Source organism: Acinetobacter bereziniae LMG 1003 = CIP 70.12 (assembly GCF_000368925.1).
Classification (GTDB): domain Bacteria; phylum Pseudomonadota; class Gammaproteobacteria; order Pseudomonadales; family Moraxellaceae; genus Acinetobacter; species Acinetobacter bereziniae.
Window position 1 is genome coordinate 1525948 of record NZ_KB849756.1, and the last position, 57671, is coordinate 1583618.

Here is a 57671-nt window from a genome sequence, read left to right on the forward strand (position 1 = left end):
ATTCAACGTTAAAGCTTGGTGGGCGCTGACGGGATCGAACCGCCGACATTCTGCTTGTAAGGCAGACGCTCTACCAACTGAGCTAAGCGCCCTAACGACTTCATCGTTTGTGAGGTGCATTATAGAGAATCTTTACTGTGTGTCAAACGCTTTTCTCTATGTTTTAAGTATTTTAGGCGTGAGTGATTAAAAAATAGATCATTTTAATTTAATTTATTCTTTTTTGTTTATTATTTATCTATTTATCAAATATCCATTCAACAGCTATTATTGTCTTTCATTCGTAGGTTAAGTGATATTTCCAGTATTACAGCTTTATTGTATGACGACTTTAAAACTCTTTTAGAGGATTGGGCATATTTAAAATCTACCCAATCACTGCTGGTCCTGCTGCTTCCCCGTTAAAACAGAACGAGGTTCAGGACGTAACCACAACCAGACTGCGACAATAAACATCGTGAGATCAGTGAAAATTTTGACGGCCAAAGGTGCATTGGTAAAGAGCATGATAATGCCACTGATCAACATCATGATACTGGCAATCCATTTCGCTTTACGTGGCACAGTACCATTCTCTCGCCATGCTCGAAGTGTTGCACCATATTTAGGATGATTCATTAACCATGCATCAACTTGAGGCCAACCTTTTGAGGCTGCCCATGCAGCTAAAATAAGAAAAACTGTGGTTGGCATTCCAGGTAATAATGCGCCAATAAATCCAAGCACAATAAATAACACCACCAATGTTCGCCAAAACAAAATTTTCATAGCTTCACTCAATCTACGCACAACCCAGTATAACGTTCAAATGATATACGCTGTATATTTTCAAACGACACTGCTCATTTTATTTTAGAATCATGTTGTTCATTATTTCCGATACTCAACAAATTAAACTTGCATCTCGATAAGCTTCTTTGCTTGAATCACCACATTATGCTCTCTTTATTTAATCCTAAGTTTCAACCTGAAATGTGATGCAATGACAGATTATTTTGAACCCTGGTTGAAATATCAACATCCGATTGTCCGTCAATTGGCTTTTTGCATTGCCAGTCCAAATATTATTCAAGCACTCCCTGATGAATTGCAGATTCACCATCATTTTGAATTACATAATACTGAGTTTTGGCAACAACAATTTCTCGCCTATCAAACACGTTTAGATGAATTGGACCAAAATCCAACAACATTAATTGAGTTTGTTCAACAACTCAAAAGTACGCGTTTAGGTTTACGTTTTGAATATTTGTTCTGGTTTTGGTTACAAGATGAAGCCAATCCACATTACCAACTGATTCAACATAGTATTCAAATCATTGAGGGAAAACATACAAAAGGAGAAATTGATTTTTTGGTGTTAAATCGTCTAACCCAACAAATTGAGCATTGGGAAGTTGCTTTAAAATACTATTTAGGTGAAGCAGATTTACATTTAGCACGTTGGTATGGCTTAAATCGTAGTGATACTTTATTTCGTAAATTAAATCATTTCTCTGAAAAACAATTTCAATTTAGCCAAGTTTTAGATCGAAACATCGAAAAAAAATGGGCTGTACTCAAAGGACAATTGTATATCCCCTATTTTAGACACACCGCCCCACTCCCTTCATGGATTAATCAACAACGTAGATTGGGACAATGGGGACAGCACATTGAACAAGGTTTATATCGCTTACAGCGACATGAATGGATTTGTCCAGATTTGAAACAAAGTTCAACAACTGCTAAATGGTGGTGCAATGGCTTGTACCATGACCATCATACCCAGCAATTTTATATGTATCGCCAAGCACCTTTATTGTCTTCTCTTGACACAAAGACTTAATTATTCACGTTTTTCATACAGTGCTTTACGAATCCACTCATAAAAGCATAACGATATATTTCAAATAATTTCGTATAGTATAAATGTAATTAACGCGTGAAACACGGAGATAGTAATGAAAAAAATTTTAGCAGTTTCAATGTTATTCGCTTTTGTTTTGTCTGGCTGTAACACTTTTAAAGGTGTTGGTAAGGATGTGTCTAAAGCGGGGGATGCGGTTACGAATTCTGCAGAAAAAGTTGAAAATAAGATGTAATTCACAACCACCAAAATTTGATTTTTGGAAAGCCTTATCTGCCACAGATAAGGCTTTTTCATGCTTATTTAAAAGCTTTTAGACTTTCTCTGCTTTTGGGTTTTCATTCAGTTTTATCTTCCTCTATTATATTGTTCAATTTTCTTACTTGATCAATGTCCATGAATCGTTCGGATACCTTAGAACTCAGTTTACAGCTTCTTCGTCAACCCTCTGTGACACCTGTAGATCACAATTGCCAAAACATCATGGCAGATCGTTTGTCTGCAATTGGTTTTAATATTGAAAATATGCGTTTTGAAGATGTAGACAATCTTTGGGCAAGACGTGGAACTAGCTCGCCAGTTTTCTGCTTTGCAGGTCATACCGATGTTGTTCCAACAGGTCATTTAGATGCTTGGCAATCAGATCCATTTTTACCAGAAATCCGCGATGGTAAGCTCTATGGTCGCGGTAGTGCCGACATGAAAACAGCCTTGGCAGCAATGGTGGTTGCCTCTGAACGTTTTGTTAAAAACCACCCTGACCATAAGGGTTCTATTGCTTTTTTGATTACCTCTGATGAAGAAGGTCCTTCAATCAATGGTACTGTCAAAGTGGTCGAAACATTAGAAGCCCGTAATGAAAAAATGACATGGTGTCTGGTTGGTGAACCTTCAAGCACTTCTACCCTTGGTGACATCGTTAAAAATGGACGTCGTGGTTCATTGAATGCCGTCTTGACAGTGAAAGGTAAACAAGGTCATGTTGCCTATCCCCATTTGGCAATTAATCCGATTCATACCGCATCCAAAGCCTTAGCAGAACTTTGTGATACTGTTTGGGACAACGGCAATGAATACTTCCCTGCAACCTCGTTCCAAGTATCTAATATTCAAGCAGGTACAGGCGCAACCAATGTTGTTCCAGGTACAATGACAGTAACCTTTAATTTCCGCTACTCCACTGAAGTCACAGCAGATCAACTCAAAGCTCGTGTGCTAGAGATACTTGATCGCCATCAAGTGAGCTATGATATTGAATGGACACTTTCAGGTTTACCATTTTTGACACCTGTAGGTGAATTGGTGAATGCCGCACGAACTGCCATTAAAAACGTAACAGGTACCGACACCGAGCTTTCCACTAGTGGCGGTACTTCTGATGGACGTTTTATCGCTCCAACTGGCGCACAAGTACTTGAATTGGGCGTACTTAATGCAACCATCCACCAAGTTAATGAACACGTGAATATTGATGAACTAGAGCCATTGGCTGAAATTTATGAACAAATTTTGGTTGAGTTGCTTGCGTAACGCATTCAACCTGTTTGATCAAGATTTTAAACCATTTCAGCTTGTAACAAGAGGGTATGTGTAGACCATAGAATCATTCATTGAACATGATGCGCAAAGTTTGATTATTTGATTGACCCATAGACCATCATGACTGGTAACATCAAAAACCCCCATCCTAAAACAAGCGATCCTAAAGCAGAGAGTCATGATGTTGATCAAAACAGAATGACTCCGGATGGATGGTATAACTGCCCCTCAACCGACAAAGTAACAAACAATTTAAACCGAGAACTGGCTAATAGGCACATCTTCAAAAAAACCATGATCTCATATGTTGAATAAGTTGCTAGAGAAACTGTTCATCAAGTTTAATTAACCTGAGTTCGATAAAAAGTCTTGATGAAATATGATACTCGGAAACGTCATCCGCAGTTGTTTGAGGCAGGACTACTTTTATAAAGTATTGTTTCTGCGACTGATTGAATGTGTTGCTGGTGGTTGACGAGTTTTGCGGTGAGCAGCGATGATGCTGCGCAAGATGGTTGCCCTTGCGGAGCTTCGCTCCTCATCCCGAAAGAAAAGATACCGTCTCGAACGTCAAGTGAAATTATTCAAATTAAGTTGAAGATTTGGTTGCATCGAACTCACGTTAATTAAAGTGCTTCTCCAAATATCAAAATTCTGCCCTTTCATTGATCATGTTGATCAAAATCTAGAATCCTGTTTAAGCAATATCTGGTGCTATACCAGAAATATCACAATTGATGTTATTTAGCAGATAGACTATTGCAAAATGATATAGAAAAAATGCTTGGACAGTAAAACGAATGCTTTAGTCAATCTATTGAAAAATGCATACAACAAAATATCATTTCTCTTGATCAATAAAATGAACGTTAAGAATACGTTGCTAGATGATATAAGCTTTCAATGTCATATTTTTCACCTAAAGGTTAAATAGATTTGCAAGGATAGAAATCAAAATCTTTGTATGAATAATCAGGTGATTTTGCTATATTTTGAAAAATGAAATTTAGCCCATCAATCAAAATACCAGATATTTAAAAATATTATAAAAACATCAATTTAGACTATATAAAAAATTAGATTCTTCTAAAAATATAAACGCCCTATGAAGCTCATCGGGCGTTTATATAAAATCACTGTCAACCTATTTTAAGGTCATTCATTATTTACTTTTCAAATGTGACATATCGAGCAACACATTAGCAGCCTCATTCACAAAAGTCTCTTCTTCAGGCAACGCTGGACGTTGATTTGCTTTCATTTTAGCTCTGGACTCTGCCAATGCATCTAAACTGGCTTGATAGCTTTCCCAATTAGAATAAGGTTTCAAGCCTGTCGCAGCACGACGTTTGTTTTCAGCAGCTAAAGTTTTCATTTCAAGCGCAACCAACTCTGCTTTACGTTTATCAATATCCAAAGAAATACGTTTTTGATCTTTGGTTTCTTGAGCAATTGCTTTACGTGTTTCTAGATATTGAAATTGAGGGTCCTGACTTACACGCACCTTAGATTTTTGATCGAGTTGCGCCACATAAGGTTGAATTGAACCTTCACGCTTAAATGGTGCTGTTGGAATGGTATCCCATTTCAAAGCATTCTTCGCTTTACGCTCGCCGAACTCTTCATCATAGATGTCAACCAGTTTGATGTCAGGAATCACACCTTTATTTTGTGTACTTCCACCCGTAACACGGTAGAACTTACGTTGTGTCAATGTTGCTTGACCATAAGCCAAACTATCCAACTGAACTTGTGCAGTTCCCTTGCCTGTGGTGGTACTTCCCAGAATCACGGCGCGGTCATAATCCTGAAGTGCGGCAGAATAAATTTCACTTGCGGATGCAGAAGCTAAATTCACCAGTACAGCCAAAGGACCCGCATAGGTTTGTGCACCACCATCTGTGTCTTCAAACACGCTGACATTGCCATTACCATCACGAATTTGGACGACAGGTCCTTCTTTAATCACTTGCCCAATCATTTTGGCAACTTCTTCTAAAGAACCACCTGGGTTATTACGCAAGTCGATGATAATCCCTTCTACATTTTGAGCAGCCAGTGCTTTTAATGCTTTGTTGGTATCTTCAGATACAGAACGATATTCTGTACCTGCACGACGAGCACGATAGTTCAAGTAGAATGATGGAATTTCTAACACACCAAATTTATGTTTTTGCCCATCACGGTTGATTTCAACTGTACGTGAACGTACACCAGCATCTTCTTCTTGGATAACATCACGAGTAATGGTCACAACGCGAGCTTGGCTCATCGAAGCACCAGCGCCGAGTAATTTCACAGAAACTTTGGTTCCACGTTTACCACGAATCAAACCAACAATTTCAGAACTTGGCCAGCCAATCACATCAACCATTTTGTCGCCATCTTGGGCAACACCAATAATCCGATCACCCGACTTCACTTGTCCTGTTTTGCTTGCAGGTCCGCCATCTACGATGGTTTCAATCTTCGTATAGTCCTCATTGCCACGTTCAGGGCGAATGGACACACCAATCCCCTCAAGTTGTAAGGTCGTTTGGCGATTCAACTCCATCGCATCAACAGGCGGGAAATAATTACTATGTGGATCATAGGTTAATGTCATTGCATTGAGGATACGTTCAAGCACATCATCGCTCTTAGTCCGACCGATTCGTTCCAATTGACGTGTATAACGTTTAGTTAAGGTCTGAACAGGCGTTAGATCTTCAGATGCAGCTAAATCTTGCCCGTTGGCAAGCGTTGGATCGTCTTTCAATGCTTTTTGTTTAGCTTGATCTTCTTGTTTTGCAATAGTGAGATTAATCAACTGCGAAACCAGCATTTTGCGCCAATAATTCTGTAATTCAGCTTTACTACCAAAAAATGCAGCTTTTTCACGGTCTGTATCGATAAATTCATTCGGCTGATTTAAGTTTTGTGTTTTTTTCAGTTCAGCCAATTCAAATTCATAAAACTCTTTTAAACGTGCACGATAATGTGCATGAATGGCAAAAGGTCCAGACAAATCACCCGCTTTTAGTTTTGCACCTAACGTTGCGCCATATTGCTTTTTATATTGTTCAATTTCTGAAGCTAAAAATAACGTATGTTCAGGATCAAGACTATCAATATACATATCTAAAATACGATTGGATGTATTGGCATCTAAACGCATGTTTAAATAATGCTGACGATCAATTAATGTTGCCAATTGACGAGTCACAAGTGCTTGTTCTTGTGAAGGATGAAGCGATTGAGCAACGTTTGTAGCATTGGTTTCCGCCATTGCTTGATTGATGGTATGTGTGAAGAACAAACCACCTGTTGCAAGTGCTATAGCGCAAGCGAGAGTTTGAATTTTCATAAATTCTTAATATTTCCTTGGGTTTTCCAATTTCTCTATCGTTTTTCAATCTGAACTCAACAGTTTCAACATCTTAAACGATTTTATCTGTGTGTGTTGTGTAGTTTTAGCATAATCTGTACTGAGTAAATGTAGCAAATCATTGCAGAAATCGGGTATTGTTTCCAAGTTTATATAAATACAACCGTGGATTCCTATGATCGGCGCATTGATGCTTGATATTGCAGGCACAGAACTTACTCAAGAAGATATTGAACTATTACGCGCTCCGCAAGTCGGTGGCATGATTTTATTTTCAAGAAATATAGAATCTCCTGCTCAGGTCCGTGCCTTGACTGACCATATGCGTAAAATTCGCCCAGACATTTTAATTGCAGTTGACCAAGAAGGTGGTCGTGTACAACGCTTAAAAAATGGTTTTACTTTGCTTCCAGCCATGGGGCATTTTGGTCAACTTTACTTAAGCCAACCTGAAAAAGCCATAGCATTGGCTGAGCAATGTGGCTGGTTGATGGCAATTGAAGTGCTTGCTGTTGGGATTGACTTTAGTTTCGCTCCAGTCTTGGATATCAATGACATCAGTGATGTGATTGGTGATCGTGCTTTTGCTGAAAATGTGCAAGATATTGTTCCATTGGCAAGTGCTTTTATGAAAGGGATGCAACGTGCTGGTATGGCAACCACGGGTAAACACTTCCCTGGTCATGGTTCGGTCAAAGCAGATTCACATGTGGCTGCGGCAATTGATCAACGAGATTACCAAGACATTTATGACAATGACATGCAGAGTTTTATCCAACTTCAGGGGCAATTGGATGCCCTCATGCCTGCTCATGTGATTTATGAAAAAGTTGACCCAAACCCTGCTGGATTCTCCGCTTACTGGATTCAAAAAGTATTACGTCAAACTTTAAAATTTGATGGTGTTCTCTTTTCAGATGACTTGAGTATGCAGGCTGCTTGTGTTGCTGGAGGTGCAGATGCTCGTATTCGTGCAGCACTCGAAGCGGGCTGTGATATGGGACTCGTTTGTAATAATCGTGAATCCGCATGTATTGCTTTGGCAGGTATTGAGAACTTACCATTACCAAACCAAACACGTTTAGCACGTATGCGCGGCAAAATTCCCAATATCATCATCGGTGAATCATTTGATTTAGGTGATGAATGGAAAACTGTCAAAAAAGTCATTGAAGAATTTAGAAATTCTCTTTAAAAAGATAGATAAAGTTCCTCCCACAACGCATAGCAGATTGTAGGGAGGGCATTTTAAGTTTATTAGTCTTGCGTTATGCTCGCTAAGATAACACGATGAATAGTGTGCAAATATTTTTCATTTTTCAGCGTGGCTTAAAAGGCACTGTAAAGTCCTATATGGAAATCAGGAAGAACACATCAGGCAACCGTTGAATTTATAATTTGTGTTGCCATATTTGATGTCCCAATTAAAAAAATAATAGTTAAGGAAAACTATGTCAGACCAACAACTTTCAAAACATCGTCATATTTCATTTACCGCACATTATACAGGCTATATTTGGTATCAAATGGGGATTTCCCATCCTTTGCTTGCAACAGCGAAAGGCAAAAGACTGGCTATGATTGCGCATCCCATCGAAAGTTGGGGCGAAAAATTTGTTGGTGGCAGTATGCGCACCACGTTAAAACAACGTCACACCATCTTGGATAATCGTTTACATCAATTGATTGAACAATTCCCTGATTTACAAGTACTTGAAATTGCTGCTGGATTATCTCCACGTGGATGGTGGTTTAGACAACAATACGCTCAAATCGATTATCGTGAATTAGATTTGCCTGAGATGGCAACAACCAAACAAGCAGCATTAAAACAAATAGATCCCGCCAGCCCAGTGGTTTTATCAGTCGACTTATTTACCCAAGACTTTCAAAATGCCTTCAAAGTTTTTGATCCTCAGAAACCCCTCGTTGTGATCAGTGAAGGCTTAATCAATTACTTTAACAAAGACCTTTTAAAACAATTGATCCAATCCATAGCAAATTATGGGCAAGGCTTTAAAGCTTTACACTATCTCACCGACCTATATCCTGAACCTGTCAAAAACAAATTGGCTGCCGTTATCTGGAACAGCAGCAAACTACTGAAATTGATGTCTAGAAGTGCCTTTACTTTTCATTTTATCTCTCCAGAACAAGTCAGACATTTTATCTCTGAAGCAGGTTTTAAAAAGGTTGAAGTGATTCAACCTCGCCTTTACTTCAATCCAGATCATCAACAAAATCCTGAAGAACATCATGGCGACTTAGTGTGGGTAGTTGATGCACAATTATAAAAAGTGAGAAATAAAATATAAAAAAACCAGTTAACATTGAACTGGTTTTTTATTGCCTCATTAAGCTAAAGCGGTATCTTCAACCCTATAGGTCTGGGCTTGAGTTTGGCGAGTGATAAAGCGTAACAAACGATCTGCATTTTCAAAACTACCATGTTTAAATAATGCACGAACACCATCTTCACAAGTTTCAAAAATTAGACACTCAATTGCAAATTCGCCCTCATCATCACTCAGATTCAATGCCAAATCTCGAGTATGTTCATTCACAAAACTCAAATCAGGCAGATGATCAAGATCCATTAAAAGTCCAAAATAATTTAAATCAACAATGTGAACGGGAATCACTTTATTAGAATGACGATGCGTTAATTGACGTTGTGGATCAAGCACATGAATCCGAGCCTCACCACGACGTTCAATATTATGCATTTGCTCGCGTGTTAAATTGATAATTCCATCCAATCCCTGAATAGATTTCCCTTGCAAATAGGTCGTAAATAAATTCATGGTTTCTTTACGGCGTTGCAATTGTGGCACATGATCCGCATTGGCAATCATGGCAAATTGCATATCTGGGCATTGCAAAGCAAAATGAGCATTTTCATGGGGCAGCGTAAAACTGTCATACTGACCGCATGCCACCAGTGTATTTACACGTGGAACAGGAACGTGGCTCAAACGTAATAAACGATTGCAGTTGATTTCATAACGTTCTTGTTCTGTATTTGAAAACTCAGCCATTTGCTTAAAGAACAATCTTTTCGCGGTAGGCGACATTCGAGTTTTATCGAGTTTGGCATGATTGACCAAATAAAGAATAACGGCTTGACCAAATTCGTCCATCCGTTGCTCTTTCATCAACATTAAAGACTCTTCCAATAACATGCGCCAGCTCTTACGAGTTTCCTGCATGACGCCCATTAAGATCATCTTTTCAACAAGTTCTGGACGTTGGTCAACAAAAAAGGAGGCGATCACCGATCCTAGGGAAATACCAACAACAGCAACTTTTTGAATATTCACGATATCTAGCCACTGACCCAACATACGTGAAAGATCAGGCAGTTCCAAAGTACCCGCAGATAGACCAGAATCGATATTGGTAATTTGCTGATTCGCTCCCATAGAGGGTAGATCAATGAGAATAACTGGACCACTTTCAAAGAATTGCTCAACACAATATTTATAGGAGTTAAAATTTTGAAATGCTCCTCCCACAATCACAATCGGGGTATTGTGAATAGTTCGTGCATCAGCAATCGCCATATACTCAACTTTCCAACCATCGATCCAAGTTGTCCTGGGTTCCTGTTTGAAACTATTTTTATGGTATATGTCGAAAAAACCAAAGCTTGATAAAGATTGGTGTGATTCTGTGTCCATTTGGATAATGGAATTCATATCCTTCCTCCATCCTTGCTTTATTCTTTTAATATGCAAGATTTCGACCCTCATTATTCTTTCAAATTTGTGATACGTATATGTTCTGTATCACATCAATGTCCTTATTGTTTCATTCTTACAGATGTGTGATTTATACGCAATCGCTAAATTGACCGTCTGTCCAGTTTAAATGGCAAAAACATTGCAAGATATTTAGTAGCTATGCGCGGGGTAAATAAGTTTATTTCAATGAAATACTTCCTTGCCTTTGCTTAGACTGCTACTATCAAAGGGAAATTTTTAAACGATCAAATAAACTGCTATGCAAGATTCAATTGAACAGTATATGCAAACTGTAGGAATTCAAGCCCGTCAAGCCGCTGGTGCTTTGGCAGGTGCGACTACACTTGTAAAAAATAATGCCTTATCTGCTATTTATACTGCTTTGGAAAATAGTGAACCGCAAATCTTAGCTGCTAACCAAATTGACATGACCAAAGGTCGTGACAACAATTTAGATAGCGCATTACTTGATCGTTTAGAACTTAACCCCACACGCTTCAAAGGCATGTTACAAGGCTTAAAAGATGTAATAGGTCTTGTAGATCCAATTGGTGAAATTACTGATTTGGCTTTTCGTCCAACAGGAATTCAAATCGGTAAAATGCGCGTGCCTTTAGGTGTCGTTGGTATGATCTATGAATCACGTCCAAATGTAACCCTTGAAGCAGCGTCATTAGCACTTAAATCAGGCAATGCCATCATTCTACGCGGCGGTTCTGAAGCACTGAATTCAAATCAGGCAATTGCTCAAGCCATTCAACACGGCTTAAAAGCAGCAGGATTACCTGAAACGTGTGTACAGGTCATCAATACATCTGATCGTGCAGCAGTTGGTCAGTTGATCACGATGTCTGAATATGTCGATGTCATCGTACCACGTGGTGGGAAAGGTCTGATTGAACGTATTAGCAATGAAGCAACAATCCCTGTGATTAAACACTTGGATGGTAATTGTCACGTGTTTGTTGAAGCTCAGGCAGACCTTCACAAAGCACTGCCAATCGCATTAAATGCGAAAACACATCGTTATGGTGTATGCAATGCCATGGAAACTTTATTGGTCGATGAAAACATCGCGGAAGAATTTTTACCTCGTATTGCCGAGCTCTATGCGGAAAAACAGGTTGAATTACGTGGTTGTATCAAAGTTCAAAAGATCTTAGGCAATATCGTAAAACCGGCAAGTGAAGAAGATTGGTATGAAGAATATCTTGGTCCAATTTTGGCAGTAAAAATTGTGACAGGGATTGAAGAAGCCATTCAACATATCAATAAATATGGTTCCCATCATACCGATGCGATCATCACTGAAAACTTCAGTTTGGCACGCCAATTCTTAACACGAGTAGACTCTAGTTCAGTGATGGTCAATGCTTCTACCCGTTTTGCAGATGGTTTTGAATATGGTTTAGGCGCTGAAATCGGCATTTCAACTGATAAAATCCATGCTCGCGGTCCAGTTGGACTCGAAGGCTTAACTTCGCAAAAATGGATTGTATTGGGTGACGGTCAAATTCGTCATTAATCGCATTTTTGAAACTTTAAACACTCAGCGTTGTGTCCTACAGCGCTGAGTTTTTTTATAAGTTTTGTCTAAAGATAAGGGGCGACTTTTTGCGCAGTAACATCTCTATAGCCAAATCGTCTGAGTATTCGTACAAGTGATATGATTTCAATCATTTATTCCCCAAATAAACCTTTTATCTTTATATATGAATTTTTAAAAGCAAAGCTTTGTTTCGCAAGAAAGCCTACCATCAATAATAATGACAAAACCAACAGATCCGCTTTATGCTCAGACAGATTAATTGCTAGACAAGGATATAAGTTTGTTTACAAGAAACTTCACAATCCAGATAGATTAAAATAAAGATGAATGATAGTTTTTAATAATCAACTGATAAATATTAAATATTAATCAATATCAGGTCGATAGTCCGAAAGTCTAATCACCTAAAGTCTATCTAGGACAAAAAAACTACACATGGTACAACATCACTACTGATCTAATTGGCCCTATAAATAAAGCGTAATCAGATCAATCAGGATGACTTTTTCAAATTACAATTTCGGGTATTAAAACGTGTCTACATCAGTATTAGTAATTAACTGCGGATCTTCATCAATCAAATATGCGCTTGTTTCTGAACGTCGTGAAGATCGGATCTTTGGTTTAGCAGAAAACCTTGGCTCTGCTGATGCACGTATTAAAGGGATCACTGCGGGCAATCAGCCACTTGAACTCTCCATTCCACATGCAGACCATGAAAAAGCTCTTGAAACCATCTTGAGTCGTTTATCACAATATCAACCGAAGGCAATTGGTCATCGTGTTGTTCATGGTGGTACATTGACCAAAGCAGAATTGCTTACACCTGAAATTGTAGAAAAAATTCGTGAAGCAACACCTTTAGCTCCACTGCATAACCCTGCTCACCTAGTCGGTATTGATGCAACAATGCGTCTATTCCCAGAACTACCGCAGGTGGCTGTATTTGATACTGCATTCCATCAAACCATGCCTGCACATGCTTATCGTTATGCATTGCCAAAATTTCTTTATACCCAACACAATGTTCGTCGTTATGGTTTCCACGGTACTAGCCATGCCTATGTTTCTGAACGTGGTTCTGAACTTGCTGGTAGCTATAAACATGGTGGTTGGTTAACTGCACATTTGGGTAATGGTAGCTCGACATGCGCAATTTGGAATGGTCAAAGTGTAGATACTTCAATGGGACTTACGCCACTTGAAGGCGTGGTGATGGGGACACGTAGTGGTGATGTAGATCCAAGTATTCATAGCTTCCTCGCGTCTAATCTAGGCTGGGATATTTATAAAATTGATAAAATGCTGAATAGCCAATCAGGTTTGCTCGGCTTATCTGATCTTTCTAACGATATGCGTACTTTGATTGAAGCTTCAGAACAAGGCAACGAAGATGCCACTTTAGCCATAGAAGTATTCTGTTATCGTTTAGCAAAATCACTCGCGGCGTTAAGCTGTGGCTTACCGCGTATCGATGGTTTATTCTTCACAGGTGGTATTGGCGAAAATTCAGCATATATTCGTGAAAAAACCGTGTCATACCTACCACACTTCGGTTTTAACCTAAGCAAAGAACAAAATGATGGTTTAAAACGCGGCACTGAAGGTCGTATCGATGCAGGAACAGGTCCGCAAATTTGGGTTGTTCCTACGGATGAAGAAGGTCGTATTGCCAAAGAAACAGTGCATGTGGTTGAGCATGAGGTACAACAGGCTGCAAAAAAGCCTGAATCAGATGTTGCGACAGCTTAAACTGTCGTTAACAATAATCTGTGCCAAGATGATCCGTTGTGAGATCATGAAATTCTTAAAAGCATGATCTACAACAAAGCAAAAAATTATACATTTTAGAGTTCCTGTAATCTTTGAATAAAAGTCATACAATCATGTCGCTAATTACAGAAACTCTAAGTATTTGACTCAAATGTATCGATGAATAAAGATTTTGCGTCAAATAGTGTATTCTGCTTTGTGATCTTCTTGTATATACAAATTTCAATCTTTTAATTTATTAAAGAATAGTCTATGAAAACAATTCTGTTGGTTCCAACTGGGGAAGGTGTCGGATTAACTTCTGCATGCCTAGGCTTAGTTTATGCTTTGGAATGCCAAGGTGTTAAAGCAGGCTTCGTCAAACCATTTTCACAAGAATTACAAGCAGAACCAGATCGCACAACAGCTCTGTATCGCCATATTTCAAAATTAGACACTGTTGAACCGATTACTTATGCAAAAATTACTCAACAGTTAAATGATGGCGAAACTGATGAGCTTTTAGAAGAAGCAGTGAGTTTACAGCGTCAAGTGGCTAAATCACATGACATTATTATTGTCGAAGGTTTAGTCCCGACAGCGCGTGATGCTTTTGCCAGTGATCTGAATGCTTCTTTGGCACAAGCACTAGATGCAAAAGTTATCTTTGTCAGCAATGCCGACATCAATCGACCTGAATATACTGCTGAAAAAGTCGAAGCACAATTACGTAACTTTGGAGGTGCTTCATCTACGCGTAATGCAGGTGTATTGTTTATGCGTACACGTGGCTTACCAGAGGAATCTGCTCAAATTCCAGTGACCATTGACCCAAGTCTACGTTTAATCTCTGATACCGAAAAATTCAAAACTGAAATTCAGAAAACACATGCTCACATTGGCTCAGCAGTTTTCCCAATCATTGGATTGGTGCCTTTCAGTGATACATTGAGTGTACCCCGCATCTCTGATCTCGCAAAACAGATTCAGGCAACATGGATTAATCAAGGTAAAGCCAACACACGCCGTGTTTTGCACAGCAGTTTGATTGCTTCAAATATTGAGCATGAATTACAAAAGTTTGTTGCTGGCGAATTAATTATCAGTGCATCCGATCGTATTGATGTCCTGTTGGCAAGTAGCTTAGCCACCAGCAATGGTATTCCACTTGCAGGTTTAGTTCTTACTGAACATCATGAACCTAATCCATTGGTTTTAGAGTTCTGCCAATCTGCAATTAAAAATGGCTTACCGATTTTACACACACCACTCAGTACATTTGAAACTGCGCAACAATTGGCAAATCTAGGGAATGAAATTCCTGTAGATGATACAGAGCGAGCGGATCAAGTCACTCGTTTTGTTTCTAGTCATATTGATCAAGATTGGTTACTTCAAATCCTCAATGGTGATTATAAACCTCGCCTCTCTCCTTCTGCATTCCGTCATGAATTGGTGCAAAAATCAATTGCAGCAAAAAAACGTATTGTACTTCCAGAGGGTGATGAACCACGTACCATTCAGGCAGCAGCCATTTGCCAATCTCGTGGAATTGCACAATGTGTATTGTTAGCAAAACCTGAAGCTGTTTTTGATGTGGCTAAAGCCCGCAACATCGAATTACCCGCTGATTTAGAAATTATTGACCCTGACCTTATTCGTGAAAACTATGTCGCGCAAATGGTTGAACTGCGTAAAGGTAAACTCAATGAATTGCAGGCACGTGAACAACTTCAAGACACTGTAGTGTTAGGGACGATGATGTTGGCATTAGATCAAGTGGATGGCTTGGTATCAGGTGCAGTACATACTACAGCCAATACTGTTCGCCCCGCTTTCCAACTGATTAAAACAGCCCCTGAATACTCTTTAGTATCCTCAATCTTCTTTATGCTCTTGCCTGATGAAGTGTATGTGTACGGAGATTGTGCGATTAATCCAGATCCAGATGCTGAACAACTGGCAGAGATTGCGATTCAGTCAGCAGATTCAGCAAAAGCTTTTGGTATTGACCCACGTATTGCGATGATTTCCTATTCGACTGGGACTTCAGGCGCTGGTGCAGAAGTGGAGAAAGTGGCTAAAGCAACCGAAATTGCCAAACAACGTCGCCCAGATTTGTTGATTGATGGACCATTACAATATGATGCTGCGTCTGTGGAAAGTGTGGGGCGTTCTAAAGCACCAGACTCTCAGGTTGCAGGTCGTGCCAATGTCTTTATTTTCCCTGATCTCAATACAGGAAATACCACCTATAAAGCAGTTCAGCGCTCAGCCAATGTGGTGAGTGTTGGTCCTATGTTACAAGGTTTGAACAAACCTGTGAATGACTTGTCCCGTGGTGCATTGGTTGATGATATTGTATTTACCATAGCATTGACGGCGATTCAATCAGAACAACAAGCAACGCAATAAGCTTTTTATACAGATAAAAAACCCACTCAAATTATTTGCGTGGGTTTTTATTTTGTTGTTTCTATAACTCAACCAGCTCTGTGCCCAATACCATAATTCAAATCAATAAAAGGCACATAGCAAGTTATTTCACAGGACTTAGAAATAATAATTCACACGGAACAGATAGTTTCTTGGTGTCCCTGGCATAGAGTTTGAACGCCAATATTCTTTATCAGTGAGATTATTCACAGCAAATGTTGCACCCCATTTATCATCTTTATACCCTACTGCTGCATCGACACGAGTCCAGTCTGGCATTTTTATTAAATTTTTATCAGTAGTATAATACGAGCCAACATAAGTCGCACCCACTTCACCATACCATTTCTCTGTTGGTAAATAACGTACAAATAGGTTGCCCGTATTTTCAGAAATTTTTGCGAGCTTTTTACCTTTAAGTCGGTCTTCTTCCCTCACTGTAGTTCGGCTATCATTTTTCCATTTAGCATCGGTATAACCATAGCCGCCTCGTACATAAAGATTATCCAAGACTTGACCAATAAAACTAAACTCTACACCTTGCGATTGTTGCTTCTGCCCTACTTCCCAATCATTTGGTCTGTTCACAGAGTCAGGCTGGTAACGTATGTTATTTTTAGTAATATCGAATACAGAAAGCTGGGTATTTAAACGACCATCCAACCAATCACTTTTTACCCCAATCTCATATTGCTCATTATATTGCGGTTCAGCATCGTATGTACTTGGACTTACCGTTGTACTCACCAATAACAATCCTCGACCACCATAAGGAGAGAAACTTTTACTATAAGAGGTATAAAAACTTTGACTCTCAACTGGTTGCCAAACAAAACCAATATTTGGGCTTAAACTATCATCCCGATATGAACGTTTACGCTGATTACGAACATCATTGGTCGCAAAATCATAACTATCGTAACGAACACCTAACATCATTTTATATTTTTCATTAAATGAAATTAGGTCTTGTAAGAAGAAGCTTAAAGAGCTTGCATCGGTTTTAGTGTGAGAGGTTTCTGCTGGACGAGAACCATTGAGCTTAGACCAACCATCAGATAAATAACTATCAGACGTATCAAATGGATTGACATAACGATAATAGAGTCCAGCACTGCTACCACTTGAATAATTCCCTAAAATTGGTTCTCGTTTTTCATTTGACCAATCACTACCAAACATAACCTTATGGTCTAAAACACCTGTTTTAAATTGACCTGTAATGTCAAAGGTATTTAAGAGTGTTTTATTGGTGGTTTGCTGCCAAGCATAGTTTTGACGAATTTTTCCTTGCCAGTCGCATTTTTTACCATCATTTAGCAAACCTGCAGCTGAACACCATGTACCGCTAAAGAAGTTATCAAAATCTTGAAAAGATTCACGATGACTCAATGCCCAATGAAATTTCCAATTTGGTGCAAATTCATATTTCAGATCAGTTCTAAATGACTTGGTTTCATCAACAATATTATCATTTGTACCTGCAAAGCCCGTTTTAATTGAAACCCCTGATGGCAACTCATTATAGACTGGACCACGATCGGGCGTTCTGTTTAAACTGTCATAAGTATATTCAGTCGTCCAAAGTAATTTTTCGTCATCACTACGATAGGTCAAACTTGGAGATAACATTTCCTGATTAAAACCTATTCCCGAGCGGAAACTATTGGTATCTGACTTTTCACCGACTAAACGCACAGCCCAGTTGTCATTAAGTACCTTATTGAAATCAATGACGCCACCAACGTTATCATAAGACCCAACATAAGCACCAATTGAACTTTTTGAGTCAAAATTGGCAACCTTGGTCACCATATTAATCACGCCACCGCCTGAACTTCGTCCATAGAGCACAGAAGCTGGTCCTTTGAGTATTTCAATACGTTCAACATTGGCGGTACTGCGTCGGTATTGTCCGCTTTCACGAATCCCATCACGATAGATATCATTCTCATCGGCATTGAATCCACGAATAGTGATTCCATCATTTCTCGTGTCATAACTGGTCGAAACACCAGGAGTTCCCTGTAACATCACGCTTAAATCATTTGCGCCATACAACTTATATTTAGACACATCAATCGTATCTACAGTTTGAGGAATATCTTTCTTATCCAAACCATTTCGCGTCACACTGGCCTGTTTATAGTCCACATAGGTTTTAATGGGGTCACCATCTGCCATTGCTTCAATCACAATGGTGGGAAGTGTTGCTGTATTGGTTTTTTGTTCTTGTTTAACCGTATCAGAATCAGAAAATGCCTGAGTGGAAACAAACAGGCATCCCGTTGATAGCATCATGAGTGTTAAGCTTTTTTTGACAAAACGCATTGCATCCTCAAAAAATTGTAATGATAATAATTATCATTATAATACAAATTTTCATAATTTTTTACATAAACATATCAATCTCTGCACATAAACAACCATTTTCTCCTTATTTGAGCATATTTTTATTGAAATAAACTAATAACAATCTTAAGTAAGAACTAAATAATTATAAAAAATATCTATAAAATTCAAAAAAATAATTAAAATATTCTTGTGCTATTTATGTGATATTTATCACACTTATAATTATTTAACTATTTTATTCAATTGATTAAATGAACACCAATTATTTCCTTTGCACCAACCAAACTGTATGTCCCGTACAATTAGGGTCTTCTACGACCCTATTGATCACTTTAAAGCCGTAATTATGGAATAATTGGATATATTCTTCTGGCGATAAACTGGCATGATATAGAGGTTCTCCAAACAGATCTCCAATTTGCTCTCCAAATGTAGGTCCACTGGTAAACATTAAAACCGTCCCCTGTGTTGCAAAACGATCAAATCGTTGAAACATTGCCCTTTGCCACTCAGTTGATAAATGGAAAAAACTATCCCAAGCTAAAATCCCCTGAAACTTTTCAATCAGTTCAACTGTGCGCATATCCGCTTGAATCCAAGTACAGTTTGGAAACAGATCTTCAGGAAAATTTTCTCGCGCCATATCCAGCATTTCTTCTGAACTGTCTACACCCGTCACATTATGGCTTTGCTCAATCAAATAAGCCGCTATGGGTTGTCCTGAACCGCAACCTAAGTCCAATATATTTGAGTGTTGTGGGAGTAATTTTAAAAACCGATCTAACCATACTTTCTCATATAAACAAGACCCTCTTAATGCAGTCCATGCGTAGGCTTTATTGTTATAAATTTCAATAATATTATCTGCAAGATGAGTATGCTTTCCCATAACGCTTCTGTGCCCATTGCAAGCTTTTATTCTATCATCAGTATAAAGTTTTTAGCCCAAATAAAATAATAAAACTTTAGCCTAAAAATCCATCAAAGCCACCACAAAACAAGCAATATCACGTATAATTCAGCCCGCTAGCTAACAGCCCGCTCAAGAGATTTTTGATATGACAACTATTATCAAACAAGATGACTTGATCACATCGGTCAAGGACGCGCTTCAGTTTATTTCGTACTATCATCCACAAGACTTTATCCAAGCGATGAGCCGTGCTTATGATCGTGAAGAGAACCAAGCTGCAAAGGATGCAATTGCACAAATCTTAATTAACTCACGTATGTGTGCAGAAGGTCATCGTCCAATCTGTCAAGATACTGGTATTGTTAACGTATTTGTTGACGTGGGCTTAGATGTTAAATTTGATTTAACCATGAGCTTAGATGATGCGATCAATGAAGGTGTACGCCAAGGTTATTTAGAAAACACCAACGTACTCCGTGCTTCAGTTTTAGCAGATCCAGCTTTTGGTCGCAAAAATACCAAAGACAATACACCTGCTGTAATTCACTACAAACTCGTTCCAGGCAATAAAGTCGATATTACTGTTGCAGCGAAAGGTGGTGGTTCAGAGAATAAATCTAAACTGGCAATGTTGAACCCTTCTGACTCGATCGTAGACTGGGTGCTTAAAACTGTACCAACGATGGGTGCAGGTTGGTGCCCTCCTGGTATGCTCGGTATCGGTATTGGTGGTACTGCTGAAAAAGCCATGATGCTTGCAAAAGAATCGCTCATGGAAGAAATCAATATGGACGAATTACTTCGCCGCGGTCCACAGAACCAAATCGAAGAACTACGTATTGAAATCTTTGAAAAAGTGAATGCTTTAGGTATTGGTGCTCAAGGTCTTGGTGGTTTGACGACTGTTCTTGATATTAAGATTAAAGACTACCCTTGTCATGCTGCTGGTAAGCCAGTCGGTATGATTCCAAACTGCGCTGCAACTCGTCATGCTCATTTCCAATTAGACGGTTCAGGTATTGCACATATTCAAGCACCTTTACTTTCAGATTATCCTGAAGTGACTTGGGATACTTCAACATCTAAACGTGTTGATTTAGACAATATCACACAAGAAGAAATGAACTCGTGGCAACCGGGCGATACATTATTATTAAATGGTACCATCTATACAGGTCGTGATGCTGCGCATAAACGTATGGTGGATATGCTCAATAAAGGCGAACAGTTACCTGTAGATCTAAAAGGTAAATTCATTTACTACGTAGGACCTGTAGATCCTGTAGGTGATGAAGTTGTAGGTCCTGCTGGTCCAACAACAGCAACACGTATGGATAAGTTTACACGTCAAGTCCTTGAAGCAACTGGCTTGTTCGGTATGATCGGTAAAGCGGATCGTGGTCCTGCTGCTGTTGAAGCGATCAAAGACAATAAAGCAACTTATTTAATGGCTGTTGGTGGTGCTGCTTATTTAGTATCTAAAGCCATTCGTGAAGCTGAAGTTGTCGCATTTGCTGACCTAGGTATGGAAGCAATTTACAAATTCAAAGTACAAGATATGCCTGTATCCGTCGCTGTTGATGTAAATGGTACTTCTGTTCATGCAACTGCACCAAAAATTTGGCAAGCAAAAATTGGCAAAATTCCAGTTGTTGATGCTGCAAATTAATCTGCATAAAAGCTGAAATTAAGCTTGAGCATCACTTGAAAAGCACTCTATGATTAGGGTGCTTTTTATTTTGAGTCAGGTCATGAACTTTATAAAATATATTATTTTTTCTGTATTATTGTTATTCTCGATCTCTATACAAAGCTTTGCCTCAAATACAGAAAGTGAATCCCTTGATCGACTCACACAGGGTATCATTGGCAATCAAATATGGCGTCTTCAAACGAATGAAGACGTAAAACGTATTTATCAAAATCAAGCTGAAAATTTAATTAAAAATGGGATAAGTACGATACAACTCACGGATAATGAAAAACAAATCATCCCAGAAATTGTCGCGGTTTATCAATCAATGACGAAAGATATTCTTCGAGATCCACAATTTATCAGTCAAACCAAGCAAATTATTTTAGAATCGTTAAGCCCTCAAGAAATTGAAGCACTTTATCAGCATGACACAACGCCAAGCCAAGCACTGTACACAAAACTTGCAAATGTTGACACGAAAATATTCATAGAAAGCAATGCTGCGATTCATAAAGCAATTAATGATCCTCAATTTATTCAGCAATATCGCAATAAAATTGGAGAAATTATTCAACAACTACATCGGTTAGAGGATAATAAAGAAAGGAAAACTCATGAAAATTAAACAGTTCGCTTTAACTTTAAGTTTATGCTGTATGACAGTGTCGAGCTTTGCATCTCCAGCAACAGATAAAAGCGTAGACAAATTAATGCAACTTTCCAATATCACCGAGATATTCAAACAAAGTACTCGAGATATGCAGCCCTATTTTGATGAGCAAGCTGAAGATCTTGTTCGGCAAGTGACTGGCGCTCAGACACTCAACATTGATCAACAAAATGCAGCACTGCAAATTAGTGCTCTCTATAGCGATGTTCAACAAAAAATGATTACAGATCCTGAATATCTTGCTCTATTCAAATCACTTTTTAAAAAAACCTTTACTGAAGAAGAAATCCAAGCCAATATTGCGTTCCTCAGCACACCTTTAGGGCAATCGATCAATCAGAAAATGAATCTATTGATGACTGAAGTCATGCAAGAAACCACTAAATTCTCACAGAAGCAAATGCTTAAAGCAGAAAATCAAAAAGTGATTAAAGATAAAATGGAAGCCATTTTAAAACCTATACTGCAAACCCAATAAAGCTTTATATTGTTTTCGAATGTGGGTAACACCTTTGTCGTATAAATAACAACGTGATCCTATAGGTATATTATGAAATTATTACAACATTTAGTGCTGCTTGGCTCATGTCTAACTGCCAATTTTGCTTTTGCAGCACAAGCATCTGATCAACAAGTACAACAATTGTTAAAAGTGATGAACATTGATCAACTTTTACAAGAAACGATGCAACAGATCCGTCCTCAATTAGATCAGCAGGCTTATCAAATCATTAAAATGTCCGTAAACAAGGAACAATTAAGTCCACAAGAACAAATTGTTGCCAATGAATTGGCAGATAAAATGTATGCTCAAAGTCAAAAAACAGTATCGTGGGAACAGATCAAACCACTTTATCTAAAAATTTATAAAGATGTTTTCAATGCGGAAGAAGTACAAGCACAAATCGACTTTTATTCGAGTGCTGTGGGGCAATCTATACTTAAAAAGTCTCCACAAATTGCTCAAGAAACGATGAAGATGATGAATACTCAACTTAGCAATACCCTTCAAAATACTGAACAAGATTTTAAAGAGATAAATAAGAAACTTGCTGAATTAAAAAAAGCAGCGAATACCCCATAAACATTAAAAAAGAGAGCTTCGCTCTCTTTTTTAATCTGAATACTAAAAAGCTTACCAAGTTGTTGGATTCCAAAGCTTAAAGGGTTGCCCCAAGTGCACATCATCACTCACCTTATATGGTGCACCTTTAATTTTCTCTTGCGGTTTAATCACACGCCCATCCGCCGTCACCTCTGCCACAAAGTTCAATCCAGGTGTTTTAAGTTGCGTCATAGCAATTTCTTTTAAGCCCTGTCGAGTTGGCATTTGCATCAATGGTCCAACACGTAATAGCCCTGCCTCACCGTTTGGTCCACCACGGAATTTTTCTTCCTCATATTTGACAAAATATTGCCCACCCGCCTCTACTGAGAAATAGGCAACTTTAGGCTTTTGAAAATGAAAAACTGTTAAAGGGCGACTTAAACTTAATTTATAATCACCTTCAGCAAGTTCAATCCAATAGTAGTGATTACTGATTAAACTCGGAATCCGCTTACCATTTAAAAAGAAATTGGTGGGAATGATTTCTTGTCTGTTCCAGCGACTATCTGGACGATAAAAATAAATCACAGCAGCTTGAGGATTCTGTGGCTTCACCAAATGAAAGTACTGACCGGGTTTTTGATTGACCCAAGAACCTACAGAAAAAGATTTCACTTTATATTGATCAAGCTTTTCATGAACCAATGATTGTTCTTTTTTAAAATCAATAGGATCTAAAGTCGAAACAACTTTGGTTGATTGCTGTTCTACAGATTGATGACTCTGACAAGCTGCTAATCCACAACTCATCAAAACAACGAGACTGATGTAACGCATGATTTTCCCTCACCGCGTATTTTTTATTTTCATTCTTAAGAAACAATATTCTGCACAGTGAGCTTAACATTACAATGACAATTTAAAAATAAAAAAACGTGTAAATAGTCAAGCTACTTACACGTTTCAGATAAGATGCAAAAGTAATATTGAGTAAAATCGAACATTTAAGCCGATTTACTGTCTAAAACCTTTAGATCTACTTTTTCAACTTCATTGCTTTCTTGCTTGGGTTGCCGTTCAGGTTTGAACTCAGGCACAGCTTTATCATTGATCACTGCTTCATTGATAATGACTGTACCAATATCAGAGCGACTTGGTAAATCATACATCGTTTCAAGTAGAACGTTTTCCAAAATAGAACGCAAACCACGCGCACCTGTATTACGCTCTAAAGCCTTTTTCGCAATCGCACGTAATGCCGAGTCTTCAAAGAGAAGATCAACATTTTCCATTTCAAATAAATATTGATATTGGCGTGTTAAAGCATTTTTAGGCTCAGTCAGAATCTGCATTAATGCTTCTTCATCAAGCTCTTCTAAAGTTGCGATCACAGGTAAACGACCAATAAACTCTGGAATTAAACCAAATTTCACTAAGTCAGCTGCTTCAACTTGACGGAATAATTCAGAGACTTTTTTAGTATCATCCTTATTCTTCACATCCGCAGTAAAGCCAATTCCACCTTTCTCTTGACGTTGTTGTACCACTTTTTCAAGACCAGAGAATGCACCACCACAAATGAACAAGATATTTGCAGTATCAACCTGAATAAACTCTTGCTGTGGATGTTTACGTCCACCTTGAGGCGGAATGGATGCAACTGTACCCTCAATCATTTTTAACAATGCTTGTTGTACACCTTCACCAGAGACATCACGCGTAATTGATGGGTTTTCAGATTTACGGGTAATCTTGTCAATTTCGTCAATGTAGATAATGCCTTTTTGCGCTTTCTCTACATCGTAATCTGCTTTTTGCAACAGCTTTTGAATAATGTTTTCAACATCTTCACCAACATAACCAGCTTCAGTCAATGTTGTCGCGTCCGCCATTGCAAAAGGTACATCAAGTAGACGAGCTAAAGTTTGCGCAAGCAAGGTTTTACCTGAACCTGTTGGTCCGATCAGCAAGATATTACTTTTTGCGATTTCAACCGCATCTTTAGGCTTATGACCAGTTTGAGAAACTTTCAAACGTTTGTAATGGTTATATACAGCAACTGAAAGCGTTTTCTTAGCAGTATCTTGACCAATCACATATTGATCCAAAGCCGCACGAATCTCATGTGGTTTTGGCAATGGGCGTGTTGCCCAATCGCCTGTTTCCACTTGTTGACTCGTTTGCACTAAGTCTAAGCACACATCCACACATTCATTACAAATATATGCGTCCTCGCCTGCAATCAGCTTACCGACTTCAGACTGCGTTTTACCGCAAAATGAACAATGCTTTTGTCCTTGAGGAAGATCGGACATTTTCACTCCAAATTCTTAAATCATATCTATAAATGCTTAGTTTTGAGGTCGTTTACTTAATACCTGATCCACTAAACCATATTCTTTTGCTTGCTGCGCGGTCATGAAATTATCCCGATCTGTATCTTTGGCAACAGTTTCGTAATCCTGACCACTATGTTCAGCCATTAAACGGTTTAAACGTTCTTTGATAAATAGAATCTCACGTGCGTGGATTTCAATATCCGATGCCTGACCACGGAAACCACCTAGTGGCTGGTGAATCATCACACGAGCATTTTCCAAGCAATAACGTTTACCCTGCGCACCTGCATTCAATAAGAACGCACCCATTGATGCAGCCTGCCCCATACAATATGTCACCACATCAGGTTTAATAAATTGCATGGTATCGTAAATTGCCATACCTGCAGTAACAGAACCGCCTGGTGAATTGATATATAAATGGATATCTTTATCTGGGTTTTCAGCTTCTAAAAACAACATTTGTGCAACAATAAGATTTGCCATGTTGTCTTCAACTTCACCCGTTAAAAAAATCACACGTTCACGTAAAAGACGCGAAAAAATATCGAAAGAACGCTCACCACGTGAAGATTGTTCTACGACTACTGGCACTAAAGCGCTTTCAATTGATGGAACATACATACGTTATTTATTCCTGAATTTTTGTTACGTCACTCATGTTCACAATATGAGGGATAATTGCTGAAAATGCAAAATATTCCCAACTAAATATCCGATATTTTTTGCATAAGTATTGTGAACAGATTAACTAAGCCAATGTTTAAACTCATAAAAAAAGGCGCCAAAGCGCCTTTTTCAACATCAAACAACTTAGCCTTGTTGGCGTGCTTGTTGCTCTTTTAACAAATCTTGATAGCTTACAGCTTCATCAGTCACTTTAGCGCTAGCCAAGATGTGGTCAACCACTTGATCTTCTAACACAACGCCTTCAATTTGAGCACGTTGTTGCTTGTCAGTTTTGAAATATTCAATCACTTCAGCTGGATCTTCATAAGAAGAAGCCATATCTTCAATATAAGCATCAACACGTGCTTGATCTACTTCAAGTTTAGCATCAGCCAATACTTTACTCACAAGTACGCCAAGCTTCACTGATTTCTCAGCTTGCTCTTTGAACAACTCATCTGGAAGCATGCTGCTGTCAAATGCTTTTGCACCTTGAGCACCAAACTGTTGAGTAAATTGTTGAATCATTTGTTGACGTTGACGGTCAATTTCTTGAGCCAACATAGACTCAGGAACTTCAACTTCGTTTGCAGCAACAAGTGCATCAAAAGTTGCACCTTTCACTTGGTTACGCAAACCATTTTTCACTTCACGTTCCATGTTCTTGCGAACGTCAGCTTTTAATTTTTCAACGCCTTCTTCTTCGGTTAAACCAAAGATTTTTAGGAATTCAGCATCAATTTCAGGAAGTTTTTGCTTTTCAACAAGTTTAACTGTGATTTTGAATTGCGCAGCTTTACCAGCCAAGTTTTCAGCTTGATAGTCTTCAGGGAAAGTAACATCAATTACTTTCTCTTCGCCTTTCTTCATACCAACGATACCGTCTTCGAAGCCAGGGATCATACGACCAGAACCTAAAACAAGTTTAAAGTCTTCAGCAGCACCACCTTCAAACTTTTCACCGTCTACAGTACCTTCAAAGTCGAAAGTCACTTGCATGTCTTTCTTCGCCATGCCTTTAGTTTCAGTCCACTCAGCACGTTGCTTTTGAAGGTTTTCAAGCATCACGTCAACATCTTTGTCTGTAACTTCAGACGATTTACGAGATACTTCTAGACCATCAAATTTAACTTCAACTTCAGGATAAACCTCAACAGTTGCTTGATAAACTAAAGCATCATCTTTGTTTTCAACTTTGTCGATGTTTGGCATACCAACAGCATTGATTTTTTCTTGTTGAATTGCTTCAAATACGGTGTCACGAATAATATCGTTGACAACTTCTTGATAAATACCCGCGCCATATTCACGACGTACAACATTTACAGGCACTTTACCTTGACGGAAGCCGTTAATCTTCACAGTTTTAGCAGTGCGTTTCAAGCGAGCTTCAAACTGCTCGTTAATACGGCTCGTCGGTACAGATACATTTAAACGACGGGCAACGCCCGAAACCGCTTCAGAAGTTACTTGCATGGCTTCCTCGATAGAATTTAATAATTACAGTTTTTCAAAAAGTGCCACATTATATGACAACATTTGAATATATACAAAACACCTGTGTAAATCATTTTATTTCAATGATTGTTTTTATCTTTATGCTGAGTTTTTAAACAAAAAATTAAATCAATTCATTTCTCAGGATTAAATACATTTTGATGAATTTACCTAAATCTAAAATTTTATTTACACACGCTTCACTTTTTTTTACATTTTGAAATATTTAACAAGTATAAAAAAATTATTTCTTTCAATCCATTAACTCAAAACTAACAGCTAAATTTATTTATTTTTACTTCAAGTTTCTCTAATTCAATCGGCAAATACAATCACAAACTAATGCATAAAAAAATAAGAATTATTATTATTCGCATACAAATTTACACTACTCTTTGTGAGTTAAAGTATGTCATTTATCAAATCACGCAAAAAGATTGTTAGCAGAGCAATCGCTTCATCACTTTCAGTTATTGCAACGTCAGCTATCGCTCAGGACGAAATCGCAAAACTACCAACAATTAAAGCACAAGCAACTGCAGAACAAAGTTTAAAAGTAGATCAGTCGGCTAATACAAAATTTGTTGCCCCACTTCTTGATACACCTAAGTCGGTATCAGTTATTTCAAAAAAACTTATTGAAGATACGCAAGTCACAACACTTGCCGATGCACTTCGTACAGTACCAGGAATTACTTTGGGGGCGGGTGAAGGTGGTAACCCAAATGGTGACCGTCCATTTATCCGTGGTTATAACTCTGAAAGTTCAATGTATATAGATGGGGTTCGTAATTCAACTTCACAAAACCGTGAAATGTTTGCAGTTGAGCAAGTAGAAGTAACCAAAGGTTCAGCCTCTGCTATGGGCGGTGCTGGAACTTCAGGTGGTAGCATTAATATGATTTCTAAAGTCGCTAAAAAAGGTGACTTTCTAGAAGGTTCTGTCGCTGGTGGTACAGACAATTACCAACGTATTACCCTAGATGGAAATAAAGATTTTGGTAATGGTATTGCTGCACGTGTTGCGGTGATGGGACATCACAACGAAAAAGCTGGGCAAGATGATGGCGCAGAATACAAACGTGCAGGGATCGCGCCTAGTATTACTTTTGGTTTAGACACGCCAACTCGTGCAACTCTAAGTTATTATTACTTAAAATCAGACGATACACCCGATTCAGGTGTTCCATATAATTATGATGTTTCTAAAAAAGCAACTGTTGGCAAGCCTGTCGATGTTAAGCAAGGCATTTATTATGGTTGGTTAGATCGCGATTTCCAAAAACAGGAAAATCAAAGTGGTACATTAAAATTAGAACATGATCTCACAGAAAACCTTACGCTAAGTAATACTGCTGTTTATAATAAATCAAAAAATAATTACCTATGGACTCAACCAGATGACAGCCAAGGCAACATTGTCAATGGTAAAGTTTGGCGTCGTGTGAACACCAATCTTACAAGCACCGACAGTTTTACTGATCAATTGGCTTTAACAGGTAAACTAAATACAGGTGCTTTCAAACATAAGTTTAATATCGGTGCAGAATACTCAAAACAAGATTCTGATCGTGGAACGAATATAGTTACAGACCCGAATACATCAAAAATTGGCGGTAGTTCAAGTAATAACAATGCAAATAACGCATGTTCGCTGACAAACTCTAATGGTTGGTGTACTGATTTAAACAATCCTAACTCTCATGATGCATGGCTAGGGAAAGTAACTGCTAATCCAAATGTAACCAATATTACCTCTAAAACACAATCAGTCTATGCTTTAGATAATATTGAAATTACGCCTCAATGGTTACTCGATTTGGGTGTTCGCTGGGATAAATTCGAAACTGACATGAAATATAATCAAGATTCAGGTTCAGGCGCGACAGCAATTAAAGCTGGCACACATTATACCTCTGATAACGACTTCTTTAACTACCAATTAGGCGTAACTTTTAAGCCTGCTGAAAATGGTTCCATTTATTTAAGCTATGCAACTTCAGCAAACCCTGTCGGTGTGGATGCTGGTGATGGTTCTGAAGGAATTAGTGTTCCAGGACGTAACACCACTGATGAACAATCTCGTGCAATTAATAACTTAAAGCCAGAAGAAGTTAAAACCTATGAAATTGGAACAAAATGGGATCTGTTTGGTGATAAGTTAAATTTAACAGCAGCTATTTTCCGTACTGAGAAAGAAAATACACGTGCATTAGACACTGATGGTTTCACACGTAATATTGGTGAAACTCGTGTAGATGGTATTGAATTAGGTGCGAATGGTAATATTACCAATAAATGGGCAATCAGTGCAGGTTATACCTATCTAGATAGTGAAATCGTAGATGCTGGTTTTACAAAAAATACTGATGGAACTTATTCTCCAAGTTCAACCAATGGAAATCAAGTTCAAAACGTAGCGAAGAACTCAGCCACTCTATGGACAACCTATCAAGTGCTTCCACAATTGAATTTAGGTGTTGGGGCAATAGCGATGGATAAAGTTTACGGCGATGCTGCCAATACTAAATTTGTTCCAGGCTATGTTCGCTACGATGCAATGGCACGTTATAACGTTAACAAAAATGTTGATCTACAATTAAATCTAAACAACCTTTCAGATAAACGTTATTTCACCAAAGCCTATGCATCACACTATGCAACAGAGGCTGAAGGTCGTAATGCAGTATTGTCGATCAACTTTAAATATTAATAGTTAATACTTTAAAAATTAAATTGAAATGGCTCCTTTTCATAGGGGGCCATTTTTTTCGTATAATTTAGCTTGTTATTCCTTCAATTAAAGATAAACCTCACTGTTATTAATTCTCACTAAAAAATTATCCTATAATTTCCAATAGTTATTTTTTACCAATCATTAAAAATACACTATATTTCAGCAATATGATCAAATTCAATCAATCATATCTTCTATAGCTTTCTTTAATTATATTGAATGAATTAAACAGTTTTTCCGTATGAATAATTATTTACACACATTGTTAATGAAAATAATTATCATTAGAATTCGCAATATTGATTACATACCTTAACAATTTCTCCATTATTGCGACATAAAAGTCTTTGCGCAGTAGTGGATAAGTTCAATATGATCTGCGATGGATGCAAAAATGGCTCGAAAGTATTCTGTAAAAAACAAAAAAGTGAAAACAGTTGCATTGGCAATTGCTTTACCCAATTTAGCGTTTGCTGCTGCTGAGGAAACTCCTACCCAACTTCCAACAATTCAGGCACGTGCAGAACAAAATGCATCCTATTTAGCACCTAAAACTTCCTCGACCAAACGGACAGAAAGGGTTTTAGATACAGCTAAGACAGTACAAGTGATCACTGAAAAAGCACTTAAAGATCAAGGTTTACTTTCATTGCAGCAGGCATTAGCAACGACCCCAGGTATAAGTTTCGGTGCGGGTGAAGGTGGTGGTGGTTATGGAGATAAAATCAATCTGCGCGGATACGACGCAACCTACAACACCACGGTTGATGGTTTACGAGACGCAGCCTTAACCAACCGTTCAGATTTATTCAACTATGAAGCTGTTGAAGTCATCAAAGGCGCAAACTCTGTTGAAAACGGCGTAGGTCAAATTAGTGGTGGTGTCAATTTAGTTTCAAAAACGCCTAAAAACCGTGATAGCAATGAAATCACATTGGGATTCGGTTCAGACAATTATAAACGCTTTACTGGTGATTTTAATAAAGTTGTAGATCAAGATTTAGCATTCCGCCTAAACGTTATGGGGCATCAAAACACTTATGCTGGTCGTGATGAAGAAATGAAGCGCTGGGGAATTGCCCCTTCGGTTACATTTGGCATAAGTGATACGACCAAAGCAACGTTATCTTACCTTTATCAAAAAGATGAAAATGCCCCACAATACGGCGTGCCTTACTATAATGGCAAATCAGTCAAGGGGATTTCAGATAAAAACAGCTATGGTTATCGCAATCTAGATCAACAAAATATTGAAAATCAAGTTGTCACATTCAAAGTAGAAAGCGAAATCAGCCCTAACGCAAAACTCAACTCAATCACCCGTTATAGTGATATTGAACAAAAAGCGACTGTATCTGCACCACAGGGAACCTTCTGCTTAGCAGATGGTACATCACCAACAGCGATCACAAATACAAATCAAACAGGTTATAAGAATTGTAGTGTGACTTCTGGTTCAACGACCATTACAGTACCAAATGGTTCTTATTATATTTCTGGTCCCCGTGGCTATTATCGAGATACCCACAATAAACAATTTGCCAATGACACCAATATCAATATGCAATTTAAAACAGGAATCATTGATCATGCTGTTGTCGCTGGTGTAGGTTTTAGTCGTGAAGACTATTCAATTACAACAGCTGGGTATTTATATAATTCAAATGGTTCATCTGCTGGTAGTTCCATTACAACACCGCTTTACATGAATGTATATAATCCAGATAACTTTTGGCATGGTCCAACAAACTTCCGTAAAACAGGTGTAGCTGAAGGCTATTTAAATGTTTATTCCGCGTATGTGTTTGACACTTTAAAGTTCGGTGAACAATGGTTACTCAACCTTGGTGTACGTAATGACTATACTGATGGTCAATATCGTTCAGACACTGTTTCTACAACTACAGCAGCCGTGACTCGTGGTCAAAACTACAAACAATCTGATAATTTAATTTCCTATAATGCTGGCTTAACGTTTAAGTCAACGCCTGCAACCAGTCTGTATTTGTCTTATGCCAATGCTCAAAAGCCTGTACAAAACACTGCAAGTGGTGGATGTTCTCAAACCATTACCAATAATGCAATCACAGCAAACTCTTGTAGTACTGATCCTGAAAATGCTGTTGCCTATGAAGTTGGTGCGAAGTGGCAAGCAAATCCTAACTTCTTAATTTCTGCCGCAATATTCCGCAATGAACAGGATAAAGTCCGTGTAACCAATGATATACCGGGACAGCCTGATGCAAAATTAGATGGTAAAAACTATGTTCAGGGTGTTGAGTTTGGTTTAGCCGGTGAAATAACACCTAAATGGAACATCACAGCAAGTGCAGCCTATATGGAGGGTAAATATGATCAAACCAAAGTCAATGGTTCACCCAATATTGATTTTCAAAAAGGCGATAAGTTAGTCAATGTTCCGAAAGTTTCAGGTAGCTTATGGACCACTTATCAACTTAATGATCAATGGCAAGCTGGATACGGTTTAACCTATCAAGGTGAAATGTATTTAAGCACACGTTCAGCGACAAATAATCTTGTACAACAGATCAAATCTGATGATTATTTGATTCACAATGCCTCTGTGACATATAGCTACAACAAAGATTTAAGTTTCCAATTATTAGGACAAAACTTAAGTGATGAAAAGTACTATACCCATATTCGTAACAATGGTTGGGCGATGCCAGGTGAAGGTCGTAAAGGTGTATTTAACATTAACTATAAATTCTAAGATGTAGACAAACTATGTTAAAATTCAGCGTCTGATTGATCAGGCGCTGTTTCTTTTTTGGGGAAGAAAATCATGATTTTACACATTCCAAATTTACTCAATATGGATGAATTAAATCATTGTCGTCAAAAACTTTCTCAAGCGGAATGGATTGATGGAAAAGTCACTACAGGCTATCAATCCGCACATTTAAAAAATAATTTACAACTTTCCCAAGATTCCCAAGAAGCCTTAGAGTTAGGTCAAATCATTCAACATGCAGCGAATTCAAATCCACTTTTTTTTAGTGCTGCCCTTCCAAAAACTTTTTTGCCCCCCCTGTTCAATTGCTATCAACACGGTGGAAACTTTGGCATGCATGTCGATAATGCGATTCGTCACCATCCTCAGTTAAATCAGTATCTAAGAACCGATGTATCTTGTACTGTTTTTCTGACCAATCTTGATGAATATGAAGGTGGAGAACTGGTTATTGAAGATACGTTCGGAACACAAGAAGTAAAACTCCCCGCAGGCGATGCGATTGTTTACCCTGCCACCAGCTTGCATCGTGTTAATCCTGTCACTGAAGGTGCTCGCATTGCCTCTTTCTTCTGGGTGCAAAGCTTTGTTTCTTCGGATGCTCAACGGCGAATGTTGTTTGATCTTGATCAAAATATTCAAAAATTGGCCATAGAACTTTCTGCAACACATGAGCAAGTAATTAGTCTAACTGGGATTTATCACAATCTATTGCGCGAATGGAGTGATTTATAAATTTAATTCACAGGTTATTTGTACGGTAATTGATCAACCCATTTGTGTAAATTTGGATAAATGAGAAATCAGCAATGAATAAAAAAATCCTCCCCCCTCTCACACAAATTCCCCCCCATTTACAGACTATTGCTGATTATGAAAAGCAGGCTGAACAGCATTTAGCTGAAAATACTTGGCACTACCTTCAAGGTGGGGCGATGGATGAACAAAGTGTCAGAGACAACTTAGAACAATTTAAAAAAATTCAACTCATCCCCAGATTACTGAATGACCTCACCCAAGGTTCAACGCAATGTGAAATTTTAGGCGAAGTATTCCCTCATCCAATCTTTCTTGCACCCATCGGACATCAGCAATTGTTTCATCCAGACGGTGAGTCAGCAACAGCCCTAGCTGCTGAGGTTCTCGGAAGTAATATGCTACTCAGCACATTTACCAACACCGATATGCGCTTGATCAAGAAAGAAAATCCATTTAAATGGTTTCAACTGTATTGGCAAGGTGATCGTGAAAAATCGTTGGCTTTGGTGCGTTTAGCAGAACAACAAAACTTTAAAGCGATTGTGATCACTGTGGACTCACCACATACAGGTATTCGTGATCGTGAACGTCGTGTGAATTTTCAATTGCCCGAAGGAATGCAACATCCACACACACCTACACATATTCCTCTGCCCGAAATCTCAACAGATCAACATCCAGTTTTTCAGGGCTTAATGCAAATTGCACCGACATGGGCGGATATTGAGTTTATGATTGCTCAAACTTCTTTACCTGTGATTTTAAAAGGGGTTCTACATCCGCTTGATGCCCAAAAAGCTGTCGAAACTGGAGTAAAAGGACTGATCGTCTCCAATCATGGTGGACGTGTACTTAATAGTGCCATTTCACCACTCAAAGCACTTGAACAAATTCGTAAGGTCGTACCGAATGACTTCCCCCTACTTTTGGATGGGGGTATTCGTCGTGGTACCGATGTTTTTAAAGCGTTGGCTTTAGGTGCAAATGCGGTGCTGATCGGACGACCTGCAATCTATGGATTGTCTGTTGCAGGTGCTTTAGGGGTTGCACATGTGCTTAAAATTTTAAAGGAAGAATTTGAAATTACCATGGCATTAATGGGAACAGCTCGCATAAATGAAATCAATCAAGAATATATTTTTCAAGATTAAGCCATTCAAAGGAAATTTTTCTCTCAACTGATATTTTTTATGCAAATTAAGGAAATTATTTCCAAGACAACTGTTTTAGAATTAATCTCAAGTTAAACCATTTGCAAGTCTTCAGTGTTTAAATTTATATCGTGATATCCACGTATAATTTTTTGAAATTTACATTATTTTCACCATAAAAATACTTGTAAATTGAACAGATAGACACAATCTATATCGGTAGTAAGTTGCCTTTACCCAAGAAGCGAGCAACGACAACTACACAAGGAGTTCCCTCATGATGTTGGCTGATCCAAGTAAAAAATACCGTCGCATGTACCAGCGTGTAGACTTGCCTGACCGTCAGTGGCCAAACAACGAAATCAATAAAGCGCCTATTTGGATGAGTACCGACCTCCGTGATGGTAACCAAGCAATTTTTGAACCGATGAACATTGAACAGAAATTCAAAATGTTCCAAATGTTGGTCAAAATTGGCTTTAAACATATTGAAATTGGTTTTCCTTCAGCATCTCAGATTGATTTTGATTTCACACGCAAATTGATTGAGGAAGGTCATATTCCAGATGACGTCTATATCGAAGTTTTAGTACAAGCTCGTGATCACTTGATTGCACGTACCTTTGAATCATTGCAAGGGGCTAAACGTGCTATTGTTCACATCTATAACTCAAACTCTCCAACCTTCCGTAAGAAAGTGTTGAATGTCGATGTGAATGGTGCCAAACAATTGGCAATCAATGCTGCAACCAAAGTTAAAGAATATGCTGCAAAACAGCCTGAAACCGAATTCATTTTTCAATACAGCCCAGAATGCTTTACTGCGACTGAATTAGAAGTCGCTAAAGATGTCTGCGATGCTGTAACCGAAATTTGGGAAGCAACTCCGGATAATAAAGTTATTTTAAACTTGCCTGCGACTGTGGAAGTATCTGGTCCTCATGTCTACGCAGATCAAATTGAATGGATGCATCGTAATTTAGCCCGTCGTGATGGAGTGATCATTTCTGTACACTGCCACAATGACCGTGGATGTGGTATTGCTGCATCTGAGTTGGCGATCATGGCAGGTGCAGATCGTGTTGAAGGTTGTGTATTTGGAAACGGCGAACGTACAGGTAATGTTGACGTGGCTGCAATTGCCTTGAATATGTATACCCAAGGTGTGGCTTGCGAATTAGATTTTTCTAATATTAATGAAATTATCGCCACTATTGAAGAATGTACAGGTTTACCAGTCCATCCACGACATCCATATGCAGGCGATTTAGTCTTTACTGCATTCTCTGGCTCACACCAAGATGCAATTAAAAAAGGCTTTGAGTTCCAAAAAGACGAAGAAATTTGGGATATGCCTTATTTACCGATCGACCCTAAAGACTTAGGTCGTGATTATGATGCGGTTATCCGTGTCAACTCACAGTCGGGTAAAGGGGGTATTGCATACTTATTAGAATCAAACTACAACGTTGTATTACCACGTCGCTTGCAAATTGAATTCTCGCAAATTGTTCAGCAAGTTGCCGATGAAGAAGGTGTCGAAGTTTCAGCGCAGCAAATCTGGACTTTGTTTAAAGACACTTATGTTTCTGCAAAAGATGCTCATTATTCAGCGAAAAACTACAGACTTTCAGACGAAAATGGCAATCAGGTCATTGAGCTTGAGGTAGTCGTGAATGGAGAAAGTCAGCGTTTACGTGGTGAAGGCAATGGTCCAATTTCAGCGATTTTAAATGCACTTCAATTACCAATTGATGTCTTGAACTATGAAGAACGTAGTATCAGCTCTGGTGCACATGCCAAAGCCTTGGCATTAATTGAACTTCAAGTTCAAGGCACAGGTAAGTCAGCATTTGGTGCTGGTGTACATGACAACATTGTGACCTCATCTATTGAGGCAATAATTGCAGCGACCAATCGTTTAATTGATCAAGGGGTACTCAGCACAGATCAAGTGATCGCAGCTGCTGTATAAGCTATATCAATTAAATGACTTTAGAAAGGATACCCCTGAGTGGTATCCTTTCTTTTATCTATTGATATTGATTGATATTACACATCATGACGCAGGGATAAGTTAAAAGTGCTTTGACCATTCATTTCATCTAAATGCGATTTGGATCAACTCAATATCGATCAGCAACTATTCACAAAATATGTTTTTTGATATTGTCATTAATTGTGCAATAAAATTTGAGCAAAATTAAAGTATTGGCTGAATGATCATCATTTAAGGCATTAAAACCTAGTGGTTAAACCTAGACTAAAGTCATGTGCAGTTGAAAAATGACTTTCGTATCATTCGTTTATTCGCAATAATGATGATGTCGTTGTGAGTAACATCAATTTATTCTGCTACCTAAAATTTTAAGGTGAATATTTCCAGTGTCTTTTCCAGCTGATTCAGTGGGGCTTGTGACTCCACAAAAGTTTGAATTCGAAGAACCGTTAGAACTTGAATGTGGTCGAGTGTTGCCACGCTATGAAATCATGGTGGAAACGTATGGTGAGTTGAATGCTGACAAATCAAATGCCATTCTCATTTGTCATGCACTTTCAGGACATCATCATGCTGCGGGTTACCATCATGACGACGATAAAAAAGCTGGCTGGTGGGATGCGTGTATTGGACCTGGAAAAGCCATTGATACCTCAAAATTCTTTGTGGTCGCCTTAAATAATATTGGTGGTTGTAGTGGTTCAACAGGACCGACATCGCCTAACCCTGAAAATGAAAATCGCCCATATGGTCCTGACTTTCCTTTAGTGACTGTGCGTGACTGGGTAAGAACTCAAGCACTTCTCTCTGATCGTTTAGGAATCCAAGTTTGGTATTCAATTATTGGTGGCTCATTGGGTGGCATGCAAGCTTTACAATGGTCTGTTGATTATCCTGACCGTTTACAGAAATGCGTCATTATTGCCAGTGCGCCTAAACTTTCAGCACAAAATATTGCCTTTAACGAAGTCGCTCGTCAGTCCATTTTGTCTGATCCTGATTTTCACAATGGTCGTTATCTGGAATTAGATAGTTACCCAAAGCGTGGCTTAATTTTGGCGCGTATGGTTGGACACATTACCTATCTTTCAGAAGAAGCCATGAAACAGAAATTTGGTCGTGATTTAAAATCTGGCAAATTTATGTATGGTTTTGATGTTGAGTTCCAAGTCGAAAGCTATTTACGTTATCAAGGTGAACAATTCAGTCGTAACTTTGATGCAAATACTTATTTGATCATGACCAAAGCCTTGGATTATTTTGATCCTTCACGTGAGTACCAACAATCTTTAACCAAAGCTTTGTCCAATACCAAATGTCGCTTTTTAGTGGTGTCATTTACCACGGATTGGCGTTTTAGCCCAGAACGCTCTCAAGAAATCGTCAATGCCTTGATCACCAATCAAAAACCTGTGAGCTACTTAGATATTGATGCTGAACAGGGGCATGATTCTTTTCTGTTCCCAATCCCATTGTACGTCAAATCCTTACGTGCATTTTTAGGTGGTACTGAACACCTCAATTCAACACCTAAGGAGGCTTTGTAATGCGTATTGACCAACAATTGGCTGAAAAATGGATCAATCCTGGTGCAAGTGTGCTCGATTTAGGTTGTGGTGATGGTGAATTATTGTCACAAATGAGCAAAAAACAGCAAATTCATGCTTATGGATTAGAAATTGATCAAGAAAAGATTGCAATTGCGGTCAGCAAAGGGTTAAATATTATACAACAAGACTTAAACCTCGGTTTGGGACGCTTTGCTGACCAGTCTTTTGACTACGTCGTAATGGCACAAGCTTTGCAAGCTGTAGATGCACCTGATGTGCTTCTGCGCGATATGGTGCGTGTGGGGAAACAAGCAATTATTACGTTTCCTAATTTTGCGTATTGGAAGACACGTTCATTCCTTGCGCTGAAAGGAAAGATGCCTGTTTCTGATGCCTTACCGTATATGTGGTACAATACACCTAATATCCACTTATGCACTTTTCGCGATTTTGAAGCCTTATGTGCTGAAAATCAGATTCAAATTATTGATCGACTCGCTGTAAATGGGAACCAACAAGGGAGCTTTTTAAGTAAAGCTGTCCCAAATTTGTTCGGCGAAGTCGCTATTTATCGAGTGAGCGCTCTATGAAGAAATTATTATTAGGCAGTACATTATTTTTTGGGCTGCTCAGTATTCAAGCCCATGCGGACTATGTACCGCAGCAACAACAATCTGTTTCAGCGATGGCAGCTCAGTATGCACATATGAATGTTTCAGATTTACAAAAAGCAGCGAAAGCTGGACAACCAGCAGCACAATTTTATTTAGCAACACATTTCCAAGCCGGTACTGGTGGTGTATCTAAAGATCTTAAACAAGCATTTACATGGTTTAAAGCGGCAGCTGACCAAGGTATTTCTGCGGCTCAGTTAAATGTAGGTCGTATGTATGCTGACGGTTTAGGTGTTGCTAAAAATGAAACATCTGCACGCCAATACTTTGAAAAGGCAGCAAGCCACGGTGACAACCGTGCGAGCTTTAACCTTGCAGTCATGGAAGAACAAAAGAAAAACTACATGGGTGCGTACCAATGGTATGAACTTTCTACACGCGATGGCATGTTAGACAATAAAGTGATCAATATGTCTCAAAGTAAAAAAACGGCTTTGGCTGCGAACTTAACTCAAGATCAAATTCGTACAGCAACACAACGTGCAGATCAATGGATTCAAGCTCAATAAGCTTGAAAAAATTATAAAGCACCTTCGGGTGCTTTTTTTATGCAACAACGAGTAGTTACAAATGGCACATATGCTTCAACTTTTTCATAACACACGAATTTTAATTATTCCTCAAAATGAGGCTACAACGTATTCATTGCACAATATCAATGACCTGTTGAGTTTGGCATTTGCTGAAAATATAGCGCTGATTGCATTGCCTGTAACATCTTTAGAAAAGTGCTTTTTTCAATTGGAAAATAGAATTGCAGGCGAATTCATCCAAAAATTTGTCAATTATAAAATTCGTTTAGCCTTTGTAGGAAATATTGAAAAATATATCCATAACAGTAAGGCACTCACAGATTTTGTTTATGAATCAAATCATGGAAAGGCATGCTGGTTTATAGAAAACTATGCTGAATTGGAACATAAGCTCAAACAAGAATTAAAAAACTAGTTTAAGTGGATAACACTTCGTGCATAACAAGGCTCATTTCAATCAGCACTGATTGTCAGACTTTTAAATATTTCAATAGGAGTTCAACATAATGCAAGAAACGCTCGCTCAATTAATCCAATTTGAATCCCAATTACATCATTCTGAGCGACGAAACCATAAAATATTGGATCAGCGCTTGCACCCAGAGTTCAAAGAAATCACAAAATCAGGTCGGATCATAAAAAAAAGCCAAATGCTTGAAGCACTTTTAAATGATCTAAACACTGATATGATTCATGCACAAGACTTCGAACTACAGCAACTCTCTGCTCATAGTGCTTTGTTGACTTACCTCAGCTATCAAGTCGATACCAATACTCAAGTAAAATATAATTCAGCTTTACGTGCTTCGATCTGGGTAATGAATGATCAGCAAGTATGGCAAATGATTTTTCATCAAGGTACGCTTTTGCATTTGTCCGCTGAGTCAGATTCTTCTATACATGGAAAAATATGAATAAGAAAAAATATTATGCTTCACATCGTCAAATGCTTCCACTGGCAATTTTTACTGGTATTTTTGCCTGCCCATTTTGGTACGCTACCCTACTCCTCATTATTGAACTGTTTGAATTTAAGAATGGTGTTAAAAGTCTTTATTTAATTTTTGTCATTGCATTATTGGCAAGTTTTTCATATTTTTTGAGTCGAAAAGCAGTTTTACTATTTAAAAATCAATCCCCTATTCTAGTTTTGACTCAGGATAAAATCCGAACCATCGAATTCAAAGGCAGAAGTGTCATTAAGAAAGAAGTTTTGTTGCATGATATTGCTCAAATAGAACTCAAAAAAACATTCTTGGATCGTCATTATTATTTACGCTTGATCATGAAAGACCAAAGTATCCAAAAACTCAATCTGAGTTCAGGGCTGATGCGTAATGATGACATCGTTGAGCTTAAGCAAGCGCTAGACTATTACATCCCTCCTCGCGCAAAACAGCTCTAATCATCAAATTTAGCCACATTTTAATTCACAGATTCAGTTAAAATAGCATTATTTTAACTTTCTGAGTTTGGATCATGTCATCTAAAGATTGGTTATCCCAAGGAACACTGGTACTTGCCAGTAATAATAAAGGCAAAATTGCTGAGTTTGAAAAACTGTTTGCTGAATTGGCTTTACCTGTTGACGTGATTCCTCAAGGTCAGTTGAATATCGAAGATGCGATTGAAGATGGCTTAAGCTTTATTGAAAATGCAATTATCAAAGCGCGTCATGCAAGCCGTATTTCAGGTAAACCCGCAATTGCAGATGATTCTGGGATTTGTGTTCCTGTATTAGGTGCTGCGCCAGGAATTTACTCAGCACGTTATGCAGGTGAACACGGCGATGATGCAGCAAATAATGCAAAACTACTCGAAAATCTCAAGCCGTTGCGAAAAGAGAATCAGGTGATCGAAGCCATGTTTGTCTGCGTATTAGCATTAGTTGAGCATGCGGATGATCCTTTACCACAGATTTTCCAAGGTATCTGGCAAGGTGAGGTGCTAGAACAAGCCCGTGGTGAAAATGGTTTTGGTTATGATCCACTGTTCTGGTTACCAGAGTTGGGGATTTCTAGTGCAGAAATGAGCAAACAAGACAAAAATAAAATAAGTCATCGTGGTCAAGCGATGCAATTATTTAAAGCCAGTTTGAAATAAAAATTACCTTTGAAAATTCCTCCCCTACTTTAAAATGAGGGAGGAATAAAATTTATAGACGCACAAATAAATCATGAGGCTTTTCAAAGCCTTACAAATTAACAAAAATAAAGAATTAGAATGATAAAAAATGAATCAACACACCATATAAGACACATATCACACAACTGACTATTGTTCCTGAAGCAATATACTTTGCTGAAATACCCGTTCCTTGATAGTGCGTTTCTAAAGCCACAATATTGGCGGCTGGAGGTAAACAAAATAGTAAGAACATCACACCGATATAGTCATGAATCTGCGGAACTGGTAAAAAGAAATACGCTAAGCTACATAAGATCATCCCACAAAACAGTTTCAGTATTGCCAGTCGAGTACTGATCAATAAGTCGTCCACATGCACTTTGGTTTTTCTTAACCACATCCCCAATACACACATCCCCGTAAAGCTCATACTCCACTTAGAGGCGTTATATATCCAATCCACCCATTGCTGGGTTTGAAAGTGTTGCACATCGAAACAACGTAAAAGTCCTGCAATAATTAAAGCAATCACGGGCGGTGATTGAAGCACTTTTTTAAACAGTAATACTTTAGATTGAGGCGCTGAGCTTACAGAGGTCACAGCCCATGAGTTGCCAAAAATCGAAACACCGATATAAAGCGGAATCATGACCATACTATGCTCAGCACCAAAAATTGCTAAAGCGATTGGAAAGCCTAACCATGCCATATTGGTATAACTAAAACATAGCGATGCCAAACGATCTTTCGAGCGTTTTAAGTAAACAAAGAAAAGGATAAAGCACGAGAAAAAGGCAAATAGAATTAAAGCAATACTGCCCGATTTATAAAAAACCATATTGTAGATGATGACAATCGGGATAAAGACACGTGCCAGCAATAAAGACATCATCGTCTTTAAATTCATTGAAAATTTGCTATTCGCCAGTATTAACCCACAAATAAATGACAGAACTGGAAATAACAAAGACACACTATACCCCTTATTCTCAAATCATGATCATACTAGCACTTTCCAAAATCGATAGTGTTTAACATCGCAAAATATTTCAAAAATATTTTCTGTCTTTAAATTGAAATATTAATGTCACTTTTCTGTCACGGATAACTGTTGTTATAGCTCTAAATAAAATAGGAGTTAAAACTATGGCTGGATTATCGATTTGGCATGTACTTATTTTTGCAATCGTGGTGATTTTACTATTTGGTACATCGAAACTGAAAAATTTAGGTAAAGATGTTGGCGGTGCAGTAAAAGATTTTAAGAAATCAATCAAAGATGAAGAAGCGACCCAAGCTTCAATCACTGAAACTCGTACATTAGAGCATCAAACGACCAATACTGATGTGAACTCTACTGTAAAACACTAATCGGTGAGGCGTAGATCATGTTAGATGTTGGATTTTCAGAACTGTTAGTTTTCGGGATCATTGCGCTTTTGGTATTGGGACCCGATAAGCTTCCTGAAGCTGCTCGTTTTGCTGCCAAATGGTACAGTAAATTTAAACGGGCGATCACAAGTGTCCAAAATGATATCGATCGTGAGTTACGTCTTTCTGAGTTTAGAGAGCAAATGCAACAAGAGATGCAGAAGATTCAAGAACTTGAACAAAAAATGCAAGCTCAGATACAAGAGCTACAACAACAAAAAATCGCGATAGAACAAGAAACCCATGCTGAACAGCTAGGTCAAAAAAATCTTTTAGCAACATACCATTACCATAAACTAGAAACTCAGGTTCCTTCTATTTATATGTTAAATCATGGTTTAAATCAGCAAAGTTGCATGATGCCAGCTCCACAAATTGTTCCCATCGAGATGGTCTCAGCACCACAACTTAAGGTAGCCGTATGACGGATTCACTCGCGCCTCAGGTACAAGACAGCGCATCGACAGAACGTCCCCCTTTAGATGCAATGCCGATTACACAACATCTCATGGTGTTGCGTAAGCATCTATTTAAAATTGTGGGTGCATTAATTCTGATCTTTTTTTGTTTATTGCCTTTTGCCAATAAAACCTATATTGCTCTATCGGAACCATTAAGAAAGCAATTGCCTGCAACATCAACCATGATTGCAACGGATGTCACTGCAACATTTATGGCACCATTTAAGTTGAATTTTTTTATTGCACTGATGCTCGCTATGCCCTTTATTATTTATCAACTTTGGGCATTTATTAAACCGGCACTGTACGAAAAAGAAAAGAATCTAGCATTTCCACTCTTATTTGGCAGCATTATTCTGTTTTATTCGGGTATCGCATTTGCTTATTTCGTTGCTTTACCCTCAATTTTACACTTTTTCATCAGCGTCTCTCCTGAAACAGTTGCACCGATGACTGATATTAATAGCTATCTAAGTTTCTGCTTAAAGCTGTTCTTGGTCTTTGGTCTAACCTTTGAAATTCCAATTATTACTTTAGTTTTGATTCTTATTGGCTTCGTAACCACGAAGACATTGGCTGAAAAACGTCGTTTTATAGTGGTCGGCTGCTTCTTTGTCTCGATGTTTATTACTCCACCAGACGCAATATCAATGATTATGTTAGCCATTCCAATGTGGATGTTATTTGAACTCGGCTTATTACTCGGTAAAATGATCGAAAAGCGCAAAACTGCAGATGTCTAAATCATAAAAATAAGAAAATATTCAACACTCAAATGGCTTTTAAAAGCCATTTTTTTTATTCTTAAAATTTATCTGACCATCTCCCCCTCAACAATCAAAAGATATATCACCTAATTTTTATTCTTAATATTTAAAATAATTTGGTTAAAACTTAGTGAGTATTAATATTTTACACCGAATAAATTCTCACTATTAAATATAGATCATAAATTTAATGTATAAATTAACAACAAATTACTCAACATTTATCTCTTTGTGACAGCCCTATTACTTTCTTAAATTAATATTAAATTTAACCAATATTAAATATAAAAGTAAGAGAGTTTACATATTAGTTCGCTATGTTTTTAAGCTGAATCAAAATCACATTTCATCTAAAGTTAAAGCCATAGGGAATCTTATGACAGACCTCACGCCATATCATGAAGATCAAGAGTTAGATAACAATACTTCGAATAACATTCATTTCCGTGACATCTTAGAACAACGGATTTCTCGTCGTAGTTTAATTACCAAAACAGCCAGTGGTGCAGCTGCATTAGCTTTAGCATCTAGCTTGACAGGTTGTAATGATGACGATGACAACCATTCAAATACAGATAGTTCGGTAAAAAAACCAGAAAAACTCAGCTTTACACCTGTTGCAAAAAATCTGAATGATATCGTTACTGTTCCAGCAGGCTACGAAGCTACAGTTCTTTATGCGCTCGGAGATCCACTGACACAAAACCTTGCTGAATGGGATGACAACAACGTTCCTTCAGGCGTGAGTTTCACTGCACGATCAGGGGATTGTCATGATGGGATGAGCTATTTTGGTTTAAATTCCAGTACAGCTAAATATGATGCAAAAGCATCAAATAGGGGTTTACTGGTAATGAACCATGAATACATCAACCAAACTTTTTTACATCCTAAAGGTGCAACAAGAGTCAATGGTCGTCGTCCAGAAGATGAAGTTATTCGTGAAATGAACGCACACGGCGTATCCATTATTGAATTAAAAAAAGATGCAGCTACTCAAAAAGTGGATATTGTTAAAAGTTCTCCATTTAATCGCCGTATTACCGCATCTACAGTGATGGATTTTGCGGGCATTGTTGCAGGTTCAGATTTAATTAAAACCAAATATTCACCGTCGGCAAAGCAAACACGCGGTACGCATAACAACTGTGGTAATGGTTATACACCATGGGGAACCTATCTCACCACAGAAGAAAACTTCATTGGTTATTTTGTGCGTAACAAAGGGGATGATACAAAGCGGACTGCTTCTGAAATCATTGCACTCAATCGCTATGGCTTAAAAGATGGTGCAAGTTCTCGTTATGGCTGGGAAACGGCAATTGGTGCAATCGAAAGTCAAGATTTATATGATCGTTGGAATTCGTCTATTACCGCAGAGACTGCTGACAAAGATTATCGTAACAGCGCCAATACTTTTGGTTGGATCGTAGAAATTGACCCATTTGATAGTCGTTCAAACCCAGTAAAACGGACATCATTAGGTCGTTTTGCGCATGAGGATTGTCGTGCCAGTCGTTTAATCGAAGGCGAAAATTTGACTTTCTATATGGGTGATGATTCACGTGGCGAATACATTTATAAATTCGTATCGGATGCCAAATGGGACGCCAAAGATGTCAATGGCGGTTATCGCGCTGGTGATAAATATATGAACAGTGGCAAACTTTACGTAGCCCAGTTCAACAATGATGGTACGGGTAAATGGATTGAGTTGGCATATGGAAAAAATGGTTTAAATGATACCAACACGGTGTATCCATTTAAATCTCAAGCGGATGTCACAACATTTGCACGACTTGCTGGTGATGCCGTCAAAGCGACTAAAATGGATCGTCCAGAATGGGTTGCAGTGAATCCTGAAAATGGTGAGGTCTATGTCACGCTTACGAACAACTCAAATCGTGGTACAACACATGCTTTAGATGCCGCCAACCCGAGAAACTATAGTGATCCTGAAGGCGGTAAAGGCAACGTCAATGGTCATATTATCCGCTTCCATGAGAAAGATAATAAAACCACAGCAGAAAGCTTCACTTGGGATATTTATCTATTTGGCGCTGAAGCAAAAATGGCGAGCAACATTAACCTTTCTGCGTTGAATGATAATAATGATTTGTCTTCACCAGATGGCATGTGGTTTGACCCTCGTGGTGTTCTTTGGATTCAAACCGATGATGGTGCTTATACAGATACAACCAACTGTATGATGCTTGCCGCATTGCCAGGTAAAGTCGGTGATGGTACAAAAGCAATCACCTCAGCGGGGCAAGAAACCATTTTTGGCAAGCAAGTGACCGATGAGAATCTGCGTCGTTTCCTTACAGGTCCAAAACAATGTGAAATTACGGGTGTGACCATGACTCCGGACTACAAAGCGATTTTCATCAATGTTCAACATCCTGGTGAAGACTCACCAAGCTTTGATAAACCTTCAAGTCACTGGCCTGCATCACAAAAGGATGCGAATAATAAAGTTGCTCGTCCACGTTCAGCAACTGTCGTGATCACACGCAAAGATGGTGGTGTGATTGCAGGTTAAATAAGTATTATGCTTTTAAAGCCATGCAGATTTAGTTTTGCATGGCTTTTTATCTTTCAATATTACACTTAACTTCGACCAGTTCCCCCAAATGCTCACCTTGTTGCGTTTTTTCAATCCAGTCCAGCTCAGAGAGACCAATTCTTAAAAAATTTGAACAACGTGTGCCATAGACTGGACTTTGTATAAATGTTGAAGACAATAATGCTTCCATCTCTGCATTGATCCCTGTATTTGGAAGTAAATCTGGAATAACTTTGCGCTCATCCTCCAAAATATCCCAAACTGCATGCTGTAAATCTGATTCAAGAATAGAAGTGACTTGTAGCATAGGTAAAAATTCTTGGGTAAATCGTTTACGCAAATGCTTAGTTTTCTCCCAATCATCAGACATCAATCCATTGGAAACCACAAATACGCCTTGCGATAAAACTTGTGGGGCTTCACCACGATTACTCATATACACAGCTTGATGTTGATCACCTACAAATAGATTAAAACCCGCATAGTCTCGCTGCCGTTGTTCAAGTGCTTGGGCAAAACGGATAGGTGTTTGCTCAGATTCTAAAAAACTTTGAACCAAATCTCCGCGCGTGGTGGGATAAGTCTGTTTATCTGCTCCATCGCGATAATTGGTCACTATCGCCCATCGCCCCTGTGGAGTAACGCCCATCCATGTTCCACCCGACTGTAAATCTTGTCCTGCAATTATTCCGTGTTCTGACCACTGTTGTAATTGAGTACTCGGACGATGATAGAATTCATCGCGATTGGAGATCAAACATACAGGTAAGTCATCTAAAACCTGCCAAGCCAACGCCACAATACACATAAAGCACATTCCATGAAGTTTACACACTGAATGTACAACATTTTTAATATCTTTCAGCTAAAATCTGTGCAAAATAGAAAATCAAGGATTAGGAATGCTCACCTACCCGAATATTGACCCGGTTGCAATATCACTGGGTCCAGTCAAAGTTCATTGGTATGGACTCATGTACCTTTTGGCATTTTTATGTGCCTGGGGACTTGCCAACTATCGTGCCAAACAACGCGATCACTGGAATGCCGAAATGGTTTCCGATCTAGTGTTCTATGGTGCACTTGGTGTCGTCTTGGGTGGTCGGATTGGCTATGTCTTATTCTATGAGTTTGATAAATTCTTAGCAGACCCAATCTGGCTTTTTAAAGTTTGGACAGGCGGTATGAGTTTCCATGGCGGATTCCTTGGGGTAATGATTGCCATGCTGTTATGGTGTCATAAGTATAAAAAGACTTGGTTTGAAACACTTGATTTTATTGCACCTTGTGTACCAACAGGCTTAATGTTTGGTCGTATTGGTAATTTTATTGGTGGTGAATTGTATGGACGTCAAGTCTCTGATCCTAACTTTGCCTTAGGGATGATTTTTCCAACTGACCCATTGCATTTAGTTCGCCATCCTTCACAAATTTATCAAGCATTATGTGAAGGTTTATTGCTGTTCCTTATTCTTTGGTTCTACAGTGCCAAACCTCGTCCACGTTATGCAGTTTCTGCAATCTTCTTAATGGGTTATGGTTGTGCGCGTTTCTTTATGGAGTTTTTCCGCGAACCAGATGCAGATCAGGGCTATATCTTGTTTGGTTGGATGACCAAAGGTCAAATCCTTTCATTCCCTATGATTCTTATAGGCCTATGGATGATTTGGTATGCATATCAAAAGAAAATCTTTGATTGGGGACCACAAAAAAACACTTAAGCATTTCTGTTTAAGTTTTAAAAGGTGAAGCGATGCTTCACCTTTTTTATGCTAAATTAGAAAGGTCTAATTTTAATGAAATTACTATGCTTGAATTTTGGTTTGATCCTAAAGTCTCAATCACCAAGAAATTAATTTTCTTCATCTTATCCGCAATACTCAGTATTGGATTATATTGGTATCAACCTTTAACTATCGATAATATTTTGCTTTTTGCTGGCACAGGACTTATTTTTTTGATCTGTCGTTACTGTAAAATTCATTTTGCTGCGAAAAATCCAACTGGACTATTCTATCGTTTATTGACATGGATTCCCTTAGCTTTGCTCTTGGTCTTGATTTTCAAAAATATGAATCAGGGTGAAATTTTAATTCCAGGCGCACAAGGCATCGGCTTTATGGTTTTGGCAGTATGTATTTTTTCCCCGTTGTCGTTACTTAATAAAAATACACCACAGTAAGTATCTAAATAATGTTAGATTTTTGGTATTCCTCACGTTGTACACGTGAAATTAAATTAATCAGCTCAGTTTTGACCTGTGCAATCATTTATTATTGCGCTTCAATTGAAAAATTAAGCCCTATTTTCACAGTCGTGTGCTTATTATTGGGCGTATTGATTCATATTTTGTTCCAATTGCGCTTAAAACTTTCCACAACACCCCCATATGCTCAGGGATTTAAAATTCTTTTTTCTATTTTCCCAATTTTCGCTTTGTTGCTGATTTTGTTTTTATTGCCGCCATCACATAAATTATGGATATCAATTCAAGCGGTGGGTTTTACTGCATTGGGTCTATTTATTGTATCGATCTATCAAAATCGTGCTAAACGATTTGAATCAGATTGATCAAATCAAAAATACCCAATAAAAAAGCAAAGGAATGATTTCAAACTTGCTTCTGTATTGGGTATTTTGAGAAAAGTGGGCGAATCAACTAGGCTTCAAGACGATAATATTCATATGTCACATTGGGATCTTTATAAACATCATAACTACGTTGTCTGAAATCAGAAACCCATTGTGTACCTGTAAAGCCGGCTATATGCCCATAGCGATGACGGCTTGTACTGTTAATGATATAAATATCACCTTCTTGCGGATTATCAAAATCTGGGCGGATTTGTTTATAACCAATTTCTGTCAGAGTTGAACCCCAATCTGATGCTGCTACCGGATGATCAGAAAAACGGGCACCTGCTGACTCTAATGCAATCCGCACATATCTTGCACAACGATGTGCTGTAGTGCTTCGTGACATGCTAACGAGTTTTTCGGTGAATTTACCAATATCGATTAAACTTTCTTTCTTGAACGCTTCAGTTTGATTTTTTAAATTTTCAAAGGCTTTGCTTTTTAGGTATTCTTCTGGTCGAAAATTATTATTTTGATTTTCCGATCGAATCTGAATATGAACCGTGGGATTCACGTATTCATTCATATTAACATTGTGGTCGTAAATCATGTACTGTCCTCAAACTGCCCTTTTGAATTGATTCAAACCACCTTGTTTAAACCAATAACAACTTTTCACAAGCCATGAATACTAATCAGCAAATCTTAAAATGTAGACTTAAAACATGTAAAAAAATATGTAAGTGTTAATAAATCTCATTTGTGTGCTTTCAACTTACTGAAACTTTTGAGATTAGCTTAAAAACAGGCAAGGATTGTTTGATCAAAAAATAAGCACAAATAATTTTATTAGCCGTATTGGTAAAACTTTTTCTTAATTTAATCAATATATTAAACTGTCAATTTGGTCACATTTTTTGTTTTTTATTGGCACTAAAACTAAATCATTAACATCGCTATTTATCTCAAAGCTGATGCAAAACATCAGCTTGTTCGCTCACCAAAAAATACTTAATAACAATCCCAATTGTAAACAACTTTAGAAAAATCTCTCTTGGCGAGATCGTCGGGGTGGATAAAGAAATTCCCTACTCCCGAATCACCCCACATGATATCTATTTCACCTGCATCATCTGTATCAATTTGCAGTAATAGCACATAGTCTTGAATCGACTCATTGTATTCACGTGGATCAGTTTGAGTAAAAAATGGGTACCCACCTAAACGATGCCCACTCGCTGAAATGACTTCGGTATATTCATCACAGAACTCCTCCTCATCATCTCGGTCATAAGGATCAGTCACTTTTTCAGCAAAATCAAAGTTATTCATATCGATATAACTTTCAGATTTCTCAAACTGAATCGCGGCTTGACCTGCAATCGGGCTATAAATATCATCTCCATCAAAACTTGGAAAATTTGTTTGCAAATTTGCAGAATCATGTTCAATGCTGTCATGAAAGATGATTTTAAAACCATCTTGCTTTTGCTGATCATCAAAATCCATTCCATATAAGTCATCATGTGGATTGATAAAAAATTGCAAAATCCCAGATTGGGGATAAATATTATTTTCTGGTAATTCAGCAAAATTGATTTGCGCCAATAATTGTAAATTTTCGCCTTCTGAGCTTTGCGGATATTGCTGCACTAAAGGTAAATAAGGATGTCCGCCAACCTTACTCTGCCAAATTTCTAAATGCTCAGCAGGCAGTAATGATATTTCGATGCTGTCTTTTTTAGTTGCCGCAATTTGTTGTTTATACGCTTGTAAAGCTACTGGAAGTTCATTCAAATTTATACTCATTTTCAAATTCTCTAAATATTCGATTAAAGTCACAAACAGAAAAATATTCTTTGTTAAAAACAAAGCCAGATTAGTATAAACTCTGAGACTATTCGAAAGTATTACGAATGGGTAATGGTGCGACATAATCTGTCATTTGTACCATCCCCCCTTCCCAAATTGGAACTTCTATGAAAGCGTATTTAGACCTTCTACAACATATCCTAGACAATGGCGGTGACAAAGGTGATCGTACAGGTACAGGTACTCGTTCTGTATTCGGTCATCAAATGCGTTTTGACTTGTCTAAGGGCTTCCCTTTACTTACCACTAAAAAAGTTCATTTCCGCTCAATCGTGATTGAATTATTGTGGTTCTTAAAAGGTGACACCAATGTTCAATATCTAAAAGACAATAAAGTGTCGATTTGGGATGAATGGTCTACTGCGGAACAAACTGCCCGTTTTGGTCGTCCTGAAGGCGAACTTGGTCCTGTTTATGGTCATCAATGGCGTAATTTTGGGGCAACTCAAAAAGAAAATGGTTTATTTGAAAATGATGGTTTTGATCAGATCAGTTGGTTAATTAATGAAATTAAGACCAATCCAAACTCACGTCGCTTAATTGTATCAGGTTGGAATCCAAAAGAAGCAGGCAAAGTTGCTTTACCGCCATGTCACACTTTATTTCAGTTCTTCGTTCAAGATGGAAAACTGTCTTGCCAACTGTATCAACGTAGTGCTGATGTCTTCTTGGGTGTTCCTTTCAATATTGCCAGTTATGCATTACTGACTCATATGATTGCACAAGTTTGTGGTCTAGGCGTAGGAGACTTTGTTTGGACTGGTGGTGATACACATTTATATGTGAACCATTTTGAACAGGCAAAATTACAGTTGACCCGTGAACCTTTGCCATTATGTCAGCTTAAACTTAACCCTGCGATTCAAGATATTTTTGATTTCAAATTTGAAGATATTGAAATTGTGGGTTATGAATCCCATGCTGCAATTAAAGCTCCAGTTGCTGTGTAATTTTTAATAATCCAATTTGTGATTTTGCTCCCTCTTTCAAGGAGGAAAATCATAGAATGGATGACGAAGTGGATTGAGTATGACATTTAAAAATTTTGAAATTGTTCATGTGGTTGCCATGGATCAACAACACTGCATTGGTAAAGCAAATGATCTTCCTTGGCACATCTCGGCAGACCTAAAACATTTCAAAGAAATTACCCAAGGTGGCGTGGTTGTCATGGGGCGTAAAACACTTGAATCAATGGGACGCGCACTACCAAAGCGTGTAAATTGGGTCATTACACGTGATTCAGATTGGCAGTTTGAGGGTGTAAAAACGGCCAACAATATTGAATCTGCTTTGGAACAAGCCATTCCTGATGTTTTGGCTTCAGAAAAACCAACCAGCATCTTTATTATTGGTGGTGGTGAAATTTTCAAGCAAACGATTCATATTACAGATCGACTTGAATTGACTCATATTGATCTTGATGTTCAAGGTGATGCACATTATCCAGAAATTCCTCAAGAATTTAAGAAAGTCGCCAGCGAGTCACATGTTGACGACAAAACAGCTATTGCTTTTGAATTTGCAACATATAGAAAATAGCACTGAACTTTATTAATAAAAATAGCTGCTTATGGATAGCTTAAAAACGAAACCAATGCTAAACAGATTAGGAATGGGTTTACTCCATTCCTTATTTAGCTTATTTGTTTTCATGACGAGTATTTGGTTTTGTCTTGCCATTTGGATTCAACAACCTTTAGGTCAAATCTTTAGCTATTTTATTATTATCCTATGGGCGATTTTTGCGCTGAGCATTCTTGGAATTTATTTCAACAAGAATCTATTTACTCGAAAAATTGACAGTTTGATTTATTTGGTTGCATTTCTTCTGAGCTTGGTTTGGTATTTTAATATCCCCGCTAAACAAGACCGTGAATGGAGTCCTGAAGTTTCCAGAATTTTTAGCTATGAAAAGCAAGGTCAACTGGTCACAATTCATAATGTTCGAAATTTCGATTGGCGCACAGCCGATCAATATGATGAGCGATGGGAAACACGAACGTATAATTTAGATGATATTACAGGTGTAAATATCATCACCTCATATTGGATGGGACCACAAATTGCTCATACCTTAGTGAGTTTTAATTTTTCAAATCAACGACCTTTAGTCTTCTCAATCGAAATTCGTAAAGAAAAAAATGAAAGTTTTTCTGCGATAGGTGGTTTCTTTAGACAGTTTGAGCTAAGCCTCATTGCCGCAGATGAAAAAGATATTGTCTATACACGAAGCAATATCCGAGGTGAACAAGTTTATTTTTTCCCTGTTCGATTACCAAAGGCTGAAAGCCAAGCATTATTTGAAGAATACTTATCTAAATCTGCAGATTTAGCCAAGCATCCAAAATGGTATAACACCCTAACCAGCAACTGCACAACTTTGGTTTTTGATATGGTTCAAGCTATTTCAGCTCAAAAACTTCCAACAGACTATCGTTTAATTGCTTCTGGATATTTACCCAATTATTTGTACGATCTAGGTGCTCTAAATCATCAGTGGTCTATGCATGAATGGTACGAAAAAGCCCATGTGAATCCAAGAACTGATGAATATGCACATTTTAAATATCAAAATAGTGCTAATTTTTCTAAGGTTCTCCGTTTAGGCTTACCAGAAGAATATGCGAAATAATATGTAACGGTGTTTAAATTAATCCAGTGATATACTTCATTTCTATTGATATAAAATTATGACAAGATTAGGGAGAACACTCATGTTCAAAGCCATTATTGTAGCGACAATAATAACATCAACACTTTTTGCAACTGGATGTACCTCAACAACAAGTAGCACTCAGCAAGCACAAAACCTCAGTTTATTACAAAATAAAAATTGGACCCTCACACATATTGGTGCAACAGAATATAAGGCTGACCCAAGCTCACGTAATGCTCCCAGTATTCAATTCGGTTCAGATTTACGTGTAAGTGGCAGTGATGGCTGTAATCGCATCATGGGACAATATGCATTAAAAGGACAACATATTACGATCGGGCAATTGGCTTCGACCAAAATGCTTTGTCCAAGCAGCATGCAAATCGCCACACAATATACTGAAGCTTTAAGCAAAGTTCAGGGCTTTCAAGTCTATGACAAGACCTTAAAGTTAGTCGATCAATATGGTAATCGTGTTTTGCAATTTACGACACCTTAAGCTTTGAAAAGCTAATAACAGACATTGGCTAAAAGTTTAAGCTTTTAGCTTTAAATCAGTAATCAGTAATCAGTAATCAGTAATCAGTAAAAAAATAAAGACAATAATTTTACTACACACGCAAACGAATAATTCGACTTACAATAGTGCTGATTTAAAATTGAGAATATTTAAATGAAAGTTGTTGGTCTGATCTTAATCTCTTGCCTATTTTTATCTGCATGTAGTTCAATGAATGTAAGACCCACTGTTGGCGTGAGTATGGGTACATCCGTAAAATAAAAAACAGCGCAGAAGCGCTGTTTTTTTAAATTAATTCAGACTATTTATAATTTGAACAGCTAGAAATATCTGTTCCATAGGGACTAACACGATCAGGTCTATATTTACCATTTAAATTATCAACATCATCTTCCGCAACAGATGGCATAAAAGATAAAGCCGTTTTGTTATCTTTCGTTGATACAATTGTTGAAGCTGTTAAATTAACTCGTAACCAATTTGAATAGTTTCGATTGTACCTAATTCTGAATGCAAATTTACCTTGTGAATCAGTAACAAAGCTACCCTTTGTATTCAATATGGAGCCATCCGCTGCCAGGATAGAAATAGGATTTGGGAATTCTGTACTTGGACACTGAACATAAGTAACTACACGCTTAGCAACCTTATTTTCGTAAACTGTATAATCACGTGACCAATCAAGATAACTATACCAATCCCAAATTCCAGAACCATCTTGACCATAGGTATAATCACGCACCCACTTAAACTCACCTTTGTAAAAACTGTCTAAATCTAAAGAAATACTAATCTTTTGATTTGGAATAGGATTACCCGCCGTATCAACTACAGTCGCAGAAAAATCTTTATAATAATTGGTATCATCACCAACAATTTTTAAAATCTGTTCATTATGGGCAACTGTGATAAATGCGGATTGCATAGAAACTGTAAGTAATAAGTTTTCAGAATAAACTGGGGCTGGAGCAACAGCACTTTCAGTTGAAGCCTGAATTTCAACGCCCCCACCTAATGTTTGAGCAGAACCAGCAGTATAAATAACTGTAGCACGTCCCGCAGAATCGGTGATAGCAGATGGCTGAGAAATACGACCACTGAGCGAAGTATCTTTCAGAGTTTTAAAGTTAACTTTTATGTTTGGAATTGGTGTACCATTTTGATCCTTTACCAATGCAATAACTTTAGTATTAGCTCCTGGAGCCAAAACACTTGCCTCGGATTGAATTGAAATAGTTTTTGGAACGCCGGCACTCACTTGTTGTGAGATATAAATTACATTGTTGCCAAACTGTGCAGAAATTGTCGCGATAGCTGCAATTGCTCCATTTAGAACAGTTGTAGCATCACCAACCCACTGCCCATTTTCTTGACGAATATTTGTGATTGCAGCTGTTGGAGTTACAGTGCCATTTGTTGTCTCAAAGCTTACTGTCTTCCCTTGCAATTCAGTTTGTGTAAGAGCTGAAACCTTAACCGTAATATTCTTATTTACACCAACACCAACAGGATTACTATCTGAGACTGCTTGAATTACTTTATTGGCAATATTAGCAGTTAAAATAATACCACCTGAGGAAAGTAAATTTGAAACTGTTTGATTTTGTCCTTCTACCGCAATTTTAGCTATTAGCTCCAACTTTTGATTCGTCGAATTTCGAACAGTAACATACGGTATTTTGAAAATAGCATTTCCACTGACATCAGTCGGGATAGCTGAAAAAACCTCTTCACCCGATGCATTAACAAGTGAAGCTTTTGCACCAACCAATGCTTTTCCTGCAGCATCAACTGCAGTTACAGTAACAGTGCCAATTTGGTCTTGTTCAAGTAGACTAACATCAGAAGATATCGCTACAACTGTACCATTTACAGGTATTGTAAGTTCTTGTTTCACTTTTCCAGATGTAATAACGATGGTAATTGTTCGATTCATCTTAAAATTTAAATTTGAACTCGCTGACAGTACAACATTAGTTGTTACAATACCTTTGTCATCACTCGGTAAATTTCCCAGGGTGCTTAAGCTTGCACCAGAATTAGCAGCATCAACAATTTCAATTTTGACATTAGCCTTTGGAATAATTGCACCATTCTTATCTAATGTCCTAATTGTTAAAGTTAAACTATCATCAGTTCCAGCATTCAAACTTGCTTTACTTTGCCCTACAGACAAAAGTTCAGCTGAAGTCAGAGCTATTTCTGTGCCACCGCCATTATTACCATTATTTGAGCCGCTATTATTACCATCATAATAACCGCCACCGCCACCACAACTTGCTAACAAAATTGAAATTGCTATAGCACTTAACTTGCCAGTAACCTTCTTAGTGTCCATAATTTTACTCAACGTAAGAGTCCCCAAAAAATTGTTGTAGATTATTTTGAGTGCTATGTAACCATAGATATTTATATGTGTAAATACGCTATTTCAAAATGTTTTTTAATGTAATTTTTATTATTTAAAATCAGGTTTATACAATGTACGACATCATTATCATTGGTGCAGGAACAGCAGGCATCAGCGCATATAAAGAAGCAATTAAATATACCTCCAACCTATTGATAATTAACAAAGGACCTTGGGATACTACCTGTGTTCGAGTCGGATGCATGCCAAGTAAAGTTTTAATTTCAACAGCCAATCAAATGCATGATATTCAACACGCGGATGAAGTTGCCTTAAGTGTTCAATCAGAAATTAATACAGATCGAGTGATGAAACATGTCCAAAATTTACGTGATCGCTTTGCACGAGCAACACTGAAAGATGTAGAAAGCTGGGAAGAGAAACATAAAATTGATGGTGAAGCTAAGTTTATAAATGCCCATACAGTTGAGGTCAATGGTCAACAATATCAAGCAAAGTCATTTATTTTGGCTGTCGGTTCAACACCAACCTACGACAAAGATTGGAAAAAGAATATTGGGAATAAACTCATCACATCCGATGAAGTCTTTGAACTTAAAACGCTACCTAAATCAATTGCAGTAATTGGGAGTGGCGTAATTGCTATTGAATTAGCCCAAGCCATGCATCGTTTAGGCGTGAATACGACTATTTTTGCTAGAAGTAAAAAAGTTGGTGTATTGACCAGCCCAAGTTTACAA

At 38.0% G+C, this 57671-nt stretch carries 50 protein-coding genes and 1 tRNA gene (1 of these 51 running past the window's edge); 36 read left to right on the plus strand and 15 right to left on the minus strand.

What is annotated here, in order from left to right; all coding sequences use genetic code 11:
• Positions 1-16: 16 nt before the first annotated feature.
• Both F938_RS16900 and F938_RS16905 read right to left on the minus strand, forming a co-directional pair.
• A tRNA-Val gene (locus F938_RS16900) sits at positions 17-92 on the minus strand.
• A gap of 283 nt (positions 93-375) precedes the next feature.
• Positions 376-768: a YbaN family protein gene (locus F938_RS16905; protein ID WP_004830140.1), complete on the minus strand. Its 393-nt coding sequence runs from the start codon at positions 766-768 to the stop codon at positions 376-378.
• A 214-nt stretch (positions 769-982) separates the two neighbouring features.
• Between F938_RS16905 and F938_RS16910 the strand changes: the two genes are divergently transcribed.
• The 3 genes from F938_RS16910 to dapE all read left to right on the plus strand — a co-directional run bounded on the left by F938_RS16910 (position 983) and on the right by dapE (position 3379).
• Positions 983-1828 carry a DUF1853 family protein gene (locus tag F938_RS16910; RefSeq protein WP_005033711.1) on the plus strand — a complete coding sequence of 282 codons (846 nt, stop codon included), beginning with the start codon at positions 983-985 and terminating at the stop codon, positions 1826-1828.
• A gap of 115 nt (positions 1829-1943) precedes the next feature.
• On the plus strand, positions 1944-2084 hold the full coding sequence (locus F938_RS16915; protein ID WP_004830144.1) for an entericidin A/B family lipoprotein: 141 nt from the start codon (positions 1944-1946) through the stop codon (positions 2082-2084).
• A 161-nt stretch (positions 2085-2245) separates the two neighbouring features.
• Positions 2246-3379 (plus strand): succinyl-diaminopimelate desuccinylase, encoded by a 1134-nt coding sequence (dapE, locus tag F938_RS16920; protein WP_004830145.1) that lies wholly within the window; start codon positions 2246-2248, stop codon positions 3377-3379.
• A 1171-nt stretch (positions 3380-4550) separates the two neighbouring features.
• On the opposite strand, the gene F938_RS16925 is transcribed toward dapE, so the two are convergent.
• Positions 4551-6734 (minus strand): carboxy terminal-processing peptidase, encoded by a 2184-nt coding sequence (locus F938_RS16925; RefSeq protein WP_004830147.1) that lies wholly within the window; start codon positions 6732-6734, stop codon positions 4551-4553.
• 196 nt (positions 6735-6930) lie between these two features.
• On the opposite strand from F938_RS16925, the gene nagZ reads away from it, so the two are divergent.
• Together nagZ and F938_RS16935 are read left to right on the plus strand one after the other, a co-directional pair.
• On the plus strand, positions 6931-7950 hold the full coding sequence (gene nagZ, locus F938_RS16930; protein ID WP_005033716.1) for a beta-N-acetylhexosaminidase: 1020 nt from the start codon (positions 6931-6933) through the stop codon (positions 7948-7950).
• Positions 7951-8206: 256 nt separating this feature from the next.
• The gene (locus F938_RS16935; RefSeq protein ID WP_004830149.1) at positions 8207-9049 is read left to right on the plus strand and encodes a class I SAM-dependent methyltransferase; all 843 of its coding nucleotides are present in this window, start codon (positions 8207-8209) and stop codon (positions 9047-9049) included.
• A gap of 60 nt (positions 9050-9109) precedes the next feature.
• Here the strand turns inward: F938_RS16935 and F938_RS16940 are convergent, their stop codons facing one another.
• Positions 9110-10453, minus strand: coding sequence for an alpha/beta fold hydrolase (locus F938_RS16940; RefSeq protein WP_004830150.1), 1344 nt, complete (start codon positions 10451-10453; stop codon positions 9110-9112).
• A 304-nt stretch (positions 10454-10757) separates the two neighbouring features.
• Here F938_RS16940 and F938_RS16945 point away from each other — a divergent pair, with 304 nt between their 5' ends.
• The 3 genes from F938_RS16945 (at position 10758) to pta (ending at position 16214) form a co-directional block, all read left to right on the plus strand.
• A complete protein-coding gene (locus F938_RS16945) occupies positions 10758-12023 on the plus strand; it encodes a glutamate-5-semialdehyde dehydrogenase (protein ID WP_005033719.1) in 1266 nt (421 codons plus the stop codon).
• A gap of 558 nt (positions 12024-12581) precedes the next feature.
• The gene (locus F938_RS16950) at positions 12582-13799 is read left to right on the plus strand and encodes an acetate/propionate family kinase (RefSeq protein ID WP_004830154.1); all 1218 of its coding nucleotides are present in this window, start codon (positions 12582-12584) and stop codon (positions 13797-13799) included.
• A 273-nt stretch (positions 13800-14072) separates the two neighbouring features.
• Positions 14073-16214: a phosphate acetyltransferase gene (gene pta / locus F938_RS16955; RefSeq protein WP_005033721.1), complete on the plus strand. Its 2142-nt coding sequence runs from the start codon at positions 14073-14075 to the stop codon at positions 16212-16214.
• Positions 16215-16352: 138 nt separating this feature from the next.
• On the opposite strand, the gene F938_RS16960 is transcribed toward pta, so the two are convergent.
• A complete protein-coding gene (locus F938_RS16960) occupies positions 16353-18566 on the minus strand; it encodes a TonB-dependent receptor (protein WP_005033724.1) in 2214 nt (737 codons plus the stop codon).
• A 286-nt stretch (positions 18567-18852) separates the two neighbouring features.
• Positions 18853-19479 (minus strand): class I SAM-dependent methyltransferase, encoded by a 627-nt coding sequence (locus F938_RS16965; protein ID WP_005033726.1) that lies wholly within the window; start codon positions 19477-19479, stop codon positions 18853-18855.
• Positions 19480-19648: 169 nt separating this feature from the next.
• Between F938_RS16965 and F938_RS16970 the strand changes: the two genes are divergently transcribed.
• The 4 genes from F938_RS16970 (at position 19649) to F938_RS16985 (ending at position 22953) form a co-directional block, all read left to right on the plus strand.
• On the plus strand, positions 19649-21172 hold the full coding sequence (locus F938_RS16970) for a fumarate hydratase (RefSeq protein WP_005033728.1): 1524 nt from the start codon (positions 19649-19651) through the stop codon (positions 21170-21172).
• Positions 21173-21254: 82 nt separating this feature from the next.
• On the plus strand, positions 21255-21824 hold the full coding sequence (locus tag F938_RS16975; RefSeq protein WP_005033731.1) for a hypothetical protein: 570 nt from the start codon (positions 21255-21257) through the stop codon (positions 21822-21824).
• On the plus strand, positions 21814-22347 hold the full coding sequence (locus F938_RS16980) for a DUF2059 domain-containing protein (protein WP_005033732.1): 534 nt from the start codon (positions 21814-21816) through the stop codon (positions 22345-22347). The genes F938_RS16975 and F938_RS16980 overlap by 11 nt, the downstream gene beginning before the upstream one ends.
• A gap of 72 nt (positions 22348-22419) precedes the next feature.
• On the plus strand, positions 22420-22953 hold the full coding sequence (locus F938_RS16985; protein WP_005033734.1) for a DUF2059 domain-containing protein: 534 nt from the start codon (positions 22420-22422) through the stop codon (positions 22951-22953).
• 51 nt (positions 22954-23004) lie between these two features.
• Here the strand turns inward: F938_RS16985 and F938_RS16990 are convergent, their stop codons facing one another.
• The 4 genes from F938_RS16990 to tig all read right to left on the minus strand — a co-directional run bounded on the left by F938_RS16990 (position 23005) and on the right by tig (position 27401).
• On the minus strand, positions 23005-23754 hold the full coding sequence (locus F938_RS16990) for a DUF2846 domain-containing protein (RefSeq protein ID WP_005033736.1): 750 nt from the start codon (positions 23752-23754) through the stop codon (positions 23005-23007).
• Positions 23755-23921: 167 nt separating this feature from the next.
• The gene (gene clpX, locus F938_RS16995; RefSeq protein WP_005033739.1) at positions 23922-25232 is read right to left on the minus strand and encodes an ATP-dependent Clp protease ATP-binding subunit ClpX; all 1311 of its coding nucleotides are present in this window, start codon (positions 25230-25232) and stop codon (positions 23922-23924) included.
• A gap of 36 nt (positions 25233-25268) precedes the next feature.
• Positions 25269-25880, minus strand: coding sequence for an ATP-dependent Clp endopeptidase proteolytic subunit ClpP (clpP, locus tag F938_RS17000; protein ID WP_005033741.1), 612 nt, complete (start codon positions 25878-25880; stop codon positions 25269-25271).
• A 189-nt stretch (positions 25881-26069) separates the two neighbouring features.
• Entirely contained in the window at positions 26070-27401 is a 1332-nt protein-coding gene (gene tig / locus F938_RS17005) for a trigger factor (protein WP_004830173.1), read from the minus strand.
• A 430-nt stretch (positions 27402-27831) separates the two neighbouring features.
• Between tig and F938_RS17010 the strand changes: the two genes are divergently transcribed.
• From F938_RS17010 to rdgB, 12 genes are all read left to right on the plus strand, one after another.
• Positions 27832-30135, plus strand: a complete 2304-nt coding sequence (locus F938_RS17010; RefSeq protein WP_005033743.1) for a TonB-dependent receptor — start codon at positions 27832-27834, stop codon at positions 30133-30135.
• A 418-nt stretch (positions 30136-30553) separates the two neighbouring features.
• Positions 30554-32893, plus strand: a complete 2340-nt coding sequence (locus F938_RS17015; protein WP_005033745.1) for a TonB-dependent receptor — start codon at positions 30554-30556, stop codon at positions 32891-32893.
• A 72-nt stretch (positions 32894-32965) separates the two neighbouring features.
• On the plus strand, positions 32966-33649 hold the full coding sequence (locus tag F938_RS17020) for a Fe2+-dependent dioxygenase (protein WP_005033747.1): 684 nt from the start codon (positions 32966-32968) through the stop codon (positions 33647-33649).
• A gap of 74 nt (positions 33650-33723) precedes the next feature.
• The gene (locus F938_RS17025) at positions 33724-34824 is read left to right on the plus strand and encodes an alpha-hydroxy acid oxidase (protein WP_005033749.1); all 1101 of its coding nucleotides are present in this window, start codon (positions 33724-33726) and stop codon (positions 34822-34824) included.
• Positions 34825-35101: 277 nt separating this feature from the next.
• Positions 35102-36799: a 2-isopropylmalate synthase gene (gene leuA / locus F938_RS17030; RefSeq protein WP_004830180.1), complete on the plus strand. Its 1698-nt coding sequence runs from the start codon at positions 35102-35104 to the stop codon at positions 36797-36799.
• 410 nt (positions 36800-37209) lie between these two features.
• The gene (gene metX, locus F938_RS17035; protein ID WP_004830181.1) at positions 37210-38370 is read left to right on the plus strand and encodes a homoserine O-succinyltransferase MetX; all 1161 of its coding nucleotides are present in this window, start codon (positions 37210-37212) and stop codon (positions 38368-38370) included.
• Positions 38370-38963, plus strand: a complete 594-nt coding sequence (metW, locus tag F938_RS17040) for a methionine biosynthesis protein MetW (protein WP_004830182.1) — start codon at positions 38370-38372, stop codon at positions 38961-38963. The genes metX and metW overlap by 1 nt, the downstream gene beginning before the upstream one ends.
• Entirely contained in the window at positions 38960-39556 is a 597-nt protein-coding gene (locus F938_RS17045; RefSeq protein ID WP_004830183.1) for a tetratricopeptide repeat protein, read from the plus strand. The genes metW and F938_RS17045 overlap by 4 nt, the downstream gene beginning before the upstream one ends.
• A 61-nt stretch (positions 39557-39617) precedes the next feature.
• Complete coding sequence (locus tag F938_RS17050; protein WP_005033752.1) at positions 39618-39995, plus strand: DUF4180 domain-containing protein; 378 nt, start codon at positions 39618-39620, stop codon at positions 39993-39995.
• Between the two features lie 91 nt (positions 39996-40086).
• On the plus strand, positions 40087-40494 hold the full coding sequence (locus tag F938_RS17055) for a nuclear transport factor 2 family protein (RefSeq protein WP_005033754.1): 408 nt from the start codon (positions 40087-40089) through the stop codon (positions 40492-40494).
• Complete coding sequence (locus F938_RS17060; protein ID WP_005033756.1) at positions 40491-40985, plus strand: hypothetical protein; 495 nt, start codon at positions 40491-40493, stop codon at positions 40983-40985. Before F938_RS17055 ends, F938_RS17060 begins: the two co-directional genes overlap by 4 nt.
• Before the next feature lie 74 nt (positions 40986-41059).
• Positions 41060-41683 (plus strand): RdgB/HAM1 family non-canonical purine NTP pyrophosphatase, encoded by a 624-nt coding sequence (gene rdgB, locus F938_RS17065; protein ID WP_005033758.1) that lies wholly within the window; start codon positions 41060-41062, stop codon positions 41681-41683.
• A gap of 115 nt (positions 41684-41798) precedes the next feature.
• Here rdgB and F938_RS17070 read toward each other — a convergent pair whose 3' ends face one another.
• Positions 41799-42680 carry an AEC family transporter gene (locus F938_RS17070; RefSeq protein WP_026040304.1) on the minus strand — a complete coding sequence of 294 codons (882 nt, stop codon included), beginning with the start codon at positions 42678-42680 and terminating at the stop codon, positions 41799-41801.
• Between the two features lie 173 nt (positions 42681-42853).
• Here F938_RS17070 and tatA point away from each other — a divergent pair, with 173 nt between their 5' ends.
• The 4 genes from tatA to F938_RS17090 all read left to right on the plus strand — a co-directional run bounded on the left by tatA (position 42854) and on the right by F938_RS17090 (position 46908).
• Positions 42854-43078, plus strand: coding sequence for a Sec-independent protein translocase subunit TatA (tatA, locus tag F938_RS17075; protein ID WP_004830191.1), 225 nt, complete (start codon positions 42854-42856; stop codon positions 43076-43078).
• Positions 43079-43095: 17 nt separating this feature from the next.
• On the plus strand, positions 43096-43563 hold the full coding sequence (tatB, locus tag F938_RS17080) for a Sec-independent protein translocase protein TatB (RefSeq protein WP_005033762.1): 468 nt from the start codon (positions 43096-43098) through the stop codon (positions 43561-43563).
• Positions 43560-44342, plus strand: coding sequence for a twin-arginine translocase subunit TatC (gene tatC, locus F938_RS17085; protein ID WP_004830193.1), 783 nt, complete (start codon positions 43560-43562; stop codon positions 44340-44342). The genes tatB and tatC overlap by 4 nt, the downstream gene beginning before the upstream one ends.
• 400 nt (positions 44343-44742) lie before the next feature.
• The gene (locus tag F938_RS17090; protein WP_005033766.1) at positions 44743-46908 is read left to right on the plus strand and encodes a PhoX family protein; all 2166 of its coding nucleotides are present in this window, start codon (positions 44743-44745) and stop codon (positions 46906-46908) included.
• A gap of 49 nt (positions 46909-46957) precedes the next feature.
• Here F938_RS17090 and F938_RS17095 read toward each other — a convergent pair whose 3' ends face one another.
• Positions 46958-47740: an NRDE family protein gene (locus tag F938_RS17095; protein ID WP_004830195.1), complete on the minus strand. Its 783-nt coding sequence runs from the start codon at positions 47738-47740 to the stop codon at positions 46958-46960.
• Positions 47741-47834: 94 nt separating this feature from the next.
• Here F938_RS17095 and lgt point away from each other — a divergent pair, with 94 nt between their 5' ends.
• From lgt to F938_RS17110, 3 genes are all read left to right on the plus strand, one after another.
• Positions 47835-48653: a prolipoprotein diacylglyceryl transferase gene (lgt, locus tag F938_RS17100; protein WP_005033768.1), complete on the plus strand. Its 819-nt coding sequence runs from the start codon at positions 47835-47837 to the stop codon at positions 48651-48653.
• 86 nt (positions 48654-48739) lie between these two features.
• A complete protein-coding gene (locus F938_RS17105; RefSeq protein ID WP_010590969.1) occupies positions 48740-49114 on the plus strand; it encodes a hypothetical protein in 375 nt (124 codons plus the stop codon).
• Positions 49115-49125: 11 nt separating this feature from the next.
• On the plus strand, positions 49126-49503 hold the full coding sequence (locus F938_RS17110) for a hypothetical protein (protein WP_005033770.1): 378 nt from the start codon (positions 49126-49128) through the stop codon (positions 49501-49503).
• A gap of 88 nt (positions 49504-49591) precedes the next feature.
• Here the strand turns inward: F938_RS17110 and F938_RS17115 are convergent, their stop codons facing one another.
• Both F938_RS17115 and F938_RS17120 read right to left on the minus strand, forming a co-directional pair.
• A complete protein-coding gene (locus tag F938_RS17115) occupies positions 49592-50119 on the minus strand; it encodes a hypothetical protein (protein ID WP_005033772.1) in 528 nt (175 codons plus the stop codon).
• 401 nt (positions 50120-50520) lie between these two features.
• The gene (locus F938_RS17120; protein ID WP_005033774.1) at positions 50521-51318 is read right to left on the minus strand and encodes a YwqG family protein; all 798 of its coding nucleotides are present in this window, start codon (positions 51316-51318) and stop codon (positions 50521-50523) included.
• 170 nt (positions 51319-51488) lie between these two features.
• Between F938_RS17120 and thyA the strand changes: the two genes are divergently transcribed.
• The 4 genes from thyA to F938_RS17140 all read left to right on the plus strand — a co-directional run bounded on the left by thyA (position 51489) and on the right by F938_RS17140 (position 54539).
• On the plus strand, positions 51489-52331 hold the full coding sequence (gene thyA / locus F938_RS17125; protein WP_005033776.1) for a thymidylate synthase: 843 nt from the start codon (positions 51489-51491) through the stop codon (positions 52329-52331).
• Between the two features lie 79 nt (positions 52332-52410).
• Positions 52411-52923, plus strand: coding sequence for a dihydrofolate reductase (locus F938_RS17130; protein ID WP_005033778.1), 513 nt, complete (start codon positions 52411-52413; stop codon positions 52921-52923).
• 31 nt (positions 52924-52954) lie between these two features.
• Positions 52955-54016 carry an Lnb N-terminal periplasmic domain-containing protein gene (locus F938_RS17135; RefSeq protein ID WP_005033780.1) on the plus strand — a complete coding sequence of 354 codons (1062 nt, stop codon included), beginning with the start codon at positions 52955-52957 and terminating at the stop codon, positions 54014-54016.
• A gap of 82 nt (positions 54017-54098) precedes the next feature.
• A complete protein-coding gene (locus F938_RS17140; protein WP_005033782.1) occupies positions 54099-54539 on the plus strand; it encodes an META domain-containing protein in 441 nt (146 codons plus the stop codon).
• Between the two features lie 322 nt (positions 54540-54861).
• Here F938_RS17140 and F938_RS17145 read toward each other — a convergent pair whose 3' ends face one another.
• Positions 54862-56898, minus strand: a complete 2037-nt coding sequence (locus F938_RS17145) for an Ig-like domain-containing protein (RefSeq protein ID WP_005033785.1) — start codon at positions 56896-56898, stop codon at positions 54862-54864.
• Between the two features lie 143 nt (positions 56899-57041).
• On the opposite strand from F938_RS17145, the gene F938_RS17150 reads away from it, so the two are divergent.
• On the plus strand, positions 57042-57671 hold the beginning of the coding sequence (locus F938_RS17150) for a dihydrolipoyl dehydrogenase (protein WP_005033788.1). Its footprint extends 750 nt past the window's final position; 630 of the gene's 1380 nt are visible here — the first part of the coding sequence; it begins with the start codon at positions 57042-57044; its stop codon lies off the right edge, out of view.

Coding starts and splice junctions, on each gene's coding strand:
- F938_RS16905 (WP_004830140.1), bottom strand. CDS start 768: ATGAAAATTTTGTTTTGGCGAACATTGGTGGTGTTATTTATTGTGCTT.
- F938_RS16910 (WP_005033711.1), top strand. CDS start 983: ATGACAGATTATTTTGAACCCTGGTTGAAATATCAACATCCGATTGTC.
- F938_RS16915 (WP_004830144.1), top strand. CDS start 1,944: ATGAAAAAAATTTTAGCAGTTTCAATGTTATTCGCTTTTGTTTTGTCT.
- dapE (WP_004830145.1), top strand. CDS start 2,246: ATGAATCGTTCGGATACCTTAGAACTCAGTTTACAGCTTCTTCGTCAA.
- F938_RS16925 (WP_004830147.1), bottom strand. CDS start 6,734: ATGAAAATTCAAACTCTCGCTTGCGCTATAGCACTTGCAACAGGTGGT.
- nagZ (WP_005033716.1), top strand. CDS start 6,931: ATGATCGGCGCATTGATGCTTGATATTGCAGGCACAGAACTTACTCAA.
- F938_RS16935 (WP_004830149.1), top strand. CDS start 8,207: ATGTCAGACCAACAACTTTCAAAACATCGTCATATTTCATTTACCGCA.
- F938_RS16940 (WP_004830150.1), bottom strand. CDS start 10,453: ATGAATTCCATTATCCAAATGGACACAGAATCACACCAATCTTTATCA.
- F938_RS16945 (WP_005033719.1), top strand. CDS start 10,758: ATGCAAGATTCAATTGAACAGTATATGCAAACTGTAGGAATTCAAGCC.
- pta (WP_005033721.1), top strand. CDS start 14,073: ATGAAAACAATTCTGTTGGTTCCAACTGGGGAAGGTGTCGGATTAACT.
- F938_RS16960 (WP_005033724.1), bottom strand. CDS start 18,566: ATGCGTTTTGTCAAAAAAAGCTTAACACTCATGATGCTATCAACGGGA.
- F938_RS16965 (WP_005033726.1), bottom strand. CDS start 19,479: ATGGGAAAGCATACTCATCTTGCAGATAATATTATTGAAATTTATAAC.
- F938_RS16970 (WP_005033728.1), top strand. CDS start 19,649: ATGACAACTATTATCAAACAAGATGACTTGATCACATCGGTCAAGGAC.
- F938_RS16975 (WP_005033731.1), top strand. CDS start 21,255: ATGAACTTTATAAAATATATTATTTTTTCTGTATTATTGTTATTCTCG.
- F938_RS16980 (WP_005033732.1), top strand. CDS start 21,814: ATGAAAATTAAACAGTTCGCTTTAACTTTAAGTTTATGCTGTATGACA.
- F938_RS16985 (WP_005033734.1), top strand. CDS start 22,420: ATGAAATTATTACAACATTTAGTGCTGCTTGGCTCATGTCTAACTGCC.
- F938_RS16990 (WP_005033736.1), bottom strand. CDS start 23,754: ATGCGTTACATCAGTCTCGTTGTTTTGATGAGTTGTGGATTAGCAGCT.
- clpX (WP_005033739.1), bottom strand. CDS start 25,232: ATGTCCGATCTTCCTCAAGGACAAAAGCATTGTTCATTTTGCGGTAAA.
- clpP (WP_005033741.1), bottom strand. CDS start 25,880: ATGTATGTTCCATCAATTGAAAGCGCTTTAGTGCCAGTAGTCGTAGAA.
- tig (WP_004830173.1), bottom strand. CDS start 27,401: ATGCAAGTAACTTCTGAAGCGGTTTCGGGCGTTGCCCGTCGTTTAAAT.
- F938_RS17010 (WP_005033743.1), top strand. CDS start 27,832: ATGTCATTTATCAAATCACGCAAAAAGATTGTTAGCAGAGCAATCGCT.
- F938_RS17015 (WP_005033745.1), top strand. CDS start 30,554: ATGGCTCGAAAGTATTCTGTAAAAAACAAAAAAGTGAAAACAGTTGCA.
- F938_RS17020 (WP_005033747.1), top strand. CDS start 32,966: ATGATTTTACACATTCCAAATTTACTCAATATGGATGAATTAAATCAT.
- F938_RS17025 (WP_005033749.1), top strand. CDS start 33,724: ATGAATAAAAAAATCCTCCCCCCTCTCACACAAATTCCCCCCCATTTA.
- leuA (WP_004830180.1), top strand. CDS start 35,102: ATGATGTTGGCTGATCCAAGTAAAAAATACCGTCGCATGTACCAGCGT.
- metW (WP_004830182.1), top strand. CDS start 38,370: ATGCGTATTGACCAACAATTGGCTGAAAAATGGATCAATCCTGGTGCA.
- F938_RS17045 (WP_004830183.1), top strand. CDS start 38,960: ATGAAGAAATTATTATTAGGCAGTACATTATTTTTTGGGCTGCTCAGT.
- F938_RS17050 (WP_005033752.1), top strand. CDS start 39,618: ATGGCACATATGCTTCAACTTTTTCATAACACACGAATTTTAATTATT.
- F938_RS17055 (WP_005033754.1), top strand. CDS start 40,087: ATGCAAGAAACGCTCGCTCAATTAATCCAATTTGAATCCCAATTACAT.
- F938_RS17060 (WP_005033756.1), top strand. CDS start 40,491: ATGAATAAGAAAAAATATTATGCTTCACATCGTCAAATGCTTCCACTG.
- rdgB (WP_005033758.1), top strand. CDS start 41,060: ATGTCATCTAAAGATTGGTTATCCCAAGGAACACTGGTACTTGCCAGT.
- tatA (WP_004830191.1), top strand. CDS start 42,854: ATGGCTGGATTATCGATTTGGCATGTACTTATTTTTGCAATCGTGGTG.
- tatB (WP_005033762.1), top strand. CDS start 43,096: ATGTTAGATGTTGGATTTTCAGAACTGTTAGTTTTCGGGATCATTGCG.
- tatC (WP_004830193.1), top strand. CDS start 43,560: ATGACGGATTCACTCGCGCCTCAGGTACAAGACAGCGCATCGACAGAA.
- F938_RS17090 (WP_005033766.1), top strand. CDS start 44,743: ATGACAGACCTCACGCCATATCATGAAGATCAAGAGTTAGATAACAAT.
- F938_RS17095 (WP_004830195.1), bottom strand. CDS start 47,740: ATGTGTATTGTGGCGTTGGCTTGGCAGGTTTTAGATGACTTACCTGTA.
- lgt (WP_005033768.1), top strand. CDS start 47,835: ATGCTCACCTACCCGAATATTGACCCGGTTGCAATATCACTGGGTCCA.
- F938_RS17105 (WP_010590969.1), top strand. CDS start 48,740: ATGCTTGAATTTTGGTTTGATCCTAAAGTCTCAATCACCAAGAAATTA.
- F938_RS17110 (WP_005033770.1), top strand. CDS start 49,126: ATGTTAGATTTTTGGTATTCCTCACGTTGTACACGTGAAATTAAATTA.
- F938_RS17115 (WP_005033772.1), bottom strand. CDS start 50,119: ATGATTTACGACCACAATGTTAATATGAATGAATACGTGAATCCCACG.
- F938_RS17120 (WP_005033774.1), bottom strand. CDS start 51,318: ATGAGTATAAATTTGAATGAACTTCCAGTAGCTTTACAAGCGTATAAA.
- thyA (WP_005033776.1), top strand. CDS start 51,489: ATGAAAGCGTATTTAGACCTTCTACAACATATCCTAGACAATGGCGGT.
- F938_RS17130 (WP_005033778.1), top strand. CDS start 52,411: ATGACATTTAAAAATTTTGAAATTGTTCATGTGGTTGCCATGGATCAA.
- F938_RS17135 (WP_005033780.1), top strand. CDS start 52,955: ATGGATAGCTTAAAAACGAAACCAATGCTAAACAGATTAGGAATGGGT.
- F938_RS17140 (WP_005033782.1), top strand. CDS start 54,099: ATGTTCAAAGCCATTATTGTAGCGACAATAATAACATCAACACTTTTT.
- F938_RS17145 (WP_005033785.1), bottom strand. CDS start 56,898: ATGGACACTAAGAAGGTTACTGGCAAGTTAAGTGCTATAGCAATTTCA.